This is a genomic window from Pseudomonas sp. RIT-PI-q, assembly GCF_001297125.1.
GTDB lineage: Bacteria > Pseudomonadota > Gammaproteobacteria > Pseudomonadales > Pseudomonadaceae > Aquipseudomonas.
Genome location: NZ_LHPC01000053.1, coordinates 1 through 57,671, shown reverse-complemented (window position 1 = coordinate 57,671; position 57,671 = coordinate 1). Strand labels below are relative to the sequence as shown.

Sequence of the window (57,671 nt, the reverse complement as noted above, 5' to 3'; positions counted from 1 at the left end):
GCGCGCCAACGCCATTGCCCTGGCCAAAGCCGCGACGCTGTTGAAGATGCCGGTGATCACCACCGCGTCTGTTCCGCAAGGGCCGAATGGGCCACTGATCCCGGAGATACACGAGGCCGCACCGCACGCCCGATACGTGGCGCGCAAAGGTGAAATAAATGCCTGGGACAATCCTGAGTTTCACGCAGCGGTCAAAGCCACCGGCAAGAAAACCCTGGTCATTGCCGGCACCCTGACCAGTGTTTGTCTGGCATTCCCATCCATTGCGGCCGTGCATGAAGGCTACAAAGTGTTTGCGGTGGTCGATGCTTCCGGTAACCACTCCAAGCTTGCCACTGATCTGACCATCGCCCGTTTGGCACAAGCCGGGGTGGTGCCGATCGACATCATGGCTACGCTCTCTGAGCTGCAAGGCTCGTGGAACCGCCCGGACGCCGAGCAGTGGGCAGCCGTCTATGCCCAGGCAATGCCGCATTATCAATTGTTGATCGAAAGCTACATCAAGGCTCAACAAGTGGCGAACGAACACGAAGTACTGGATTCCCAGCGCTAACCGGTTACCCCCACGCCGATTTCCCTTCGGCATCGATAACACGCGAGGACTACTGCAATGACTACTTCTTACAAACGTCTCGACAAGGATAACGCCGCCGTTCTGTTGGTTGATCATCAGGCGGGCCTGCTGTCTCTGGTGCGCGACATCGAACCGGACCGTTTCAAGAACAACGTGCTGGCGCTGGCCGACCTGGCCAAATATTTCAAGCTGCCGACCATCCTCACCACCAGTTTCGAAACCGGCCCCAACGGCCCGCTGGTGCCCGAACTCAAGGCGCTGTTCCCGGATGCGCCGTACATCGCCCGCCCTGGGCAGATCAACGCGTGGGACAACGAAGACTTCGTCAAGGCGATCAAGGCCACCGGCAAGAAACAACTGATCATCGCGGGCGTGGTGACTGAGGTGTGCGTGGCGTTTCCGGCGCTGTCGGCCCTGGCCGAAGGCTTTGAGGTGTTCGTGGTGACCGACGCTTCCGGCACGTTCAACGAACTGACCCGCCAATCGGCCTGGGACCGCATGTCGGCCTCCGGCGCGCAACTGATGACCTGGTTCGGCCTGGCGTGTGAGCTGCACCGCGACTGGCGCAATGACGTGGAAGGCCTCGGCACGTTGTTCTCCAACCACATCCCGGATTATCGCAACCTGTTTACCAGCTACAACGCCCTGACCAACACAAAGTAACTTCGGCAACACACTGAACCTGTGGGAGCGGGCTTGCCCGCGATAGCGATCGACCAGTCACTGCAATGTTGACTGTCAGGCCGCCATCGCGGGCAAGCCCGCTCCCACAGTGTTTTGTGTTGTTCTGAAGTCATCAATTGCTCCTACACTGTGCCCAATCTGTGCGATCTTCGCGCCAATGGCCCCTGCTGGAGTTGCTTGATGCTGTCATTGCTCACCGATCACCCACTGGTTTGCGCGCTGGTCCTGATCCTGATCGATCTGGTGTTGTGGCGCTTGATCACAGCCAGTGGCAGCAACTGGAAGCTATTAGTGCGGCTGGTGATTTTCTCGTTGTTCAGCGTCCTGCTGTTCAACGAAGGCTTGAACCCCCTGGAAACCGCGCCCTGGCCTGACAACGTCCCGCTGCACCTCGCTGCCACCGGATTGCAGATTGGCTGGTGGCTGTTCGGCGCACGGACGCTGACGGTATTGATTGGCGCGGTGATGATGCAACGGGTCGGGCACACCGGGCGCCTGCTGCAGGATTTGCTCGGCGCGGTGATCTTCCTGATCGCGGTCATTGCCGCGCTGGCGTACGTGCTCGATCTGCCGGTCAAAGGTGTGCTGGCGACGTCCGGCGCACTGGCGATCATCGTCGGCCTGGCCTTGCAAAGCACCCTCAGCGACGTGTTCTCCGGGATCGTCCTCAACACCACCAAACCCTATCAACTCGATGACTGGATCTCCATCGACGGCACCGAAGGCCGGGTGATCGACATCGACTGGCGCGCCACGCGCCTGCAAACCTCCCAGGGCAGCATGGCGGTGATTCCCAACTCGCTGGCGGCCAAGGCCAAAATCATCAACTTCAGTCGGCCCAGCGATATCTTCGGTGTCTCGATCAGCCTGCAAGTGAGCCCGCACGCGCGCCCGCAAACGGTAATCGACGCGTTGGAACGGGCGATGCAAGGCTGCCGCTATCTGTTGAATAAGCCGGCACCGTGCGTCGCGCTCAAAGGCTCCAGTGCTGCCGGCGTGGAATATGAAATCAGCGGCTTCGTGGTCTCGATGGATCAGAAACGCATGGTGCGCAATCTGTTGTTCGACCTAGCGTTCCGGCACTTGCAGGCCTCCGGCGTGACCCAGTTGTCGAGCGTCGAACCCAACACACCGGCCGGCCTGTCACGGCCACGGGCATTGCTGGACGCCTCGAACATTTTCTCGACCCTGCGTCAGGAAGAGAAAGAAACCTTCAGCCAGAACATGACCCTGCAAACCTTCCGCGCGGGCGAAATGATCTTGCCGGCGGGGGAGATCAGCGATCACTTGTTCATCATCGAATCAGGCGTGGTGTCGGTGGAGCTGAGCCGTGGCGGGGTCAAGTTCGAATCCGGGCGCATGGGGCCGGGCGAGGTGATCGGCGAGGGCGGGATATTGTCCGATACAGCGCTGCCGGCGGACTTCAGCGCCAAGACGTTCTGCAGCTTGTACCGGATCGAGAAGGAATACCTCAAACCGTGCCTGGATGCGCGGCATGACATCAGCGAAGCGATGAAGGCGCTGCTGGATTTCCGCTTGAACAAGGCTCAGTCGTTGACTCAGGAAGTGCCGAAGGTGGTGGAGAAGAAGGGGTTTTTGCAGTGGTTGCGTAATCGGGCTTAACGGTTTTTGGTGGATGGCCGCTGCGCGGTTCGCGGGCAAGCCTCGCTCCTACAGGGGGGCGCAAACCTTGTAGGAGCGAGGCTTGCCCGCGAACCGCGCAGCGGCCATGCCACACAATCAGAAATCCACCGTCGCCGAAACCTTCAACGTCCGCGGCGTCCCCTGCGTCAGATACCCCCCATTCGCCGACGCCCAGTAAGCCTTGTTCGCCACGTTCTCCAGATTGGCGCGCAAGGTGATTTCCTTCTCATCCAGCTTGAAGGCATACCGCGAACCCACATCAAACCGGTTCCACGCCGGAATGCTTTGGGTGTTGGCGGCATTCAGGTACTGCCCGCCAGTGCGCAACATCCGCGCACTGAGTGCCGCGCCTTCAATCCCTGGCACGTCCCAGTCGGCCCCCACGTTGAGCTGAAAGCGCGGCACGCCGACGGCGCGGTTGCCGTCGTTGACGCCGTTGGTGCTGCCTTCGATTTCGGTCTTCATCAGCGTCGCGCCGCTGAGCAGGCGCAAGCCATCGAGCGGTTCGCCGTAGAGGTTCAGCTCCACGCCTTTGTTTTGCTGCTGGCCGTCGACCCGAAAGACGCCGTCCTGGGTGTAGCTCGACGGCTGTTCGATGCGATACACGCCCAGGCTAGCGCCGTAGCTGTCCATGTCCAGACGCACGCCTGCCTCGATCTGCTTGCTGCGCACCGGGGCGAAGGTTTCGTCACGGTTGATTGCACTGGTCGGCGGTGTCGGGCCTTTGGCCAGGCCTTCGATGCGGTTGGCGTAGAACGAAACGTGCTCCCAAGGCTTGATCACCAGCCCGTAGACCGGCGTGGTAATCGACTCTTCATAACTGGAGGTGCGCGCGCCGGTGGTGGTGTTCCAGCCATCGACGTTCAGCGTCTGGCGCCGTACGCCGAGGGTCAGCAGCACGCGATCATCGATAAAGCCCAACGTGTCGGACACTGCAGCGCTGCGCAGAGTGTTTTTGCCGACAATCCGTGGATCATGAATGTCGCTGCCGAATGAAGTAGCCGGTGGTCGCGGTTTGTCGGTGACGTCGTAAATGTTGGTGCTGTAGCGCCCGGCCGTGCCGATGGTTTCGAAGGCCGAGCGCTGCTGGCCCCAGATGCCGGCCAGTCCGAGGTTCAGTTGATGGCTGACCGGGCCGGTGTCAAGGTGACCATTGAGGCCGGCCATCAGGCTTTTATTGTCCTCATCGTGAGGCGGGTAAAGCATGCCGCCACGGGCGTTGCCATTGAGATCGGTGAGGGTCAATGACGAATACACGCCGTTTTCCCGGGTGTGCTTGGCGCCGCCGGCGACGTACGCGGTCCAGTTGTCGCTGAGGTCATACTCGGCGCGAGCCATGCCGAAAGTGTCTTCCAGCTGCGAGTAACTCCAGCTCTGCGCATAACCGGCGTTGGCGTCCGGCACCTTGGGCACTTTCTGCAGGGCGGAGTCGACGTAAACCACCGACCGACCCTGGTTGATCACCTGTTTCTGGTAGCCAAGGTCGGCCGACAGCCGCAGACGATCGCCGCGATAGTCCAGGCCCAGGCTGATCAGCGACGAGCGTTGGTCTTCGTCATCGACGGCGGTATCGCCTTCACGTTGCAGCAGGTTGATGCGGGCACCGAAGCGGTTGTCTTCACCGAAACGCTGGCCCAGATCGAGGTGCCCACCTACGCGGCTGTCGGCGCTGTAATCCAGGGTGACGCTGCGGGTCGGCACATCGCCGGCCCGCTTCGGTTGCAGATTGACGCCGCCACCGATGCCGCTGCCGCTGGGCGTCACGCCGTTGATGAACGCGTTGGGCCCCTTGAACAACTCGACCCGTTCCAGTGCTTCGGTGGCAATGATCTGCCGGGGCAAGACGCCGTACAGGCCGTTATAGGAAATGTCATCGGAGGCCAGTGGCAAGCCGCGAATCATGAACACCTGGGAGAAGTTGCCGAAACCGGCGGACTGGCGCACCGAAGCATCGTTGAGCAACACATCGCCCACGGTCTGAGCCTGCTGGTCGGCGATGGTCTTGGCGGTGTAACTGGTGACACTGAAGGGCAGGTCTTTCAACAGCTGATTGCCGAGCATGCCGACCTGCGCAACCTTGGCGACCTGGCCGCCGCCGTAGGTCTCGGCGTTGTCGTCGCGCAGGGCGCTGACGCTGGTGGCGCCGAGTTCCAGCGCACCGTTGGCCGCGACTTTCGGCGCCAATGTGTAGCCGCCGCCCGTGCTCATCAGTTCGAAACCGCTGCCTTCCAGCAGCTGCGCGAAACCCGATTGCACGCTGTAGTTGCCGTGCAATCCCGGACTCTGGCGATCGCCCAGCTGTGCCGGATCGAACGACAACGGCACCCCGGCACTCACGGCGAATTGCGCCAGTGTGTGACTGAGCAAACCCGGGCCGATGTTGACGGTGCGGCTGGCACTTTCGTTAACGGCGTCGGCGGCCTGGCCGTTCAGCGGCAGCCAAGCGGTGAAAGCCAGGGCAACACTCAGGCTCAAGGCCTTGAGCGGGAAATCGGCGGGGCGGTGCAGCGGCGTTGAAGTCATTCGGCGTTCCTGTCGAGCGCGTGGAATTGAAGAGGTCTATCCACACACCGAACGAAACGCGCAAAGGTATCAGGGGACATTGAAAATAATTCGCAGCGCAGTCAAACCCGCGGTTCGACCGACAACCAATAACGGGTCAGGCTGCTGATTTTCAGTGGCAGCGTGTCGCTGAGCAGGCGCAGGCTGGCGTCGGTGTCGCGCAGGGAAAACGCCCCCGACACCCGCAACCCCGCGACTTCGGCATGGCAACGCAATACGCCAGGCCGGTATCGGCTCAATTCACCGAGCAATTCATCCAGGCGCATGTTGTTCGCCAGCAGCATGCCCTTGTCCCAGGCCAGCGCGCTGCTGTCGAAGCTTTCCGGGGCGTCGAAGCGGTTCAGTTTGAAGCTCTGGCGCTCGCCGGCATTGAGGGTCGTGCCCTGTTGCAGCAGTTCTGGCGTGATTTCCACCCGTCCTTCGAGAACGGAGACCAGGCTTCTGGAGCCGTTGATGCGAACACAAAAACGCGTGCCCAGCGCACGCGCGATGCCTTGGGGCGTTTCGACAATAAAGGGCCGGGCGCCGGGGTCCTTGGCGGTGTTGATCATGACTTCGCCATTCAGCAACACCAGTCTGCGCTCATGCAGGTTGAAGGCGATGTCCACCGCGCTTTCCGTATTGAGCAGCACCTGACTGCCGTCGGGCAGTTGCAGGTTTTTCTGTTCGCCTACCGCTGTGCGTTGGTCGGCGGTCCATTGCTGCCACGGCACATGTTGCGACGCGATGCCCAGCGGTCCGGCCATCAGCAGCAAGCCCAAACGGGTGAGGGTCTGGCGGCGACTGAGACCTTCCTTGCGCGCGGCCCGTTGCAGGGTCTGGATCGCCAGATGGGCCGGTACGCTGCGAAATTCGCCGAGCAGCGCCTCGGCCCGTTGCCAGGCCTGGGCATGCTCGGCACTGCGATTGCGCCACAGGGCAATCGCCTGGTGGTCCGATGGGGTCGCCGTACCTGAATGCAGCTGCACCAGCCAGTCGGCGGCTTCGCCCAATATTTGCGGATTGATCATCGACGCGTTCATCAGGCGACACTCAAGCAGGCAATGAACGCGGCGCGCATGTGCCGTTTGACGGTGATCAGCGACACGCTCAGGCGTGTGGCGATCTGGCCGTAGGTCAGGCCTTCGATCTGCGACAGTAAAAACGTGTCACGGGTTTGCGCCGGTAACTCCCGCAGCAACGCTTCGATGCGCCACAGGGTTTCGAGAATCAGCAAGCGGGTTTCCGGCGAAGGCACTTCGGCGACCGGCAGATGAGCGATGGTTTCCAGGTAGGCGCGTTCAATGTCCTGGCGGCGCCAGCGGTCGATCACCAGGCCTTTGGCAATGTGCGTCAGCAGGGCTCGGGGTTCGCTGCCCCAGGGTTTGACGACTTGTCGGGTCAACAGGCGCAGGAATGTATCGTGCGCCAGGTCAGCCGCATCGCAGCGGTTGCCGAGTTTGCGGTGCAGCCAACCCTGCAGCCACCCGTGGTGTTCGCTGTAAAGGGTATGGATCTGTTGGTTTAAAGGCTGGTTGGCGGACGACATGAGAGACAGATACTCGGTGCGCCATCCTGGCGTGAGTGCAATTAAGAATTGATCGCATTCTAGTGGCGCAGACCGAGCGCTGGCAATTCTCAAATCACACTTTCTTTCAGGGCATCCGCCAATGGCCTCCTCGACTTCTGAAATATTGGCTATTTGTCAGAAGGGCAGGCGGGACTAACGTATCCCCCACACCCACTTGCCCTGGAACCCACCATGAAACCTCGTATCGATTTCTACACCGCTTCCCCGGACGCGCTCAAAGCGATGATCGCGCTGGAAAGCGCTGTGTCGAAGCTGCCGCTGGAAAAGACCCTGATCGAACTGGTCAAACTGCGCACATCGCAAATCAACGGCTGCGCGTTCTGCCTCGACATGCACAGCGCCGATGCCCGCAAGGGCGGTGAAGACGAGCGCCGTCTGTATACGCTGTCGGCCTGGCGTGAAACACCGTTCTTCACCCCGCGTGAACGTGCGGCGCTGGCCTGGACTGAATCCTTGACGCTGCTAAGCCAGACGCATGCGCCGGATGAGGACTACGAACTGGCAGCGTCCGAGTTCAGCCCCAAGGAAATGGTCGACCTGACCGTGGCCATTACCACCATCAACGCCTGGAACCGCCTGGCCGTCGGCTTCCGTAAAATGCCTCAAGCCTGATCAATGGGCGTCTGCTGACGGCGCGGCCGGTGGTTTTACCTTGCGCATCAAGGGCACCATCGCCGTGGCGATGACGAAGCACACGCCGATCATCAGGAACGCGTCGCCATAGGTTTGCGTCTGGGCTTCGCGATAGGTCAGCAGCCAGAGCTGATGCAGGCTCGCGGTGACACCGGCATCGCCGCTCTGGCCAAGGGCGGCGAAGTTGTTGCCGACCTGGGACAGCCACTGATTGAGTGCTTCGTTGGTGCTGTTGAGGTTCTCTGCCAATCGTGTGAAGTGCAGGTTGGTGCGGTCGTTGAGGATGGTCGCGCACGCGGCGATGCCGATGGCTCCTCCCAGGTTTCGCATCAAGTTGAACAACCCTGACGCATGTTTGAGCCGCGCTGGCGCCAGCCCGCCGAGGGTCAGGGTCACCGCTGGCGGCACGGCCAATTGCTGGGCCATCCCGCGCAAGGCTTGCGGCAACATCAACTCTTTAGCTCCCCAGACATGGGTGATCGGGCTGAAATCCCACATCGACAAGGCGAACAGCCCAAGGCCGGTCATCATGATCCAGCGCAGATCGATGCGGTTGGCCAGAAAGGCGTACAGCGGAATCGTCATGACCTGGAACACGCCGGTGGAGAAAACCGCCAGACCAATGTCCAGCGCACCGTAGCCTCGCACCCGGCCGAGGAACAGTGGCGTCAGGTAAATCGTGGCGAACAGGCCGATCCCGGTGACGAACGAAAAGAAACAGCCAAGGGCGAAGTTGCGGTCTTTCAAGGCGCGCAAATCGACGATCGGGTTGGCCACGTGCAAAGTCCGGCCGATGAAGGCCAGGCCGGCCAGGCCGCTGATCCACGCGGTGGTCAGGATCGTGCTGTCGCTGAACCAGTTCCAGCGCGGGCCTTCTTCGAGGGTGTATTCCAGGCAGCCGAGAAACAGTGCCATGAACACCATGCTGATGTAGTCAGCGCCCTTGAGCAGGGACAATTCAGGGTGGTCGATCTTCACCAGCATCGGCACCGCCACGGCGACGAAAATTCCCGGCACCAGGTTGATGTAGAACAACCAGTGCCAGGACGACACGTCGGTGATCCAGCCGCCAATCACCGGCCCCAGGGTTGGCGCCAATGAAGCCACTGCGCCAATGGTCGAGGCTGCAATCACCCGTTGTTTACCGGTGAAGAAAACGAACGCCGTGGTGAACACCAGCGGAATCATCGAACCGCCAAGAAACCCTTGCAGGGCGCGGAAGGCGATCATGCTCTGGATGTTCCAGGCCGCGCCGCACAGCAGGCTGGCCAGGGTGAAACCCACCGCTGAAGCGCAGAACAGCCAGCGGGTCGAGAAGACTCGTGAGAGCCAACCGGACAGCGGAATCACGATGATTTCGGCGATCAGGTAACTGGTTTGCACCCACGCAGTTTCGTCAGTACCGGCCGAGAGCCCGCCGCCGATGTCACGCAACGACGCCGAAACGATCTGGATATCCAGCAGCGCAATGAACATGCCGATGCACATGCTGGCGAAGGCGAACACCTTGGTCGCCGTCGCCAGGTTGGCGGCATTGAACGATTGCGCGGGGACGGCGAGGGCGCGGCTCATGGCGTGCTGGCCACGGCTGGGGTTTCAGGCTCCTTGCGCGTGTCCACTTGTGCTGTGACCGACAGGCCTGGACGCAGGTGACCGAGCACGCCATCGGCCGGGTCGAGCAGGATCCGCACCGGCACGCGCTGGACGATTTTGGTGAAGTTGCCGGTGGCGTTTTCCGGTGGCAGCACGCTGAACTGCGCGCCACTGGCCGGGGCGAGGCTGTCCAGGTGGCCGTGGAATTCCTGTCCAGAAAGCACGTCGGCATGAATGATCACCCGTTGGCCGGGTGTCATGCGCGACAGTTGATCTTCCTTGAAGTTGGCATCAACCCACAAACCGCTGGACGGCACCACCGACAGCAGTTGCGAACCGGCCTGGGCATAAGCGCCGACCCGTGCCCGGCGATTGCCGATCACGCCGTCCACCGGCGCTTTCAATTCGGTGTAAGCCACGTTCAATTGCGCCAGATCGCGCTCGGCCTTGGCCTGGACCAGCGCGGCGCGGGCTTGCTGTTTCTGGGTGGCGATGACGTTCAATTGCCGTTGCGCCGCCAGCAATTCAGCCTGGGCGCGGGCGCCTTGGGCTTGGGCCGTCTTGAACGTGGCGTCGACGCGTTGGGCGCTTTCCACCGAGACAGCGTTGGTGCTGACCAGGCGTTTGTAGCGAGCATTGTCGTCCCGTGAACGAGTAGTTTCGGCATTGGTGGCATCGATGCCGGCGCGGGCCTGGCCGATAACGGCTTGTTGCAGCTGTTCTGTGGCGTCAAGGTTGGCGAGCAACGCTTCTTCAGCGGCCACCGCGCCTTCGGCCTTGGCCAGGTTGGCGCGGTAGTCGCGCGAATCGAGGCGAATCAGCACATCCCCGGCCTTGACCTTCTGGTTGTCGGTGACCAGCACTTCCTCGATGTAACCCGCCACCTTCGGCCCGATCACTGTCACGTCGCCACCGATGTAGGCATCGTCGGTTTCTTCAATGAAACGGCCGGCGGTCCACCAGTGGGTCGCATACAGCCCGGCGAACACCAGGCCAGCGATGACTGCAGTCAGCAAAATCAACCGTTTGAGCAGGGGAGGCTTGGGTGTGCTCACCGGGACAGCAAGGTCGGATTCGAGGCTGGGCATGCTGGTCATTGAGAAATACCTGTAGGAACGGCGTTTAATTACGCACGTAATATGACGCATGTCATATTTAGTAGCAATTGATTTTTTCTGCCGGTCGTCAGGTGCTGGCTGAGGGTGGATCAGATTTTGTGGTAGTTGAAAAACTACTGTGGGAGCTAGCCTGCTCGCGAAAGCGGTCGTTCAGTCGATAAATATGTCGCCTGTTCCACCGTAATCGCGAGCAGGCTCGCTCCCACATTTAATTGTTGTTGGATACGGATTTTGTGTTTTCACTCAGAGTGTCGGTTATTGAATGGCCAACCTGGCGCTGGCGACTTTCACTCCATCTTGCCCATCCCGGCTACTGACGCCGGCAAGCCAAGCCTCCAACACCGCCGGATTAGCCTTCAACCACGCCTTGGCCGCCGCTCTTGGTTTCTGATTCTGGTTCAACACCGCGTCCATCAACTGGTTCTCCATCGCCAGGCTGAACTCCATGTTTTGCAGCAATTTGCCGACGTTGCTGCACTCCTTCAGGTAGTCCTTGCGCACGTTGGTGTAGACCGTGGCCTGGCCGAAATTCGGGCCGAAGTAGTCATCACCGCCACTGAGGTACTTCATCTTGTTGCGGGTGTTCATCGGGTGCGGTTCCCAGCCGAGGAACACCATCCATTCGTGCTTGCGCGTGGCGCGCTTGAGTTGCGAGAGCATGGCGGCTTCGCTGGATTCCACCACTTTGAAGTCCTTCAAGCCGAAGGCGTCCTTGTCGATCATGCTCTGGATCAGGCGATTGCCGTCATTGCCCGGTTCGATGCCGTAGAGTTGACCATTGAGTTTGTCCTTGAATTTGGCAATGTCGGCGAAGTCGTGCAGTCCGGCGTCGTAGACGTAGTCGGGCACCGCCAGGGTGTATTTGGCGCCGTGCAGGTTGGCGCGCACGGTTTCCACGGTGCCGGCGTCGCGGAAGGGTTTGATGTCGTTTTCGGTGGTGGGCATCCAGTTGCCGAGGAACACGTCCAGGTCTTTGCCCGAAGCGAGGGCGCGGTAGGTCACGGGGATCGACAGCAGCGTGGTTTTGGTTGTGTAGCCGAGGGATTCCAGCACCTCGCTGGCGATGGCCGTGGTGACGGTGATGTCGGTCCAGCCGACATCAGAAAAACGCACCGTGGCGCAGGATTCCGGTTCGACGGCCTGGGCCAGCAACGGCAGGCTGAGTGTTGCAAGCAAGAGCAAGGCTTTCATGGATCAACTCCTCAAAGGTAAACGTCGGCAGCGGTTTGGGTGTTCGGTTTTCTTGTTGTTAGAGGTGCAGCAAAACCTGCTTTAACGCGTTGACCCAGGCCGGGTCAGGGCTGATCGACCCCGAACCAGTTCAGCGCCGCCGGATCGGTATTGAGATAGATGTGCTTGAGTTCGGTGAACTCATCCAGCCCGGCCCGTGACAGTTCACGACCGATGCCGCTGGATTTGTAGCCGCCCCACGGCGCCTGCGGAAACGCGGCGTTGTAGTCGTTGATCCACAAGGTGCCGACCCGCAGCCGCTTGGCCATGCGATACGCCTTGCCAATGTTGCGGGTCCAGACGCCCGCCGCCAGACCGTAAGGCGTGTCGTTGGCCAGTTGCAGCGCGTGGGCTTCGCCGCTGAAACGCTCGACGGTGATCACCGGCCCGAACACTTCTTCATGGGCGATGCGCATGTTGGCGGTGACGTTGCCGAGCAAGGTTGGTCGCAACCAGAAGCCGCGTTCGAACTGCTCGGGAATCGTCCCGCCGGCCAGCAAGGTCGCGCCTTGTTCGAGGGCGCCGGCAATCATCGTTAGAATCTGGTCGCGCTGGCTGGCGGAAATCAGCGGGCCCATTTGTGTCAACGGATCGAGGCCGTCACCCAAGCGAATCTTCAGGATGCGTTGCTGTAACGCCGCGATGAATCGATCGTGAATGTCGTCCTCCACCAACAACCGGGAACCGGCGGAACAGATTTGCCCGGCATTGAAAAACACCGCGTTCAGTGCCTGATCCAGTGCCACCTCAAAGTCGGCATCGGCGAACACGATGTTCGGATTCTTGCCTCCGAGTTCCAGCGCCACCCGCTTGAAGTTGCCGGTGGCCGCGCGCATCACCTTGCCGCCGGCACCGGCGCCACCGGTCAGCGACACCAAATCCACCTCATGGCTGGCGGCAAGCAACTCACCGACGTCACCCGGTCCGCAGAGCAGGTTGAACACGCCGTCGGGCAGGCCTGCTTCGTCCAACAACTCGGTCAAACGATGGGCCGTCATCGGCGTCAGGCTGCTGGGTTTGAATACCACGGTGTTGCCAGCGGCCAGGGCCGGGGCGATCTTCCATACCGCTTGCAGCAACGGGTAATTCCACGGTGCGATCAAGGCACACACGCCCACTGGTTCGCGTTGGTTGAAGCTGATCACATGGGCTGGTGCATGACTGTTGACGCTGGCGCTGTCGGCTTCCAGCAATGCGGCGTAATAACGGAACGTCGCCACCACATTGCCGACATCGCCCAGGCTTTCGCCCAGGGTCTTGCCGGCGTTGAGCGTTTCCAGGCGCGCGAGATTCGAGCTGTCCCGTTCGATCAGTTCGGCAATCCGTTGCATGAGTTGGGCGCGCTCGGTCACCGCCATCGTCGGCCACGGCCCGGCATCAAATGCTTCGCGCGCGGCACTGACTGCCCGTTGCGCGTCGACAGCCGCGGCCACGGCGACGTGCGCCAACACTTCTTCGGTCGCGGGGTTGATAACGTCGCGGTAACGCGCCGCCTGTGGCGCCTGCCAAACACCTGCGATGAACAATGGAATCTGCAGCATTTGCGTCTCCAGCCAAGTGGGTCGTGGCGGTCACTATGGCGGCGTTGGCAGCGCTGCTCTTGATCAAACGCGGCATAACCACGCCGTTTTCCCACGGCTGCAACGCCGCGGGATAACGGCAGCCAATGTCGTTTCCCGTCAAGTGCGCGCACGGCGTCTCTCTACACTGCCAACCATCCGATAAGCGATCTGTGGGGGACGCGATGAATCAACCTGTCGAGCAACTGAGAATCCGCCTGGCCTGCGCCTTTCGCTGGGCCGCGCGGCTGAACCTGCACGAGTCGATTGCCAATCACTTCAGCGTCGCGGTTTCGGGGGACGGTCGGGAGTTTTTGATCAACCCCTACGGCAAGCATTTCTCGCGGATCATGGCCAGTGACTTGCTGTTGGTGAACGCTGATGACCCGGCCAGTCTCGACCGGCCGGACGCGCCGGACATCACCGCATGGGCCTTGCACAGCGCCTTGCACCGCAACCAGCCCCACGCCCGTTGCATCCTGCATACCCACTCCAAATACGCGACGGCGCTGGCCTGCCTGGCGGATTCGCGGCTGCCGCCGATCGAGCAGAATGGCATGCGCTTTTTCGAACGTGTGGCCATTGACGACGGGTTCGACGGGATGGGATTGGGGGAGGAGGCCGAGCGGGTCAGCCACCTGTTGGGCGACAAACCGATTCTACTGATGGGCAACCACGGCCTGTTGGTCGCGGCGCCAACCATCGCCCAGGCATTTGATGACCTGTACTACTTCGAGCGGGCTTGCGAGACCTACATCACCGCGCTTTCAACCGGTCGCGAGTTGCGCATCGCCAGCGATGAGATCGCGCGCAAGACCTGCCGGCAGTGGCTCGATTATCCGGGTTTTGCCGACAAGCATTTCAACGCACTGATGGGCATTCTCGACGAAGAAGAGCCGGGCTATCGGCTGTGAGATCAATCGGCCTCGGTCGGCCGGTGCTCCTTGCGCAACGGCTGGCGCATCACCGGGGCGGTCCAGACCTGGCTGCGGTCCTCGCTGGGCGGGCAACCAAAACGCGCGCGATAGGTCCGGGAGAAATGCTCCAGCGAACCAAACCCCGAACAGGCCGCCACTTGCGCGACGCTCAGGCGAGTTTGTTGCAACAGGCTGTGGGCTTTAGCCAACCGCAACGTGATGTAGTACTTGAGCGGTGACAGGCCGGTTTGATGTTTGAATTGCCGCTCCAGTTGCCGGCGCGAGAGGCCGACCTGGCTGGCAATCGCTTCGCAATCGAGTGGCTCCTCCAGGGCCTTTTCCATCAACTGCACCGCGCGGCGAATCTTGCTGCCGTACAGGCCGTTATGGGTCAAGCCGTTATCGAGTTGATTGTCCGCCGGCGCGCGCACGTGGCCCATCAACAGGTGCATGCCAATTTCCCGTGCCAGATCGCTGTCGATGCTTTGGCCGATCCAGCCGAGCAACATGTCCAGCGTGGTGGTTGCACCGGCGCAGGTCATGCGCTGACGCTCAAGCGTATAAAGCTGCGGCTTGGCGTGAACGCGGGGATAGCTTTCCTGAAAGCCTTGCAGGTTGTCCCAATGCACGGCCGCTTCATAGCCGTCGAGCACACCGGCCGCAGCCAACAATTCAGTGCCGGTTTCCACGCCCATCAGCACCGCGCCGAACAACGCCTGTTTGCGCAACCAGCTCTTGAGCGCCAGGTTGCGGCTGTGTTTATGCACATCGAAACTGGCGATCACCAGGCACACATCGAAACCCTGGTCGGCGCGCAGCCCGTCGTTGGCCACGGTGCTCAGGCCATTGCTGGCCTGCACCGGTTCGCCGTCCAGCGACAACAGCGACCACTCGAACAATTGGCGTTGGGTCAGCCAATTGGCGATGGCCAACGGTTCCAGCACGGCGGCCAGACCGAAATTGGAAAACGACGGCAACAGCAGCACCGCCACCCGCAGCGGCGCAACATCGCCACGCTGCCAGGTGAAGCGGGTTTCTGCATTATTGGACGATTGATGACTCATCAGTGATCTCTACCGTTGCCGTGTCTGCCACTGCGGATGAATCCATACCGGCGCCTTGGTAGCCGTTATAGGCGTCAATCCGCGAATCATGTCACTGGCCTTTTCCGCGATCATCACCGTCGGCGCGTTGGTGTTGCCGCTGACGATCACCGGCATGATCGAGGCGTCCACCACCCGCAAGCCGTCGATGCCATGCACCCGCAGCTGCGGATCGACCACCGCTTCCGCGTCGCCCACCGGCCCCATCTTGCAGGTGCCGCTGGCATGGTAGCCGGTTTCCGTGACCTGCCTGGCCCAGGCATCCAGCGCTTCGTCGCTCTGTGCGGCGGGGCCGGGGACCAACTCTTCACCTTTGAACGCGGCCATGGCCGGTTGATCGATGATCTCGCGCACCAGCCGCGCACCCGCGCGCATGTCAGCTCGATCCTGCTCGGTTTCCAGGTAATTGAACAGGATGCGCGGCGGCTGTCGAGGGTCGGCGCTGTTCAGGGTGACGCTGCCCAGGCTGGTGGGGCGCATCAGGTCGATGTGGATCTGGAACGCATGGCCCGGGACCAGGTCGACACTGCCGGGTTGCACGGCCAGTGGCATGAAGGTCAGCTGTAGGTCAGGGTGTTCTACGCCCGCTCGGGAACGGATAAACGCCCCGGCTTCGAAATGATTGCTCGCCGCCAAGCCATCATGGGTGGCGAACCACCGCGCACCGATCCACCATTTACCCGGAGCGGTGGTCCAGGGATACAGCGACACCGGTTGCTTGCACAGGTACTGCACGACGGTGTCCGGGTGATCGTTGAGCCGCCGGCCGACGCCGGGCAGGTCAAGTTTCACGTTGATCCCCAAGTCGCGCAGTTCAGCCGCCGGACCGATGCCCGAGAGCAATAACAGCTGCGGCGAATTGATCGCCCCGGCGGTCAGCAACACTTCGCGCCGGACATGCACTTGATGGATTTCACCGCTCTGTTCGTACTCGATCCCGATGGCGCGATTCCCATCAAACAGGATGCGCAACGCCAGCGCATCAGTGGCCACCCGCACATTGCCGCGAGCCAGTGCTTCGCTCAGATATCCGCGCGAGGTACTCCAGCGACGGCCATTGCGGGTGGTGCGGTCCACCGGCCCGAATGCCTCCTGACGATAGCCATTCAAGTCATCGCTCAAGCCATATCCGGCCTCGGCGCCCGCCGCCAGGAATGCCGCACACAACGGCGTTTGCGTATCGCCGGGCGTGACGTGCAGGTGCCCGGTCGCGCCTCGGTAATCGTCGGCGCCATCGGCATGGGTTTGTGCTCGTTTGAAGTACGGCAGCACCTCCTGATAGCTCCAGCCGTCACAGCCTTGCGCGGCCCAGCCGTCGTAATCCCGGGCATGGCCACGGATGTAAACCATGCCATTGATCGACGATGAACCGCCCAGCGTCCGGCCTCGCGGCGTGCCGATCCGGCGGCCCTCCAGATACGGTTCCGGCTCGGAGTTGTAGCTCCAGTTGTAGCGCGTCCCGCCCACCACGATGCCCACCGCGGACGGCATGTCGATGGTCCAGCTCTTGTCTGCCGGGCCGGCTTCCAGCAGCAGAATCCGCACCGCCGGGTCTTCGCCCAAACGGTTGGCCAGCACGCAGCCTGCTGACCCTGCGCCCACAATCAGGTAATCAAACTCATGGTCGGTCATGGTTCGCTGTGCTCCATCAATGAAAAACGGATCAGTCGGTTACGGCACGCAACCTGTGGGAGCTGGCTTGCCTGCGATAGCGGTGTATCAGGCAGCACAAATGTCGACTGGTACTCCCTCATCGCGGGCAAGCCCGCTCCCACAGGTTCTGTGTATAGACTCAGGCGGCGGAGGGCCCATGAATCCCGTTGAACACCAACCGATGGAAGTGATGCACCAAATGCTCGCTTTCATTGCTGCGCTGGGCATCGATCATGTAGCGGCCCTGGTCGTAGCCGAGGGAATGCAGGCCTTTCTGCACCGAGATGTTCAGCGCGATGTCTTCTGGCCCCAAATCCTCGTTCATCCACTTCATGCAAGACTCGGTGACCGGCGCCGTTTCGCTGTTGGTGGAGTAGTAACCGAAGCGCAGCAGCGAGCGCTCGGCGTCCAGCGGAATCATGATGAACGAACCGAGAAACTCCGAGAACGGGAAGGTATAGAAGGTGTTGTTCGGCCACATGCCGATGTTGAAAAAGCATTCGTCCGCGTTCACCTCGCTTTTCAATGGCACACCGTAGGCTTCGGTCGCCGCGAGATTGGCCGGCGCAACGTAGGTCCACCAGTTGTCGCGTTTGGTCAACTGATAGCCCTTGAAGTCGATCAGCTTGGCCAGGTCGATATGGCACGGCCCGGACAACTTGAAGTGATAACCCTCGATGGAGTTGTCCATGATCACCTTCCAGTTGGCCGGCACGATCACGTCCTGCTCCTCGATCAGGCGCATGTTCTCGAGGTCGGGAAACACCCGGCGCATTTCCTCATCGGCACCGGGGAACAAGTCCCGCAACGACGGCGCTGCCGGGTCGAGGTTGAAGTAGATGAACCCGCCCAGTTCCTCCGTGCGAATCTGCGGAATGTTGAACTGCTGCAATTCGAAGTTCTTCATCTTCTCGCAACGCGGCGCGCTGCGCAGGCTGCCGTCCATTTCGTAGCACCACGAGTGATAGGCGCAACGCACCACGCCGCCCGTGGTGCCGCGACGCGCTTCGAGCAGGCGATTGCCGCGATGCTGGCAAACGTTGTGGAACGCATGGATCTGGCCCTGACGATTTTTTGCCACCACCACGCTCTGGTCGAACAGATCCGTCACCACGTACTGGCCCGGCTCGGCGAACTCGCTGACGTGCCCGGCCACGTGCCAAGCGTGCATGAAGATATTGTCGCGCTCGGCCTTGAACAGGGTCTCGTCGAAAAAGTAGCGCGAGGGCAGGGTGAAGGCTTCTTCCGGATCCTGATGGTCCCAACCCTCGACGGGGCTTTGCTGTTTGCGGGTTTGGAAGTTTTGCATGGGGCGATCTCCACAGTGACTGGCCGCACGGCACGGCGACGTGTTCTGGGAGTTAATCTAGGGCGCGAGGCAGGGGCGGGATTGATGGATTGCGACCAGTTGCGCGAGAAAATCATCAACCCCGTCCCCCTGTAGGAGCTGCCGCAGGCTGCGATCTTTTGATCTTGTTTTTTAAAAGCAAAGTCAAAAGATCGCAGGCTGCGCCAGCTCCTACAGTGGAGGGGAGATTAGAAGGTGTATTTGAAACTGGTCATCAGGTTACGCGGGGCACCGTAGTTACCGGTGTAGCCGGCGAAGTTGTAGTACTCACGGTCGAAGAGGTTGTTCAGGTTGACCGAGGCGCTGAGGTTTTTGCTGATGTCATAGCGGGCCAGCAGATTGGTAATCGCATAGCTGCCTTGGGTGAACGTGTGCAGGTCGCTGCCGACTTTGCTTTGCCAGTTGACGCCGCCACCCACGGTCAACTTGTCGAGCTCGCCGCCCAGTCGATAAGTGGTGAAGGTTTTGAGGCTGTGGCGGGGTAGGGTGGTGTTGATGCGCTGGTCGTCAGCATTGGTGGTGACCGTGTAGGCGTAGCCAGCGCCGAGTTGCCAGCCTTCGGCCAGTTCACCGTCCAGTTGCATCTCCACGCCTTTGGAGGTGGTGTTTTGTTCGGCTTTGTAGACGTTGCTGCCCGGGGCCTCGGCCTGCCACACGGCCAGGTTGTCCTGCTTGAGTTTGAACAGGGCGAGGCTGGAATTGAGCATTCCGTCGTAGTGACTGCCCTTGATGCCGACTTCGTAGCCTTTGCCTTCCATCGGGTCCAGCGGCTTGTTGTTTTCGTCACGCACCCACGAGGCTTGGGGGTTGAAGATGCTGGTGTAGCTGGCGTACAGCGACCAGACGTCGGTCAGGTCGTAGACCACGCCGGTGTAGGGAATGAACACACCGGTTTCCCTGGAGTGGGTCTCGGTTTCATCGCCGGCATAAGGCCGGTCTTCGGTATCGCGTTTCCAGTCGACGACGCGGCCCCCCAGTATCAGGCTCAAGTCGTCGGTCAGGTGAAAGCGCCCGGTAAGGTAGGCGGCATATTGGGTTTCATCGATCGACGATTTGCCGGTGACCGGAAAGTCCGGTTTCGGGTTATTGCCGTCATAGTCGAACAGGTTGTCGATGGCACCCTCGGCAGACCCCGAATAGTCGTACCGCCAGCCGCCGTAACTCGGGACGCTCTCGTTGTACCTGGACAGCGTCAGGCCGCCGATCAACTCATGTTCGCGACCGAACAGGTTCAGTGGCCCGGTCAGGTAGACGTCGAGATTGTCCTGGCGCGGTGTGCCGGTGAACTTGACCGGCAACAGATTGGTGCCGCTGCCATCGGTTTGCAGCGTGCCATTGAGGTAGGTGAACACCTCATCGAATTTGTTTTCGGTGTGTGTGAACTCGATTTTTCCACTCCATCCGTTACCCAGTTGCTGTTCGATGGAGGTGAAGTAACTGGACTGCTCATGATCATTGTGTGACCAGTCCGGGGAGCCGTTGGTCGAGCGACTCAGGTGAGTCCGCTCGCCATTCGGGAAACGCGTCGGCAAGCCCGAACGCAAGGGCGCTTCGACATCGGTGCGCAGGTAGCTGAAGCCCATGGTCAGCAGGGTGTCTTCGCTGAGGTCGAACTCGGTAATGCCGTAGAACAACTGCGAATCCTGCTTGAAACGGTCGATCCAGGCGCCGCCGGTTTTGTAGTCGGCCACCAGACGCCCGCGAACGTTGCCGCTTTCCGTCAACGGCCCGGAAACGTCGAAGCCAGTGCCATAACGATCCCAGTTGCCCGCCTCGCCGGTCACGCTGGCCTGAGCCTGCGCGGTCGGGCGTTTGCGGATCAGGTTGATGGTGGCGGCAGGGTTGCCCAGGCCGCTGATCAGGCCCGTGGCCCCGCGAACGACTTCCACACGGTCGTACTGGGCCATGCTCTGGGCGTAGTTATCCATGCGCGTGACGGTCGGCACGCCGTCGATTTCGAAGTTCTGGATCTCGAAACCACGGGACCAGAAACTGTCGCTTTCCGCGCCCAGGCCGTCGCGCAGCACAATGATCCCGGGTGTCGCGTCCAGGGTGTCGCTTAAGGTGGTCAGGCGTTGGTCATCGAGCCGCTGGCGGGTCATCACCGTCAGCGATTGCGGGGTTTCGCGGGGTGTCAGGTTCAGACGCGTCGAGCTGCTGGACGACAGCGTGGTGTAGGAGCCGCTGTTTTCGGTGGTCGAGCCGGGCGCTTTGCCGGAAATGCTCAGCGCGTCCAGTTGCAAGGCGTCGGTGCCCAGGCGCCGGGCAATCTGATACGAGCCATTGGTGCCGCGCAACGCTTCAAGGTCGGTGCCGGCCAACAGCGTCGCGAGCCCGCTGCCGACGTCGAAACGACCCTGCAAACCACGGGTGCTCAGGCCTTCGGTCAATTGCGCCGGATAGCTGATGAGCACATGAGCGGTTTCACCCAATTGCGCCAGGGCAGTGCTTAACGGTCCGGCCGGGATGGTGAAGTCAACCTGCGATGGCCCCGCCTGGAGGTAACTCGAAGCCAGCATGCATGGACCGGCAACGCTCATGCATGCCATGCCCCGCAGGACGGCGGCGGCGAGTTGCTGCTTGATCAGGTGTGGGCGCCGTTGGCGTATGTGATGCGAGTGCGGCATGTGTCATTCCCCAATGAAAGTGATCTTTGGGGATACAAGTCTCGCGAGAAACGAAAACGGCTCACCCGAACGGAAAAAAGATTCAGCTGTGGACGCGTTTCGACTTTAGCGTTACCCAGTAGCGCGTCATGTGGTGCACGTCGAGGCTGAAGGTATCGCTCACGGCCGCGAGCACTCGGTCAGTGTCATCCAGTGGAAAGGTGCCGGAAACCTTCAAATCGGCAAGGCCCGGATCGCAGCCCAGATGCCCGCGACGGTAACGCGCCAGTTCGGCCAGAAAATCCTCCAGGCGCTGGCCCTGGGCGATGATCATGCCGTGGCTCCAGGCCTGCTCGGTGCCGATACGTGGGCGCTGCGACAGCAACTGGCGGTGATCGAAACTGACCACTTGGCCTTGCGCCACAGTGGCAAAGCCGTCGCGTTGATCCAGCGGATAAATGCCGATTATTCCGGCAAGGCTGCTGGCCTGGGTAAAGCCCTGGCGCTGGCGCACGGCAACACGTTGGCCCAGCAGTTGAATCCGGCCTTGCGCAGTGTGTACCCACAGTGGCCGGCCGGGTGGTGCGTCCACGAGAATCTCGCCTCGCAGCAGGTGAATCAAGCGGGCTTGCTGATCGAAACGCACGTCGATGGCGCTGTCGGTATTGAGTTGCACCTGCACCTGTTCGGCCAACTGCACGCTGCGGCGCTCGCCGACGGCGCTGCTGAAGTCGCTGGTCCAGTCTTGCACCAGCGAGGTGTCTTTGGCGGTCCAGGCAGAACCGGCGGCGGCCAACAGTAGGGCGAGGTTTTTCAGCGCGCTGCGGCGCGAGAGCATCGGCGACAGCACGGCACTGGCGAGCGCTTGCTGGCCAGGTGAACGCAGGGTGTTCATGCGCGAAGAAAAGGCTTGCGCCCGTTGCCAGGCCATTTCGTGCAGCGCGTCGGCCTGTCGCCACTTCAACCAGTCAGCACGGGTTTGCGCGTCGACTTCCGGCTCTTGCAGCTCCAGCAGCCAATGCATGGCCTGTTCGGCCACGGGCAGAGGAATCGATCCCTGGCTCACCGAAGCTGTCTGCGACTTCATCAAGCCAGGCTGCCATCAAGCACGATGCACTGAGCACCGGCCTTTACGATGTAGCGTTTTACCGTGGCCATCGAAACCTGCAACCGTTGTGCGATCTCGCCGTGACTCAGGCCGTCCAGTTGCGACCACAAAAAAGCCCTGCGCACGGGCAGGTCAAGACGCTCCAGCACGGCGTTCAGCTCCAACAGGGTTTCCAGCATGATGGCCTGGGTCTCGAGGTCCGGCACAACCGCTTCCGGCAGTGTCGCCAAGACTTGCAGATAAGCCTTTTCAAGCTTCTGCCGTCGGTAATGGTTGGACAAGACACTTTGCGCAACCGTTACCAGGAAGCTGCGGGGTGCGTGGAGCTCAATCAACTCAGCCTTGGCCAGCAAGCGGACAAAGACGTCCTGCGCCAGATCCGCCGCGCTGTGGGAGCAACCGAGACGGCACCGCAGCCAGCGTTGCAGCCAGGAATGCTGCTCGCGGTAAAGGGTCGCGAGGCCGTGGTGGCTTGCTGAAGGGGTCGAAGGCATTGGGTTTCGCACAGATGAAAAAACTATAAATGATAATGATTATCATATTTGGCGTTTTGTTCACTGGCAAGCGCTGTGAAAAATCCTTCGGGAATCACAGACCCTGTAGCCGCTGGCGGAGCCTGCGTCCGGCTGCGCAGCAGTCGTAAAACCTGGCTGCGAGGTCTATCTGAAACACTGCTTCGTCTGATTTACGACTGCTGCGCAGCCGAACGCAGCCTCGCAAGCTCGACAGCTGCTACAGGGCCGGACGCAGCCTCGCAGGCTCGATAGCTGCTACAGGGCCGGACGCAGGGTTTGCGTTCAACCTGAAATTCTGTAGGAGCAAGCTTGCTCGCGATAGCATCGCCGCGGTCATCCCGTTGCACCGCGTTGTCTGCATCGCCAGCAAGCCGGCTCCTATGGAGGGGGCGTTAATCCTCGCGTTTAACCACCAGGGTCAGAATGTCGTAGCTGGCAACCAGTTCGCCCAGTTGGTTTGTGACCTCCACATCCCACGCCACCACGCCTTGCGGAATGCCTTGCGGGCTCTTTTTGCCCTGGTCGATTTTGCGTTTGCAGGTCAGGCGCGCCTGGATGGTGTCGCCGATGCCGACCGGGTTGATGAAGCGCAGGGTGTCGAGGCCGTAGTTGGCCAGGACCGGGCCGGGCGCCGGGGACACGAACAGGCCGGCGGCGGCCGACAGCACGAAGTAACCGTGGGCGATGCGTTTGCCGAATTGCGATTCCTTGGCGGCGATGTCGTCGAAGTGCATGTAGAAGTGGTCGCCGGACAGGCAACCGAAGTTCACCAGGTCGGCCTCGGTCACGGTGCGGCGGTGGGTGAGTAGCGATTCACCGATCTGCAAATCCTGGAAGAAGCGGCGGAACGGGTGCACTTCGGTTTCGATGACCTTGGCGCCGCGCACGTATTCGCCAGTAACGGCGGCGAGCATGGTCGGTGAGCCTTGCACGGCGGCGCGTTGCAGGTAGTGTTTCACCGCGCGCAAGCCGCCAAGTTCTTCACCGCCGCCGGCACGGCCCGGGCCGCCATGTTTGAGGTGTGGCAGGGGCGGACCGCGGCCGGGGGATTCGGCGGCGGATTCGCGGTCCAGCACCAGCAAGCGGCCGGGCCAGGCAGCGGCGACCGGAATGGCCTTGGCGGCGATTTGTGGGTCCTTGGTGATCAGACTGGCCACCAGGCTGCCCTTGCCGCGAGCGGCCAGGACCAGTGCTTCATCCAGATCGCCGTAGGCCATCAAGGTGCTGACCGGGCCAAACGCTTCGATGTCATGGGCGCCACCTTCGGCGTGTGGGTCGCGAGCCTGCAACAGCGTCGGCGCGAAGAACGCACCCTGGCTGACGTTTTCACCGCGCGGTTCAAAACCGTCGCGGGCACCGAACAACAGATCGCTGCTCTGCAACAGGCTTTCCAGGCGCTCGGCGACGTCTGTTTGCTGATCGTGGGAGGCCAATGGGCCCATGCGCACGCCTTCCACCGACGGGTCACCGACCACGACTTTTTTCAGTCGATCGCGCAAGCGAGTGGCGACCGCGTCGATGTGTTTCGCCGGAACGATGGCGCGGCGGATGGCGGTGCATTTCTGCCCGGCCTTGGTGGTCATCTCGCGGGCGACTTCCTTGATGAACAGCTCGAACTCTTCGTCGTCCGGGGTCACGTCCGGGGCGAGGATCGCGCAGTTCAGCGAGTCGGCCTCGGCGTTGAATGGCACCGAGTTGCGGATCAGATTCGGATTGACCCGCAGCTTGGCGGCAGTGTCGGCGGAGCCGGTGAAGGTCACCACGTCCTGGCCTTGCAGGCGATCGAGCAAGTCACCGGTGCTGCCGATGATCAATTGCAGGCTGCCCGCCGGGAGCAAACCGGATTCGTCCATCAGCCGCACCACGGCTTCGGTCAGGTAGCTGGTGGCGCTGGCCGGTTTGACGATGCACGGCATGCCGGCGAGAAAGCTCGGGGCGAATTTTTCCAGCATGCCCCAGATCGGGAAGTTGAAGGCGTTGATGTGCACGGCCAGGCCGCCACGGGGCACCAGAATATGCGTGCCGGCGAAGGTGCCGAGTTTGCTCAGTTGCATCGCCGGGCCTTCGTGGACGATGTTGCCCGATGGCAATTCCCGCGAGCCGAGGCTGGCGTAGGTGAACAGCGTGCTGTTGCCGCCTTCGATGTCGATCCAGCTGTCGGCGCGGGTGGCGCCGCTGTGGTGGGAGATCGCGTAGAGCTGTTCTTTGCGTTCGCTCAGGTACAAGGCCAGCGCCTTGAGGCGCTGGGCGCGTTGCTGGAAGTCCAGCGCCATCAGTCCGCTGACGCCCTGGCGGCGACCGTGCTCGATGGCTTCGGCGAAGTCCGGGCGCTCTTCGTGAGTACGCGCAATCTCATGGCCGTCGATGGCGCTGCGCAGCACTTGGGCACCGTGTTGGCCGATCCAGCGACCGGCGATGAAACTTTGCAGGGTAGGGGCGTGAGACATCACGATTGCTCCTGGTTGTGAAAGGTTTTGGCGCGACCGTGACCGCGCCATTCAGGGATTACCAAAGTGCCAAGGTGTAACCGACTATCAGCCGGTTCTCGTCGAGGTCGGTGGTCAAGCCGTTGCCGGAACGGAAGGTCACGTTGCGCCAGCGCAGGCTGACGTCCTTGAACACGCCGCTCTGGATCACGTAACTGATGTCGGTGTCGCGTTCCCGCTCGCGGCCGTTGTCGACACTGCCGGCCTTGACGTGGTTGCCGTCGGTGTAACGGGTCATGAAGGTCAGGCCGGGGATGCCTTGCGCCGCGAAGTCATAGTCGTAACGCAGTTGCCAGGAGTCTTCGTCGGCGCGGGTGTAGGTGTTGAAGGTCACCAGGTTGACCACGTACGGATCGCCGCCGTTGAGGAACGGAAAGGCGCTGTCGCCGGACAATTGCTGGTACGTCGCGCTGACCTTGTGCGCACCGTGGGACACGCTGAACATGCTGTTGAAGTTGCGGTTGTCGATGCGCCCGGCCCGCTCGGCGCCATCGCCGCGACTGTCGAAATAGCGAATGTCGCTGCGCAGGTTGAACCCGTTGCCCAGCGGCTGGGTATGCACCAGCCCGACGAACTGCTGGCGATAGATCTGATCGAGCTTGCCGTAGTAGTAGCTCAGGTTCAGTTGCGGGCTGAAGGCGTAGCTGCCGCCGGCGAAGTCGAAGTGATCGCTGCTGGCGGCGCCGAAGCCGATGTCATCGTTGCTGGAAGAGTCCCGCAGGTTGGCCTTGGTCAGGCGCCCGGCATTGACCGTCAGGCCGCTGATTTCCTGGCTGGTCAGCAAGCCGCCCTCAAAGGTCGAACCCAGCAGGCGGGTGTCGTTGTAGGTCGCCACCGGCAGCAACGGTTGCAAGGTGCCGAGTTTCAACACGCTTTTGGATACCCGCAGCTTGCCGGTCAGCCCCAGCTGGCTGAACTCGTCAGCCGGTTCATGGCTGGTCGGGCCGAAGGGCAACAGCCCGGTGCCACGGCGATCCGCGCTGGAATCGAGTTTCAATCCCAGCTCGCCCAGCGCGTCCAAACCGAAGCCGAAGGTGCCATCGGTGAACCCTGACTCGACGCGGGCGGTGAAGCCCTGCGCCCATTCCTCGGCCTTGGATTGCGGCGCGTTGTCCTGACGGAAATCGCGGTTGATGTAGTGGTTGCGCATTTCAATACGGGCCTTGCTGTCGTCGATGAAGTCGGCCATGGCAACGGGGGCGACCATGGGCAGACTCAATGCGGCGGCCAGCGAAAACAGTGATTCGTAAGGTGCGGTACGTGCGGGCTTCATTATTTTTATTCCCTGCCATCAGATCGATCGTTGTTTAGTGCTTGCTGGCGCCGGAGGCACCGATTCCGGTCATCGAACGGATGAACTGCGCCAGATAACGTCCGCGCTCAAGGGCTGCGCGAGGCGAGGTGTCGGTGACGGAAAACACCCAGGCGCTTAAGAACGCCAGGCTCATGGAGAACAGCGCCGGGTTGGAGTAGGGGAACAGGGCTTTGTCGTGATGCAGCACGTTGACCCACACCGCCGGGCTCAGCACCAGCAAGACAATCGCCGAGGTCAGCCCGGCCAGGCTGCCGGTGACCGCGCCACGAGTAGTCAGGCCTTTCCAGTACATCGAGAGGAACAACACCGGGAAATTCACCGACGCGGCGATGGCCAGGACCAGCCCGGAGAGGAACGCGATGTTCTGCGATTCGAACAACAGGCCGAGGATGATCGCCAGTACGCCGATGCACAGCGTGGCGATCCGCGAGACGCGAATTTCCTGCTGCTCGGAGGCCTGGCCCTTGCGCATCACGCAGGCATACAAATCGTGGGACACCGCCGACGCGCCGGACAACGCCAACCCGGCAACCACCGCCAGAATGGTCGCGAAGGCCACCGCCGAGATGAAGCCGAGGAACAGGTTGCCGCCGACGGCTTGCGCCAGGTGCACGGCGATCATGTTGCCGCCGCCGATGATTGCGCCGCTGGCATCGCGGAACGCTGGATCGGTGCCGACCATGACGATCGCGCCGAAGCCGACGATGATCAGCAGCAAGTAGAAATAGCCGATGAAACCGGTGGCGTAGAACACGCTTTTACGCGCTTCCTTGGCATCGCTGACGGTGAAGAAACGCATCAGGATATGCGGCAGGCCGGCGGTGCCGAACATCATGCCCAGGCCCAGCGAGATTGCATCGATAGGGTTCGACAGCAATCCGCCGGGCGCCATGATCGCATTGCCCTTGGCATGCACGGCGGTGGCGCCGGCGAACATTGCTTCAGTGCTGAAACCGAAATGCTTGAGCACCATGAACGCCATGAAGGTGGTGCCGAACAGCAGCATCACCGCTTTGATGATCTGCACCCACGTGGTGGCGAGCATACCGCCGAAGGTCACGTAGAACACCATCAACACGCCGACCAGCATCACCGCGTAGAGGTAATCGATACCGAACAGCAACTCGATCAGCTTGCCGGCACCAACCATCTGCGCCACCAGGTACATCAGGGCTACGGTCAGGGTGCCGAAGGCCGAGGTCAGGCGCACCGGGGTTTGTTCGAGGCGATAGGAGACCACGTCGGCGAAGGTGTATTTGCCGAGGTTGCGCAGGCGTTCCGCGATCAGGAACAGAATGATCGGCCAGCCTGCCAACACGCCCAGTGCGTAGAGCAAACCGTCATAGCCATTGAGGAACATCATCGCCGAGATGCCGAGGAAGGACGCTGCGGAAATCATGTCGCCGGCAATCGCCAAGCCGTTCTGGAAACCGGTCATGCCTCCGCCGGCGGTGTAGAAATCACTGGCGGAACGGGTGCGCAACGCGGCCCAGCGCGTGACGCCGAGGGTGAACAGGACGAACACCAGGAACATGCCGATGGCGTTCCAGTTCAGTGGACGGGATGCGCCGTCGGCTGCGGCCGCAAAGTCCGCGACAAAGACCAGAGGCAACAGGAACAACGCCAGAAAACGGCTCATTGGGCGCACTCCTGTTTCAGCTTTTCATTGAGCGGATCGATCACGTTGTTGGCGCGATAGACGTAGAAACCGGTCAGCGCGAACGCCAACACCACGATCACCACACCGACCAGCATGCCCACGCTGGTCACGCCGCCACTCAGGGATTGGCCGAGGGTGCTGGGGGAGAACGCCACTAGCAGGACAAAGCCGAAATAGATCACCAGCATGATCAGCGACAGTGACCAGTACAGGTTCTGTTTGCGGCGAACCAACTGGATGAAGTCGGGGTGCTGGCGGATGAGTTCTACGTCTTTGGGGGTCATGGCGCGCTCTCGTTTGTTGTTTTTGTTGTGGGTAAATCTGAATTGCGATCCCCCTGTAGGAGCTGGCTTGCCAGCGAAGGCGGCCTCAAGATCGATGGTGATCTCACTGGCCGCTTCGCTGGCAAGCCAGCTCCTACAGGGGGTGTGGTGCTTTAGAGTTGGTCGAAGTCAAGGACGACCTTGTCGCTGATCGGGAATGCCTGGCACGACAGCACATAGCCGGCGGCCACTTCGTAGTCTTCCAGGGCGTGGTTGCTGTCCATGTCCACTTCGCCTTCGATGACCTTGCATTTGCAGGTCGAGCACACGCCGGCCTTGCACGAGTAGGGCAGTTCGGCGCCTTGGGCGTTGCCGGCGTCGAGAATGCTTTGCGTGTTGCGCGGCAGGTCGAAGGCCAGGGCGCGACCGTCGCTGATCACGGTGATCTGGCTGACTGCCGCATCAACCTGGCGTGCCGCCTCGCGGGCTTGGCGTTTTTGCGGGCTGCCGGCAGCGGCGAACAATTCGAAGTGGATGCGCTCTGCCGGCATGCCTTTGGCTTTGAGGCTGTCGCAAACGGTTTCGGTCATCTCCTGCGGGCCGCAGATGAACGCCGCGTCGAGGGCTTTGACGTCGAGCCAGCGGCTGAACAATTGCTCGCACTTCTCGGCGTTGATCCGGCCGTTGTACAGGTCGACATCCTGCTGCTCACGGCTGAACACGAAGATCAGGTTCAGGCGCTGCAAGTAGCGGTTTTTCAGGTCTTCGAGTTGCTCGCGAAACAACGCGCCGGAGCTGGAACGGTTGCCATACAGCAGCGTGACGCGGCTGTGCGGTTCGGTTTGCAGGGTGGTCTTGATGATCGACAGGATCGGCGTGATGCCACTGCCCGCCGCGACCGCCAGGTAGTTGCCATGACGAGTCGGGTCGAGTTCGACATGGAAGTGCCCGGCCGGCGGCATCACTTCCAGGCTGTGCCCGGCCTTCAGCTGTTCGTTGGCAAACGCGGAAAAACGCCCGCCGGCCACACGCTTGATGGCGATGCGCAGTTCACCGTCATTGACCCCGGTGCAGATCGAATAGGAGCGGCGCACTTCTTCGCCGTCCATCTGCGTGCGCATCACCAGGTGCTGGCCCTGGGTGAAGTGAAAACTGTCTTGCAGGTGCTGCGGAATCTCGAAGGCGATGGACACCGCGTCACGGGTCTCGGGGCGCACGTCCTTGATGGTCAGGCTGTGAAATTTACTCATTTTTATTCTCCAGCTGGGACGGCCGATCGCCGCTCAGATGCACTTGAAATAGTCGAACGGTTCGCGGCAATCGACGCAGCGGTACAACGCTTTGCAGGCGGTGGAGCCGAATTCGCTGAGCACTTCGGTGTGCGTGCTGCCGCATTGCGGGCAGGCGATCACCGGGCTTTCGCCGAGCAGGCTGCGTTTGCTGGTGCTGCCGTCGGGCGGGGCGATGCCGTAGGCACGCAGGCGTTCGCGGCCCATGTCGGTGATCCAGTCAGTGGTCCAGGCCGGGGTCAATTTGCGCTCCAGTTGCGGGGCCCTGAACCCGGCGAGTTCCAGTGCGTCGCGGATATCGCTTTCGATCACTTCGGTGGCGGGGCAGCCGGAGTAGGTCGGCGTGACCACCACGTGCAAATGACCGGCCTGCCAGTCGAGATCGCGAACGATGCCGAGGTCGACCACGCTGACTACCGGCACTTCCGGGTCCATGACCTGCGCCAATGTCGCCCACGCGGCGGCCAGGTCGGTCGGTTGTGCCGGCCGTGCACCCTGGTCGCTGGCGATCAGCTCACCAGGTCGCATCGGGGTACGCTCGCGGCAGGAATTGCATCTCGGCCAGCAAAATACCCAGGTGTTCGGTGTGCAGGCCCTTGCGTGCGTTCAGGTAGAAATAGCTCGGTGCGGCGGGCACGGGCAGGGTGGCGCTGGCGAAAATCTCGCTGACCTTGGCTTGCCACGCCGCGGCGACTTGCGCGGTATCCGGGGTGATGCCGGCCTCGCCCAGACGTTGTTCGCTGTCGTCGGCACTGGTCAGTTCAATGGTGAAACGCCAGACCTCAGGGATGGCCGCGAGCATGCGTCTGTGGCTTTCTTCGGTGCCGTCACCCAGACGCTCGACCCACTCGCCGGAGCGGCGCAGGTGATAGGTGACTTCCTTCACTGCTTTGGCGGCGATCCCGGCAATGCGCTCGTCGCTGGACTGGCTCAGCCCACTGAGCACTTGCAGGTGCCAGGCGTCGTAGAGGAATTGTTTGAGAATGGTCACCGCGTAATCGCCGTTGGGTTGTTCTACCAGCAGCAAGTTGCGATAGGCGCGCTCATCGCGGCGGAACGCCAGGTGATCGGCATCGCGACCGTCGTCCAGCAGTTCGGCGGCGTAGTCCAGCCAGTTGCGGGCCTGGCCGACGAGGTCGAGGCCGACGTTCATCAGCGCCAGCTCTTCTTCCAGCGCCGGGGCCTTGCCGCACCATTGGCACAGGCGCTGGCCCTGGATCAGGGCGCTGTCGCCGAGGCGCAGCAGGTATTCGATCAGATCAGTCTTAGTGTTCATGGTCGACCTCACATGTGCCCGACTTCGGCCGGCAGCTCGTAGAAGCTGGCGTGGCGATAGACCTTGTCGTCCGCCGGGTCGAACAGCGGGTCTTTTTCATCCGGGGAGGAGGCGGTGATCAACGCCGAAGGCACGACCCACAGGCTCACGCCTTCGCTGCGGCGGGTGTACAACTCGCGCGCGGTCTCGATGGCCATGGTGGGGTCGGCGGCATGCACGCTGCCGACATGCTTGTGGTTGAGGCCGTGCTTGCTGCGCACGAAGACTTCAAAAAGGGTCCATTCGGACATGACGTTCACTCCACATTGTTTGCTTTTGTAGGAGCTGCCGCAGGCTGCGATCTTTTGGCGGCGTTGAAATCGCTGAAGATCAGGATCAAAAGATCGCAGCCTTCGGCAGCTCCTACGATTTTGTTGGGCCGATCAGGCGGCGTTCTTGTTCTGTTTTTTACGCGCGTGGGCGACCGCGGCTTCGCGGACCCAGGCACCGTCTTCAATGGCTTTGCGGCGGGTGGCCACACGTTCCTGGTTGCACGGACCGTTGCCCTTGAGCACTTCGTAGAATTCGCTCCACTGGATTTCGCCGAAGTCGTAGTGGCCGCGCTCGGCATTCCACTTCAATTCCGGATCGGGGCAGGTGCAGCCCAGCAATTCCAGTTGCGGGATGGTCTGGTCGATGAAGCGCTGGCGCAGTTCGTCGTTGCTCTGGCGCTTGATTTTCCAGGCCATGGATTGGGCGCTGTTCGGCGAGTGTTCATCGCTCGGGCCGAACATCATCAGCGACGGCCACCACAGGCGGTTGATCGCGTCCTGGACCATGTCTTTTTGCGCCTGATTACCGTGGCGCATCATGGTCAGGAGAATTTCGTAGCCCTGGCGCTGGTGGAAACTTTCTTCCTTGCAGATCCGCACCATGGCCCGGGAATAGGGGCCATAAGACGTGCGCTGCAACACCACCTGGTTGACGATCGCCGCACCATCCACCAGCCAGCCCACCGCGCCCATGTCGGCCCAGTTCAGCGTCGGGTAATTGAAGATGCTCGAGTACTTGGCCTTGCCGCTGTGCAGCTTGGCGATTTCTTCATCGCGGTCGGCACCGAGGGTTTCCATGGCGCTGTACAGGTACAGGCCGTGGCCGGCTTCGTCCTGAATCTTGGCCATCAATTGCAGTTTGCGTTTGAGCGACGGCGCGCGGGTGACCCAGTTGCCTTCGGGCAGCATGCCGACGATTTCCGAGTGGGCATGCTGGGAGATCTGCCGGATCAGGGTTTGGCGATAGGCATCAGGCATCCAGTTTTTGGCTTCGATCTTGATTTCTGAATCGATTTTTTCCTGGAAGGCGCGTTCCTGGTCGGACATCTCCGAGAGGTCTTTGATGCGCTTTACGCCTGTTTCTACGAGCTGTGCGTACATGGGGGGTCTCCCGCCTTGAATCTTGTCGAGGGCATGGAGAACTTTATAAGCGATACAGAAACTAATATCAAACATAAAATATCGTGTCGTATGTGTTTTTGTATCGCTTTTGGATGAGCGGGAGCTTTGGGTGCGGCAGATCTGAAACCCAAGCAAAGCAACCGCAAAATCAAAACATTTGAAACACCACCCCTGTAGGAGCTGGCTTGCCAGCGAAAGGGTCGTGTCAGGCAATGCATTTCTCTGGGTTGAGGACGCCTTCGCTGGCAAGCCAGCTCCTACAGAGGGCACGCCAAGCCGGCCGATATCCAAACTCTGGTGTGGCGTTGTCTTCGGCTATCCAGCGACCGCGACATCTGAATCCACCCACCCCCTGTAGGAGCTGGCTTGCCAGCGAAGCACTCAAATGCGCCGCATTTATCCCGATGAAACGCGTCATCGTTGATGACCTTCGCGAGCAGGCTCGCTCCCACAATTGAATGGGTCATACCTGTGAGGGCTTGGTTGGCTGTCAGGGCGTCTTCGCTGGCAAGCCAGCTCCTACAGGGGTGGGTTCAAAATCCAGTAAAAATCCAAAAAAAAAGCCCCGCCGAAGCGGGGCCGTAAGGGGTGCAGCAGTCATGCTTTCGGGCGCTTGTCCATCACGTGGCAAGCCTTGCCCTCAGAGCGCTTGATCGAATGCACTGGTTGCAAAACAATCCGCGAACTGATCCCGATATACGTCTTGATATGCCGACTCAACTCGGCACAAACCGCCTTCTGCTGATCATCCCCCAGGTGCTGATGCTCAGCCTTGAGCTCCACATGCACATCCACACTGTCCAGGTTGCCATTGCGATACAGATGAATCTCATAACACTCTGAAAGTTGTTTGATTTTCAGCACCTGCTCCTCAATCTGCGTCGGAAACACATTGACCCCGCGAATGATCAGCATGTCATCGCTACGCCCGGTGATCTTGTCGATCCGCCGCATCGGCCGCGCAGTCCCCGGCAGTAAACGCGTCAGGTCGCGAGTCCGATAGCGAATCATCGGCAACGCTTCTTTACTCAGTGAGGTAAACACCAACTCACCCATCTGCCCATCCGGCAACACTTCACCGGTAACCGGATCAATGATTTCCGGATAGAAGTGGTCCTCCCAGATCGTCGGCCCGTCCTTGCTTTCCGCGCATTCCATGGCGACACCCGGCCCCATGATTTCCGAGAGGCCATAGATGTCCAGCGCAGTAATGCCCAAACGGTTCTCGATGGCGCTGCGCAGTTCGGCGGTCCACGGCTCGGCGCCAAAGATGCCCAAACGCAGGGCCAGTTTGTGTGGATCGATGCCCTGACGCTCGATTTCATCGGCGATGTTGAGCATGTACGACGGCGTGACCATGATGATGTCCGGCTGGAAATCCCGGATCAGTTGCACCTGTTTTTCAGTCTGCCCGCCAGACATCGGAATCACCGTGCAACCTAGGCGTTCGGCACCGTAATGCGCGCCGAGACCACCGGTGAACAGGCCGTAGCCATAGGAAATATGCACTTTGTCGCCACGCCGGCCACCCGCCGCGCGGATCGAACGCGCGACCACGTTGGCCCAGGTGTCGATGTCATTTTGGGTATAGCCGACGACGGTCGGTTTGCCGGTGGTGCCGCTGGACGCGTGCAGGCGCACCACGTCGTGCATCGGCACGGCAAACATGCCGTAGGGGTAGTTGTCGCGCAGGTCGGACTTGGTGGTGAAGGGAAACTTCGCCAGATCTTCCAGGCACTTGATGTCATCCGGGTGCACGCCCAGCGCATCGAAGCGTTGACGGTACAGCGGCACGTTGTTGTAGGCGTGATTCAGGCTCCAGCGCAGGCGTTCCAGCTGGTGCTGACGGAGTTCGTCGATGCTGGCGGTTTCCATCGGGTCCAGCACGGGGTCAAGCACGGCGTTGGCAATTGGCATGTTCATAACTTCACTCGAATTATTTTTGTGTTCCAGCCCTTTTGCACAAGGGCTTTGAGTGCATGCCCCAAGGATACCTCTCGGCTCCTCGGGAATCGCGGTTCTTTAGTCGCAAAGGCGCTCAATGATCAGCGCGATGCCCTGGCCGACGCCGATGCACATGGTGCACAAGGCGTAGCGGCCCTGACGTTCTTCCAGTTCATGCAGGGCGGTGGTCACCAGGCGTGCGCCGCTCATGCCCAGCGGATGGCCGAGGGCAATCGCGCCGCCGTTGGGGTTGACCCGCGCATCGGTGTCGCTCAGGCCCAGCTCGCGCAACACCGCCAGGCCTTGTGCGGCAAAGGCTTCGTTGAGTTCGATCACGTCCATGTCGGCCAGGCTCAGGTTGGCCAGTTCCAGCACCTTGCGCGTCGCCGGCACCGGGCCGATGCCCATGATCCGTGGTTCGACGCCTGCGGTCGCCATGGCGACGACCCGGCCACGGGCCTTCAGGCCATAGCGTTTGGCGACTTCCGGGCTGGCCAGCAACAGCGCGCAAGCGCCGTCATTGACCCCGGACGCATTGCCGGCGGTAATGCTGCCGCCTTCGCGGAACGGCGTGCCGAGCTTCTGCCGGTGTTCCCGCGTGGTGTCGCCGCGCGGGGGCCCGGCGTGCTCGACGACTTTGGCCGGGCCTTTGCGCTGGGGAATTTCCACCGCGACGATTTCCCTGGCAAACCGTCCACTGGCCTGGGCTGCACCGGCGCGCTGCTGGCTGCGCAGGGCGAAGGCGTCCTGGTCGGCGCGGGAGATGTTGAACTGCTCGGCGACGTTCTCGGCGGTCTCCGGCATCGAGTCGATGCCGTAGGCTTTTTTCATCAGCGGATTGACGAAACGCCAGCCGATGGTGGTGTCGTAGAGCTGCGCGTCGCGGGAAAACGCTTGCTCGGCCTTGCCCATCACCAGTGGCGCGCGGGACATCGATTCGACGCCGCCGACCAGCATCAGCCCGGCCTCGCCGCAGCGAATCGCCCGCGCCGCCGTGCCGATCGCATCCAGCCCGGAACCGCACAAACGGTTGAGCGTGGGGCCGGGCACGCTGACCGGCAACCCGGCCAACAGCGCCGACATGCGTGCGACGTTGCGGTTGTCTTCGCCGGCCTGGTCGGCGCCGCCGTAGCTCACGTCGTCCACGGCATTCCAGTCGACTTGCGGGTGACGGCGCAGCAGTTCGCGCAGCGGCACCGCGCCGAGGTCGTCGGCGCGCACGCTGCTCAAGGCTCCGGCGTAGCGGCCGATCGGGGTCCGCACCGCATCGATGATCAAGGCGTCATTCATTCGGGTTCTCCTGCGTCAGCACAGCGCCGCGCACTTTGTAGGATTTGCCATGGAACAGGGCGATCAGCTGGCCCTGTTGGTTTTCAATGCGTACGTCGTAGTTACCGGTGCGACCTGAACGGCTTTGCTCGGTGCAATCGGCGGTCAAGGTGTCGCCCAGGCGCGCCGGGGCGATGTAGTCGATGCTGCAACCGATGGCCACCGTGGCCTCGTTGTAGCTGTTGCAGGCAAAGGCAAACGCCGAATCGGCCAGCGCAAACAGGTAGCCGCCGTGGCACGTGCCGTGGCCCTGAATCATCTCGGCGCGCACGTTCATGCCCACGCGGGCACAGCCGGGTGCGGCCGAGAGCAGGCGCATGCCCATGGCCTGGCTGGCGGCATCGCGCTTGAACATTGCTTGCGCGCAGGTGCTGGCCAGATTCATTGCTTCATGGTTTGTCATGGAATGTCCTTCCTTCAGCGACCCGACGGCGCAACAGCAGCGACGGCCGATAGCGTTCTTCGCCGTAGCCGGCTTGCAGGTTTTCCAGCACGGTGAGGATCTGCGACAGCCCGATGGCATCGGCCCAGGCCAGCGGGCCTTGGGGGTAATTGACCCCGGCGCGCATCGCCAGATCGATGTCGGCGGCCGAGGCAACGCCTTGCAGCAGGGCGTCGGCGGCTTCATTGGCGAGCATGGCGACGGTGCGCAACACGGCGAGGGCCGGGCTGTCACTGAGCAGGCTTACCTTGAATCCGGCACGTTGCAGCAGGGCGACGCCTTGTTCGAGAGCGGCTGGATCGATGCCCGCCGAGCAGCTGATGGCGATGCGGCTGGCCTTGGCGTAGTCGAATGCCAGGTCGAGCAGGATCAGATTGCGCAGGCCGTCCTCATTGGCCCGTTGACTGGCCATGCGCCCGTCGCTCAACGCCAGCACCGCGTCGCCGACCCGCAGCAAGCCTTGGCCATCGCGCTGGATGATTTCGACGCCATGCTCGCGCAAGCGTGGAATCAGGTTTTGGGCGATGCCCAGATCGCCTTCCACGACGCAGGTTTCAACGGACCGTTCGCTGCTGATAGATGTTGGTTGCGCACGCTCGATGCCGTTGGCATAGCTATAGAAGCCCTGACCGCTTTTGCGTCCCAGCCGCCCGGCGTCGACCAACTCTTTCTGAATCAACGACGGCAGGAAACGGGTGTCGCCGTAATAGGCGTCGAACACTGAACAGGTCACCGCATAGTTGACGTCATGGCCGATCAGATCGGTCAGCTCGAAAGCGCCCATGGCAAATCCGCCGGCATCGCGCATCAGCGCATCCAGCGTCGGGCAATCGGCGGCGCCTTCTTGCAGCAGGCGCAGGCTCTCGGCGTAGAACGGCCGGGCCACGCGGTTGACGATGAAGCCCGGCGTGGAGCGGGTGTGCACCGGTTTTTTACCCCAGGCCTTGGCGGTGTCATACAGGCACTCGGCCAACGCTGGATCGCTGGCCAGGCCCGAGACGATTTCCACCAGCGCCATGACCGGCGCCGGGTTGAAGAAGTGCAGGCCAAGCAAGCGTTGCGGATGATCCAGTTGCGCGGCGATGCTGGTAATCGACAGCGACGAGGTGTTGCTGGCGAGAATGCAGCGTTCACCGCAGATGCTTTCCAACTGACGGAAGAGGGCGCGTTTGACCTCGAGGTTTTCGACGATGGCTTCAATGATCAGCTCGCAATCGGCCAGGGCTTCGATGGCTTCCACAGCCTGGAGGCGGGCGATGGTTGCAGTGCGTGCTTCGGCGGAAAGCTTGCCGTTTTCAACGCGTTTACCCAGTTGCCGGTCAATGCCATCGATGGCCTGCGCCGCAGCGCCGGGGCGATTGTCCAGCAACAGCACCGGATGGCCGGCCTGTGCGGCGACCTGCGCAATGCCGGCGCCCATGGCACCGGCGCCGATCACCGCGATGCGTGCGTGGGTGTTCAGTGCAGTCATGGCTCAGCGCCCCTTGAAACTTGGGCTGCGTTTTTCCATGAAAGCGCTGACGCCTTCGCGGTAATCCTCGCTGCGCCCGGCCAGACGTTGCAGGTCTTTTTCCAGCTCCAGCTGCTCGTCGAACGTGTTGCTCAGGCTGGCGTTGAGGCTGCGCTTGATCAGTGCCAGGCCGTAAGTCGGTTGCGTGGCCAAATGGCGAGCCAGCGTCAAGGCTTCATTGCGCAGTTCAGCGTCGTCCACGCAACGGTAGATCAACCCCCATTGCTCGGCTTGCTCGGCACTCAAGCGATTACCGAGCAAGGCCAGCGCCTTGGCGCGGGCCATGCCAACCAGGCGCGGCAAGGTCCAGGTGCCTCCGGAGTCGGGGATCAGGCCGATTTTGCAGAAGGCCTGAATGAAACTTGCCGAGCGCGCCGCCAGCACCAAATCGCAGGCCAGCGGAATGTTGGCGCCGGCCCCGGCGGCCACGCCGTTGACTGCGCAGATCACCGGCAGTGGCAGGTCGCGCAATTGGCGGATCAGCGGGTTGTAGAACTTCTCGATCGATTCGCCCAGATCCGGCACGGCGCTACCGGGTGCGACATTGCGGTCGCTGAGGTCTTGCCCGGCGCAGAAGCCGCGGCCTTCACCGGTCAGCAGCAGGACGCGCACGTCCGGGTTTTGCCGAACCTGTTTCAACGCTTCCTTCACTTCGCCATGCATCTGCGCGTTGAAGCTGTTGAGTTGGTCCGGACGATTGAGGCTGAGCAGGGCGACGCCGGCCTCGATGGAAAACAGGATGTGTTCGAAGTTCATGGTCATGGCGCTCTCTGAGAGGTCGTTCGAATTCGTTGGCGTTTCGGCAGTTATTCGCCGGTAAACGTAGGCGTGCGCTTTTCCTGAAAGGCCCGAATGCCTTCGTCACGGTCGCGGGTGCCGGCCAGTACCGTGAAGGCATGGCGTTCGAAGCGCAGGCCACTGGCGAGGTCGGTGTCCATCGCCTTGAGCAGTGCTTCCTTGGCCAGACGCACGGCCAGCGGCGCCTTGCCGGCAATGGCGCGAGCAATCTGCAAAGCACGTTCGACGGTGAATTCCGGCTGAGTCACTTCACTGACCAGCCCGGCGCGTTGGGCTTGGCGAGCGTCAATCGGCTCGCCGGTCAGGACCATTTGCATGGCCATGGATTTGCCGACGGCACGCAGCAGGCGTTGGGTGCCACCGGCGCCGGGCATGATCCCGAGGTTGATTTCCGGCTGACCGAAGCGCGCGTCTTCACCGGCAATGATGATGTCGGCGTGCATCGCCAACTCGCAGCCACCACCGAGGGCAAAGCCATTGACGGCGGCAATCAGCGGTTTGTTGAAACGGGTGAGGGTCTGCCATGACGCCTGGCGCGGGTCATCGAGGATGCCGACCAGGTTGCGTTCGGCCATTTCCTTGATATCGGCACCGGCCGCGAAGGCTTTGCGGCTGCCGGTCAGGACCACGACGCGGGTATCGGGATCGGCTTGCGCAGCGGTCAGTTCGTCCGCCAGTTCGCCGAGCAATTCGGTGGTCAGGGCATTCAGTGCTTGCGGGCGCTGCAGGGTAATCAGGCGAACGCCCGGCTCGAGAAACTCGACAGCAAGGGTTAGAGGCATGGCGGTTGCCCTCACGGTGCACGCTCGGCTGGGGTGCCGGCTGATTATTGGATCGGCCAGGTGGGCCGGTTTTGTCTGAGTATACCTACAACGCGATACGTAAATACAATAGCAAAACAGAATTAATGTGTCTTATTGGTCATCGGTTTGTTTTGGGTGGTTGGTTTTATGAAGGCGGTTTTTGCCGGATTTATCCTGATTTTATTGGTTTAGATGGCGAATGAAGCACCGTCGAGAAGCGATCTCGAAAGCGTAGAATTAAGCGATACGGTTTTTTGTCTTTGTGATTATAAAAGCGATGTGATACAAAATGTGCCTGCATCGGCATCGCTTTGCGAATACACCCGGCACTGCGCCTAAAGGAACGTCCCATGACCTGCTACAGCCTTGATGGCTTGACCCCGGTGGTTGATCCCACTGCTTACGTGCATCCGTCCGCCGTGCTGATTGGCGATGTGATCATCGGTCCCCATTGCTACGTCGGGCCGCTGGCGAGTTTGCGCGGGGACTTTGGCCGGATCGTGCTGGAGGAGGGCGCCAATCTGCAGGACACCTGCGTGATGCACGGTTTCCCGGACAGCGACACCGTGGTCGAGCGCAACGGCCATATCGGCCATGGCGCGGTGCTGCACGGCTGCCGGATCGGCGCCGATGCGCTGGTGGGCATGAATGCCGTGGTGATGGATAACGCGTGCATTGGCCCGCGTTCATTCGTCTCGGCGGCGGCCTTCGTCAAAGCCGGCTTCGAATGCCCGCAGCAGTCGCTGGTCATGGGCGCCCCGGCCAGCGTCAAGCGCACGCTCAGCGATGAAGAAGTGGCGTGGAAGCAGGCCGGCACCCGCGAATACCAGCAACTGGCCAAGCGTTGCCTTGAACAGATGCAGGTTTGCCAACCCCTGAGCGAACCGGAAGCGGACCGCCCGCGCATCAGCGACAGCGGCTTGCGCCCCAAAGGCAGTTCTCTATAAACACAACACCCTGTGGGAGCGGGCTTGCCCGCGATAGCGTAGTGTCAGTGGACACACATGTAATTTGACACACCGCTATCGCGGGCAAGCCCGCTCCCACAGGGGAATGTGTATTCGGTATATTCCTTTCTTTTTTTCAGCTCGGTACGCCCATGTCGTCCCTGACACCGTTAAACCATCTGATCACCCGCTTCCAGGAACAGACGCCGATCCGCGCCAGCTCCCTGATCATCACCTTGTACGGCGATGCCATCGAGCCCCATGGCGGGACGGTGTGGCTGGGCAGCCTGATTCAATTGCTCGAGCCCATCGGCATCAACGAACGGCTGATCCGCACCTCGATCTTTCGCCTGACCAAGGAAGGCTGGCTGACCGCCGAGAAGGTCGGGCGTCGCAGCTATTACAGCCTGACCGGCACCGGTCGCCGGCGTTTCGACAAGGCGTTCAAACGGGTCTACAGCTCCACCGTGCCAGCGTGGGACGGTTCCTGGTGCCTGGTGATGCTGACGCAACTGACCCAGGACAAGCGCAAACAAGTGCGCGAAGAACTGGAATGGCAAGGTTTTGGTGCGATCTCGCCGGCCGTGCTGGCCTGTCCGCGCAGCGACCGTTCCGACCTCAACGCCACCTTGCTCGACCTTGGCGCCCAGGAAGAAACCATCGTCTTCGAAACCACTGCACAGGATGTACTGGCCTCCAAGGCCTTGCGTTTGCAAGTGCGCGAGAGTTGGAACATCGAGGAACTGGCGACCCATTACAGCGAATTCATTCAACTGTTCCGACCGCTCTGGCAAGCGCTTCGCGAGCAGGAGAACCTGGAGCCGGCCGACTGCTTCCTGGCACGCGTCCTGCTTATTCATGAGTACCGCAAATTGCTGCTGCGCGACCCGCAACTGCCGGACGAGTTGCTGCCCGGGGACTGGGAAGGTCGTGCCGCACGCCAGCTGTGCCGCAACATTTATCGGTTGATCTACGCCAAAGCCGAGGAGTGGTTGAACAGTGCTCTGGAAACCGCCGATGGCCCGTTGCCGGACGTGGGGGAAAGTTTCTATCGGCGGTTTGGCGGGCTGAAATAGCCCGTCGTTGTCCGGGAGCATTACGGTTACGGAGAACCTGTGGATTGGCGTAGACAATAAAAATAAGCCTGCGTGAGGCCCGACATGATTTCTTCAACTGCACAGCGCCATGATGGGTTTGATCAGTGGATCCATCAGATCAATCAGATCTGTGGCGCCTTCAATGCACAACCCCTCGGTGCCGAGTTTGCCGGGCGGATCCGCGAGCACCAGGACGGCGCGCTGAAGCTCAGTTTTGTCGATGCCCGCCAGGCGCGGCTGTACCGCACGCCTCAGGAAGTCGCCGCCGGCGAGGGCGGTAAATACTTTGCGGTGTTCCAGCTCGACGGCACGGCCGGCATGGCCCAGGGCGACAACAAAGTTTTACTGTCAGCCGGTGACATCACGCTGATCGATGCTTCGCGCCCCAGCGACTTCACCTACAGCGAAAACTCGCGGCAGCTGTCGCTGATTCTGCCGTATCAACTGGTCGAGCAAACCCTGCGCTTCAATCAGGTCAAATGCGGTCACCGGATTGCCGCGACATCGCCGATCGCGATGCTTTCCCACCGTTTGATCCTCGACGCCACTTCGCAGCAAAACCTCAGCCGCCAGGAAAGTGAAGCGACCCTGGAGGCGATAGTCAGCCTGCTGCGCCCGGCGATCAGTCAGACCGACGACTGCGGCGATGTGCATGAGCGCATCTTCCGCAAGACCCTGAGCTTTATCGACGAGCACATCCGCTCGGAAGAGCTCTGCCCGGAATGGCTGGCGCGGGAGGTGGGCATGTCGACCCGTGGGCTGTACCGGATGTTTGCCAAGAAGGGTTTGGTGGTCGCGCGCTACATCAAGAACCGGCGTCTGGATTTGTGCGCGGAATCTTTGCGTCGCTCAGGCACGGAGCAGAAGTTGTCGGTGCTCGGCTATTCGTGGGGGTTTTCCGATTCGAGCTACTTTTCCACCGCGTTCAAATCGCGCTTCGGCATTGCGCCGGGGGAGTACCGCAAGAAGCACGCTTGAGCTGAGGATCAACAGATCGCAGCCTCGTTGCACTCGACAGCTCCTACAGGGGATCGCGTAATCCTGTAGGAGCTGTCGAGTGCAACGAGGCTGCGATCTGTTGATCTTTACCTTACTGCGGACTGTTAAGGTTCAACGTCGGCGTTTCATCGAAGAAATTCCACGGCTTCAACAGCACATGCACCCACTCGGTCGGCATGATCGGCCACTCTTCGGCCCGTGCGATGTGCGTGGTGCCGGTGGTCAACCAGACCACATCGTCGGTGTTTTCGATGGACTGGTTGTCGTGGGTGAACTGCCCGAGCCCCGAGTCTTTGTCCGAGCGGTTCGGGTACTTGCCTTCCGGGTACTTCTCATCCGGGTTGTAGCGCGTCACCCACAGTTGCTTGTCCATGAAACTCAAGCGGTGATAGAGCCATTCGTCCTTGCCGAAGTTGGCACCCTTGGCCACCGGATGCGTACCACCGGCATACGGAATCAACTGATAGGACACCGGGTTGCCGACTTTGTTTTCCTTGCTGAAGTTGGTCAGCAGGCGGACGGTCGAAGGGTCGAATTTCTGTGCGGCTTGCTGTTCGGTGCTGACCACTTTGTTTTCAGTCTGCATGGTGCTGGTGCGCGGCCCGCCACGGTCGTTGGGCAGCACCACCGGGTTCACTTCGACCAGTGAATTGGTCTCACCATCCACATCCATGTCCAGACGGAAGTTGTAGATGTGCTGGTGGGTGGTGCCGACGATGTTGTGGTCCAGCAGGGTGCCGTAGCGCGTGTCTTCCTTGGCTGTGGCTTCGTGCATGGTTTTCGATTGCACGCCTTTGACTGCTTCGATCCCGGTGGCGCCAGCGTCGATGCCGATCGTGCCGTTTTGCTGGAAGACCCAATCGAAGATGTAGTCGTAGTTGCCGACGGTGCTGATCCAGCGCACCACCAATTCACGGCGCTCGGTGCTGAGGTTGGGTTGGCCCATCTCCTGGTGTTTGTATTCCGGGCCGGCGTAACGCTCGAACACCGCCATGGCGCGTGGGATCGACGTCGGGGCGCCGGTGTAGTCTGCAATCGTGGCGTCCAGCAGCACGGCGTTTTCCGGGGCGTCTTTGCCGCGGGCGATTGGCGAGGTCAGTGTGCCCATGCCGTAATCGCCGGAATCAAGGTAAGCCTTGAAATACCAGCCACCGTCGGGATCGCCGTACGGCACGATCATCCCGCCCAGCGAGCCTTCGTACATGATCTTGCGTTTCTTGCCCTTGTCGTCATAAGTGACCGTCGACAGGATCGGCCCGACCCGCGAATCGAGGCGGACGTGGAAGTCCCAGTTCTGCCAATGAATGCTGTTGCCGGTGATGGTGTAGTTTTTCCCCTCCGGCTCAATGATCTCCAGCGGCTTGACCTGTGTGCCCTTGCGTCCGCGCCCGTCATACGGCGTCGGCTTCATCGGCACCGGAATGACCGCGCCGTCTTCGATCTTGATCAGCTTCTTTTGCTCCAGGTCGACAATCGCGACCAGACCCTCGATCGGATGGCTCCAGTAGTTGCCGTCACCGGTGTTGAGGTAACTGACGATTTTCAGCAGGCGTTTATCCTGCGCCAGGCCGTCCTTGCCGTCGAAATAGCCGACCGTCAACGGCGTGGCCACGACCTTTTTCACATCGGTGATGCCACGCTTGGCCAGCGCCTGCGCATATTCGGGACTCGCCTCGATGGCCGACTGCACTGTGGCGAAGTCGTCGAGCAGGACCATGCCGTGAGCGCCTTCAACCGGTTTCCACGACTTGAGGGTCTTGCTGTCGAGATCGACCAGCGCCTCGATCACGTGCTTGCCATCGAGCACCACGATGTTCGCCTGACGTGGCTGAGTGACGTTCTGGCCGGTGTAGACGAAGTTCCAGACCTGATCCTTCGGCGGCTCATTGACGGAGACTTCGGTGAAGCGAAAACCGGGCTTGTAGTGCTCGGATGCCTTGACGATGTTCACCGCTGCGGTGATTTCGTCCGCGCTCAATGGGTTGAGCGGATTAGGGCGGGTCTCGATCACGAAGGTTTTGTCCAGGCCGGACTGGAACACCTGGTTGATGAAGTCCTTGGACATGTAGGCGGTCTTACCCTTGAACACCACCGGCACGCTCAGCTCCATGCGTTTGCCGTTGAGCATCGCGACTTTGCTGCCGGGTTTGACCTTGAGGTAAACGCCGTCCTTGGCAATCACGAACAGGTCGGCGTAGTCGTCCCATTTGACCGTGGCGCCAAACGCTTCAAGGCCTGCTTGCAGCGGCACCATTTCGGCGTGACCACCGTGGGCCTCGGCATTGCCCGCCCAGTAAGGCAGGCCAAATGTGCTCAGGGTGATCGCCAGCGCGAGCCGGGCAAGCGGGTTTCTGTTTCGCAACGCAATGGAGGTGAACATCCTGGGTTCCTTCGGAAAAGCGGGTGGCTGGCATGCGAACACTTTGCTACAGCCAGTGAATGGCTGCATTGGGAATCCTGCCAAAATCCTTTGGATCTGTGCCTGAATCACTGCGTTCGCTCAGTGGTCCGGCAAAGAGAGGCTTCGGGCGCCGCACTAATCGTTTTAGTGCCAGGATTCATAGTGTGGAAGGTGAGTTCACCAGGACGAAAGTTTCAGCCGGAAATGAAACAGCTTCTGATTGAGCTGCTATTGATCTGTCATAATGCTTTTTTTACGGAGTCGAAACAGGTGGACATTGAACTTGCAAGAACGTTTCTGGAAATAGTCAGGGCGGGCAGTCTGATTGCCGCGGCCAATAGATTGCATGTAACGCAAACGGCCATTACCGCTCGGGTGCAAAAGCTGGAAAGCAGTCTGAACAGTAAACTATTCGTGCGAAATAGAACCGGTGCGAAGTTGACTTCGGATGGAGAAGCCTTTGTTGTCTACGCTAATCAATTGGTGCAAACCTGGGATGCGGCGGTCAGGGATCTACCATTGCCAGAAGGCTTTCATAAAATACTTCACCTTGGGGGAGAGGTCAGCTTATGTAATCCGATTATTTTGAACTGGGTGTACGAGGTACAAAAAAATATACCCTCGCACGCAGTCAAGACCGAAATAAAAGAGGGGGCTTCATTGTTGCGCCAGTTGGAACTGGGCTTTCTGGATGCAGTGCTCGTCTATCAACCCGTTTATTGGCCAGGCTTGCAAGTCGAACAGATTCTTGAAGAAAAATTGATCCTTGTTCGTCTGGTCAGCAAGCCTGAACCGTATGTGTACATCGATTGGGGCGACGGTTTTAGAAAGGCGCATGATGCGGCATTACCGGAAAACGCCCGAGCCGCTATTTCCTTTAATCTTGGCCCTGTGGCGCTGCAATATATTCTGGATAATGGAGGCTCAGGGTATTTTCGAACTCGAGTGGTCCAGTCCTATATTGAAAGTGGAATCCTGGAACGTGTCGTTTCAGCGCCAGAGTTTAGCTACCCCACTTACCTGGTCTATTCTCGTGACAGGTCCACGCCTGAACTGCAAATGGCAATCGGGTTGTTGAAGGACGTCGTGGCTGCGGACAGTGACTGGTCGCAAAGATGGGATCCGATCATTTGATCGGTGTGCGGTTGCAAAAAAAAACGGCTCATCAATGATTAATGAGCCGCGTACCTGAGCAAAGGCACATAAAAGACCGTCCTTGGATATGGAAACTGGGTGACGCTATTAAACTGTCTATGGAACCGCCAACATAATGTGGTTCGCTCGAGCCCTAAACGGCGGGAACGGCGATAGGCGAGTTTTCAATTTTTACACCGGACCGAATGGTCTTCCATGTGTTGAACGCCATTATCAACATGCCGCTGGCGAAAGTAGAGCCGCCGATAAGTCGGACGACGTAACCGGGGTGGCTGGCTTGTAAAGCCTCCACAAACGAATAAGTCAACGTCCCGTCTTGATTGATCGCACGCCACATCAGCCCTTGAGTAATTCCGTTAACCCACATGGATGCGATGTACAACACGGTGCCGATCGTTGCCAGCCAAAAATGCGTATTGATTAGTCCGGTACTATACATCCGCTCGCGACCATACAGCTTGGGAATCATGTGATAGAGCGTACCAATACTAATCATGGCTACCCAACCCAGTGCGCCGGCATGTACATGCCCGATAGTCCAATCGGTGTAATGCGATAGCGAATTGACTGTTTTAATGGCCATCATCGGACCTTCGAACGTCGACATGCCGTAGAAGGCGAGGGACACCACCAGAAAGCGCAAAATGGGATCAGTTCTTAATTTATGCCAGGCGCCGGATAACGTCATCATGCCGTTGATCATGCCGCCCCAGCTGGGCGCCAGCAAAATCATGGACATCGCCATGCCCAGTGACTGTGCCCAGTCCGGCAATGCGGTGTAGTGCAGGTGATGAGGACCGGCCCAGATATACAACGTGATAATTGCCCAGAAATGAATGATTGAAAGACGGTACGAATAAATGGGTCTTTTCGCCTGTTTAGGCACGAAGTAATACATCATGCCTAAAAAACCTACGGATAGAATAAAGCCGACAACGCTATGGCCGTACCACCATTGAATCATTGCATCGGTGGCACCCGAGTAGGCTGAGTAAGACTTGAGGAAACTGACAGGAGTCGATAAGTGGTTGATGATATGGACCATGCCGGTGACGACAATGAAGGCGCCGTAGAACCAGTTCCCGACATAGATATGTTTGACTTTTCTCGCCGCGATTGTTCCGAAGTATAAGTAGGCATAGGCGGCCCAGACTATCCCGACAAAAATTGCGATAGGCCATTCCATCTCTGCGTATTCTTTCGATGTCGTATAGCCAAGCGGATAACTGATGATCATCGCCAGAATGCACAACTGCCAACCCCAGAAAACAAAGTTGGCCAAACCATCAGAAATCAGCCTGACTCTCGACGTTCGTTGAACAACATACAAGGAGGTTGCGAATAATGCGCCGCCACCGAAAGCAAAAATCACAAGATTGGTGTGAATCGGCCGGAGTCGGCCAAATGTGGTCCAGGGTAGACTAAAGTTTAATTCGGGCCAGACGAGTTGTGCCGCGAGAAAGACCCCCATTGTCATTCCCAGGATGCCCCACATCAGCGTTGCCAAGGTGAATTTCCGGACGATGGAATAGTTGTAGACCGCGTTCACATCAGCAGGCGTCGTTTCGTGGGACATTATTGTACTGTTCATCACAAATCCGTTGAACGCGAGGGGGCAGAGTTGCAGGTGCGCATTGTGGCGTCGGGTTCCGGGCGTGACAAAGTCATATTTTTGCTACTTAAAAGCATTTTTATTGATATCAAATTCTCAGCTTCAGCGATCGGACAACGCTGTATCTATCATTTTTATTGCTACGTAAGCTCACCATTATTCATTAATTTTTCCAAAACGCTGGCGATATGCTCTATCGCAGATCCTGTCTGGAAAGGTCATGAAGATGAATGAGTCAGTAAAGTACGACACGATCAGTCTGCTTCAAGAGTTGCTCGAAGCCGAAAGGGCAGGTGCACGATTGGCTTTGGATACGATGAAAGAAGCCACTGACGACAAGCAGAAAATATTATTGAATCAGATTCAGATTGGAGAGGCTGAAAGTTGCAGGCGCATTCGCGACTGTATCAAATACCTTGGAGGTGAGCCGAGCCTGACAGTCGGTGAGTTCTATGTGAAGGCCATGAGCATTGAAGATGTGCTCGAACGGTTGTTTTTTATTGATCGGGGGCAACGCTGGGTGATCAAGAAACTCAATGCAAACCTTGACTCTATTTCATCGGCTTTCGTAAGGAAGGAGCTGGAAAACGTTTTACAGATACATGTCCTTAATAGCGATGCGTTCAATCTAAAATACACTTGATGGGTAAGGGTTTATTATGCGGACTGAATTAACTGGCTGCTCGGATATTGAGATAAGTAAAACCAAGGCTTATCAGTTTATAAAGGATTTATTGAAAACCGCAGGATTGTCTATCAATGGCGGTTTTCCATTTGATATGAAGCTCCTGGGTAACGGCGTTCCCGAGCTGGCGTTATCAAAAGGTAACCTGGGCTTGGGTGAAGCCTATATGGCCGGGTTGTGGGAGTGCGAGGAACTCGATGAGTTTTTCGCTCGGCTGCTACGTTCCGGGGTCACGGAAACGGTTAATCCATTGTCGATCATTTTTCATGCCTTATCGGCAAGATTCACAAACCGCCAGACTCAAGACAAAGCCTGGGAAGTCGGCGAGAGGCATTATGATTTGGGCAATGATTTTTACTCGGGAATGTTGGATGGTCGCTTGACCTATACCTGTGGTTACTGGAAGGAGGCGACTACGCTTGCAGAAGCGCAAACCGCGAAACTGGATTTGATCTGCAGAAAGCTTGATTTGCAGCCAGGCATGAGAGTGTTGGACATTGGCTGCGGCTGGGGCAGCTTCATGTCTTATGCCGCCGAGCACTATGGTGTCGAGTGTGTCGGTGTGACCATTTCGAAAGAGCAGTGTGACTGGGCAAAAAACCAGTATCGGCATCTGCCCGTCGAATTCAGGTTGCAGGATTATCGGGATCTGGATGAGCAGTTTGATCACATTGTTAGTGTCGGGATGTTTGAGCACGTAGGACGCAAAAATCATCGGGTCTACATGGAGACTGTGAATCGTTGCCTCAAGGATGACGGTTTGTTCTTGTTGCATACCATTGGTAAAAACATCACCAAAACCGCACCCGATCCGTGGATCGATAAGTACATTTTCCCCAACGGCGACTTGCCGTCCATTGCTCAGATTGCTGCGTCCATAGAGGGTTTGTTCGTCGCGGAGGATCTCCATAATTTTGGTGCCGACTACGATAAAACGCTGATGGCATGGTTCCACAGTTTCGAAAAGAACTGGGGCGTGTTCGCAGCCGAACTCGGCGAGCGGTTCTATAGGATGTGGAAGTATTATCTGCTGTCCTGTGCCGGCGCTTTTAGAGCCAGGGATATTCAGCTATGGCAGTGGGTGCTCTCGAAAAAAGGTGTGTTGGGCGGCTACGAGCGAGTCAGCTAGGCCGGTGCCCGCTCTTTGCGGCGAAGCCTGGTGTTGAGTCGCGACAGACGGGCACCGGTCTGGAATCCATTGCTTCCGGTTAATAGGAAGCATTACTATTCACGCCCCGTCTCCACAGCACACCGCAATGACCCCCAAGTTGCCCCGCAGACACGGCTTTTTCGAGCATTACGAAGAGTTGGTTGGCACCTGGACCCGTCGCCTGAGAAACCGTCAGCAGGCCGAGGATCTGGCCCACGACACCTTCGTGCGGGTGCTTGAGTCCGATTCGGCGGCGGTGGAGCAACCTCGGGCCTATTTGCACCAGACCGCCCGCAATATCGCGGTGGATGGTTATCGGCGTGAGGATCGACGGGGCGCCATGGAGTCGGAGGCGATCGATCACAGTGCGTCGTCTTCCGGCGACCCGGAGCATTTCATGCATGCGATCCAGTTGGCTGATTCCATCGAACGGGCACTTACCGAACTGCCGGTCAACTGCCGCAAGGTCTTTGTCTGGCAGAAAATCGAAGGCCTGACCCAGGCTGAAATCGCCGAACGCCTGGGACTGTCCAAGAACATGGTGGAAAAGTATATGATCCGCACGCTGCGGCATTTGCGTGATCGTCTGGACGGACTGCACCCATGATTGGCCGCGCCTTCTCATCCCCAGCCAAACAGGAACTTCCATGATGGATACTCGTGATTGTGCGTGCGGGCAAACAACGGTTCGCGACGATGCGGCGCGCTGGTTTGTGCGTTTGCAGGAACCGGCGGTGGATGTCGAAGAATATCGGCGTTTCGAAGCCTGGCTGGCCGAACACCCTCAGCATCGAGATGAATTTCAATTGCTTCAGGGCTTGTGGACGGCGACCGATCTGCTGCCTGCCGCGGGGCGGAAGGCCTTGTGGGAAACCCCGCCGGCCCGCAGCCAGCGTCGGCCGATGGTGCGTTATGCGGTGGCCGCCAGTGTGTTGGCGGTGGCGGTTGGTTGGGGGCTGTTCAGCGGCTTGAATCCCTCGGCGACGTACACCGCCGAATTCGCAACCGCGTTGGGCGAGCGTCGCCATGTGGCGTTGCCGGATGGCTCGGTGATCGACCTCAACAGCCGCAGCCGGGTGCAAGTGCACTTTGAAAAGAATCAGCGGGGCATCGAGCTGACTGAAGGCGAGGCGATGTTCAGCGTCGAGCACGATACCAGTCGGCCTTTCGTGGTCGAGGCGGGCAACGGCAAGGTCACGGTCACCGGCACCCGCTTCGATGTGCGCCGCGACGCCGCCCAAACCCGGGTCGCCGTGGAGCAGGGCACCGTCAAGGTCCAGAGCCTTGATGCGGCCGACAGTGATTTCGTCAGCCTGACTGCCGGCCTCGGTACGCATATCGATGCCCAAGGCAACGGGGCGGCAGCCTACGCAATCAATCCGGCAGAACTGACCGCCTGGCGCAGCGGCAAACTGGTGTTCAACAACGCCAGCCTTGCCGAAGTCGCCGCTGAAGTCTCGCGCTACCGGGAAAAGCCACTCACGGTCGGCAACGACAAAGTGGGCAATCTGCGCCTGACCAGCGTGTTCAAATCCGACAACACCGACGCGTTGCTCAAGGCCTTGCCAAGCATCCTGCCGGTGGCCGTGCGCACCCTCGATGACGGCAGTCAGGAAATAATTTCAAAATAAATTCAGGTTTTTTTCGAGTTGATCGTCTTCCTGTCCAACTGCAACTGGTTTGCATTAACAAGCGCACACTCTTGCGATCCACAGGACTACGTTCGACGTGAATAAATCCACCGCTAAAAACAACAAATCCCCTTGGTTGCGGCTCGCCTTGGCCCTGGCCGTCAGCTCGGCACTGCCCCAGGCATTCGCCGCCGACGCCATCCATATCCAGGCGCAGCCGTTGGGTCAGGCCTTGAGCCAGCTGGGTCAGCAAACCTCGTTGCAGGTTTTTTTCAGCCCTGAGTTGGTGGCCGGCAAACAGGCCCCAGCGGTGGACGGTAACCTCTCGCCGGAAGAAGCCCTGCGCCAGTTGTTGCAAGGCAGCGGCTTGCAGTATCAGATCGATCAAGGTTCGGTGACCCTGACGCCTGCTCCGACCTCCGCCTCGAATGGTCCGTTGGAACTGGGCGTGACCGACATCAAAGTGGTCGGCGACTGGCTCGGTGACGCCGATGCCGCCGTGGTGCAGAACCACCCTGGCGCGCGGACCGTGATCCGCCGCGAAGCGATGGTCGAGCAGGGCGCGATGAACGTCGGCGACGTGCTCAAGCGCGTGCCCGGTGTGCAAGTGCAGGACGCCAACGGTACGGGCGGCAGCGATATTTCCCTCAACGTCGGCGTACGCGGCCTGACGTCGCGTCTGTCGCCACGCTCCACCGTGTTGATCGATGGCGTGCCAGCAGCGTTCGCCCCGTATGGTCAACCGCAACTGTCCATGGCGCCGATTTCCTCCGGCAACCTCGACAGCATCGACGTGGTTCGTGGCGCTGGCTCCGTGCGTTATGGGCCACAGAACGTCGGCGGCGTGATCAACTTCGTGACCCGCGCGATTCCGGAAAAAGCCTCGGCTGAAATCGGTTCGACCCTGGAAACTTCCCAGCACGGCGGCTGGAAGCACATCGACACGGCATTTGTCGGCGGCACCGCCGACAACGGCATCGGCGTAGCGCTGTTGTACTCCGGCGTGAACGGCAACGGCTACCGTGAGCGCAACAACGGCAACGACATCGACGACGTGATCCTCAAGACCCACTGGGCACCCACCGATGTCGACGATTTCAGCCTCAATTTTCACTACTACGACGCCAGCGCCGACATGCCCGGCGGCCTGACGCAGGCGCAGTACGACGAAGACCCGTTCCAGTCCGACCGCAACAACGACAACTTCAGTGGCCGCCGCAAGGACGTGTCGTTCAAGTGGGCCCGGCAAATCGACGACCGCACCCAGGCCGAAGTGCTGACCTATTATTCCGACAGCTTCCGTGGCAGCAACATCGCCGCCCGCGATCAGAAGACCCTCGGCTCGTTCCCGCGCACCTACTACACCTTCGGCATCGAGCCGCGCGTGTCCCATGTGTTCGATGTCGGTCCGACGACCCAGGAAGTCAGTGTCGGTTATCGCTACCTCAAGGAAGGCATGCACGAATCGGCCAGCCGCCTGGCGCTGAACAGCAGCAACGAACCGGTGGTGCGTCCGGGTTCTGACGGGCACATCTATCAGGACCGCACCGGCGGCACTGAAGCCAACTCGGTCTACGTCGACAACAAGATCGACGTCGGCAACTGGACCGTCACGCCCGGCATCCGTTTCGAACATATCAGCACCGACTGGCACGACCGCCCGGTGCTCGACACCGCCGGCAAGCCTGTGCCGGAAAAGAACCGCAGCATCGAAAGCAACGAGCCTCTGCCGGCCCTGAGCGTGATGTATCACATCTCCGATGCCTGGAAACTGTTTGCCAACTACGAAACCTCGTTTGGCAGCCTGCAATATTTCCAGCTCGGTCAGGGTGGTTCGGGTAACGACACCGCGAATGGCCTGGAGCCGGAAAAGGCCAAGACCTATGAGGTCGGCACACGCTACAACGATGATGTGTGGGGCGGCGAAGTGACGCTGTTCTACATCGACTTCGATAAAGAGCTGCAATACATCAGCAACGATGCGGGCTGGACCAACCTCGGCGCGACTACGCACCGGGGCATCGAGGCCTCGGTGCACTATGACATGGCGGCACTGGACCCACGCCTCGACGGCCTGACCGCCAACGCCGGTTTCACCTACACCCGCGCCGTTTATGAAGGTGAGATTCCAGACTTCAAGGGCCGTGACCTGCCGTTCTACTCGCGTCAGGTGGCAACTGCGGGTCTGCGTTATGACATCAACCGCTGGACCTACAACATCGACGCCTTCGCCCAGTCCAAACAGCGCTCGCCGGGCGTCGCTGTGAATGCCGACGGCAGTTTCACCAACAACTACATCACCGAAGGCACCGCAGACGGGCAATACGGCGACATTCCGGGTTACGTCACCTGGAACGTACGTAGCGGGTATGACTTCGGTCCGCAGGTGTCGAACCTGAAAGTCGGCGCGGGGATCAAGAACATCTTCGACAAGCAGTATTTCACCCGCTCCAGCGACAACAACTCGGGCATGTACGTCGGTGCGCCGCGCACGTTCTTCGTGCAGGCCAGCGTCGGGTTCTGATAGACAGTCACGCTCCCACACCGGATTTGCGGCACTCACAAATCCCTGTAGGAGCGAGGCTTGCCCGCGAAGAGGCCGGCCAATTCGACAGGGTTATTGCCTGACACACCGCCTTCGCGGGCAGGCTCGCTCCCACACCGGATTTGCGACGCTCACAAATCCCTGTAGGAGCGAGGCTTGCCCGCGAAGAGGCCGGCCCATTCGACAGGGTTATTGCCTGACACACCGCCTTCGCGGGCAAGCCTCGCTCCTACAACACCTTCCCGCCAATGGCCACCGCCACCAGCAACACCGCCATCAACCCGAATGCAAAACTCAAGCTGCTGGCGTGGGCGATAAAGCCGATCACCGCAGGCCCCGCAAGAATCCCCGCATAACCCAGGGTGGTAATGGCCGGCACGGCAATGCTTTCCGGCATGACGGTCTGCTTGCCGACCGCCGTGTACAGCACTGGCACGATGTTCGAACAGCCGGCACCGAGCAATGCATAACCCACCAGCGCCGCTTCCCAGTTCGGTGCGAATGTCGCCAGAAATAGGCCGGTCGCCGCCGTCAGCCCGCCGAACACAATCACCCGCGTAGCGCCGAGACGCCGCACGATTGAATCACCGGTCAGCCGTCCAACCGTCATGGTCAGCGCAAACGCCGCATATCCCAGTCCCGCATAGGCCGTATCGATCCCGCGTTCCTGCGCCAGGAACACTGCGCTCCAGTCGAGCGCCGCGCCTTCGGCGAGGAACACGATGAAACACATCCCTCCGATGAACAGCACAATGCCGTGGGGAACGGCAAACGCCGGGCCGGAACTTTCGCTGCCATATGGCAACAGGTGCGGCGCCGCTTTAAACAGTGCGATCAGCAACAACACATTCACCACCAGCATCGCCCCCAGCGGCGAAACCCCCAGGCCGAGCAAGGCGCTGACCCCCGCTGCACCGACGACCCCGCCGAGACTGAACATCCCGTGGAACCCCGACATCATGGTTTTGCCGCTGGCCCGTTCGACGATCACCGCTTGCAGGTTCACCGTCGAATCCACCGTGCCAAGGCCGGCGCCAAACAGGAACAGCGCGACGATCAGCGCCGGAATCGAAGACACCGTCGCCAGCAACGGCAGGGCCAGGCAGATCAGCAACGTGCCGCCGGTCGCTACCCGGCGACAGCCAAAGCGCGTGGCCAGAATACCGGCCATCGGCATTGCCAGAATCGACCCCACCCCCAGGCACAACAGCAGCAAACCGAGCGTCCCTTCATCCAGCCCGGCCCGAGCCTTGGCGTACGGCACCAGCGGCGCCCACGCGGCAATCCCGAATCCTGCGATGAAAAAAGCGATACGCGTGGACATCTGTTCCAGGCGCCCGGGAACGAATGAGGTTTGGGTGTTGAGGTTAGTCATATCAATCCTTGGCAAAAAACGTCGCGTCCCCAAGGGACAGTGATTGACCGGTGTGGGTTCGATCAGCGTCCGGGCGAGTTGCGGTGAGGCAGGGTGACATCCTTGCACAGCCTGACGGTGTTTCGCGATATGTTGAGCCAGACCAATGATCTCATCAGGGAGAGCGCCATGGCGCGAAGGTACGATGCACGAGGCAATATCTACATCGTTGTGGCGCCTGAGGACTTGCGCCGTGACGGTATCGACATACCCGATCAGGCCAGCCACGCCGCGAAAACCCGTGAGGCCTGGGCGTTGGCGGCCATCGAAGCTTGCTGTGGCTGGGCCCCCGGTACTCAACAGCCCGGCAGCAAGGACCATTGCAGTGATGGTTTGCTGGTCGGCCCGTTCCAGTCGTCGCACCCGTTTGATCTGTTGATCGTCAACACTGACGGCACCCTGGCCGAGCGTAGCGGCAACGGGCTGACGATTTTTTCCCAGGCGCTGAGTGACCTGGGGCTTTTGCCGAGGGACGAGGCTTGCCTGCTCAGGGTTCATCACGACAAGGCCGATGTGCCTTCACCGGGAGAAACTTCGGTGAAACCGGCGCAGGTCGAAGGCGTGCAGGGGTTCTGGCTGGACTTGGGCAAGCCTGGCTTCGGGCCGGGTGCGGTCAGTGCTGAAGGGGTTGACGGCGTGGCCTTCAACGGCCGCGAACTCAGCCATGTGCAGCCGTTGGCGTTGCTGGATGCCGCGTGGTCGCGCAGTCAGTTCGTGCGGGTGGGCAATCCGCATTGCGTGACCCTTGTGGATAACGCGGGTGCCTTGCCGAGCAATGAGCAGATGCGCCAAGCGGAATTGGCCGAAGGGCTGACGCGCATCGCTTATGCCATGCCGACCGGGGCAGGGCGGCCGTGCCCGGCGGGGATCAATCTGCAATGGGCGCTGCTTGAGTCCGCAGGGCGAGTGGTGGCGCGGGTGTTTGAGCGTGGCGAAGGGCCGACAGCGTCGTCGGGCACCAGCGCCAGCGCGGTGGCGTGTGCGGCTTGGCGGGTGGGATGGGTGGCGGCGGGTGAAGTGAAAGTTGTCATGCCAGGCGGAACGGCGCCGATTTTGCTGGAAGAATCGGACGGTGAGTTGAGTCGGGTCAGCCTGTTTGGTACGGCTCGGTTGATGGGGTGATTGTCAGATCGCCATCGCGGGCAAGCCCGCTCCCACAGTAATCTTCAGTGGGCACAATATTTGTGTATGGCCTCGATCATGTGGGAGCGGGCTTGCCCGCGATGGGGCCAGCCCAGTCAACGCAAATTTCAGCCCTGATCGCCGAAAAACTCCACCACCCCACAGGATTTTGCGAACGACACAAACCCATGTGGGAGCGGGCTTGCCCGCGATGGGGCCAGCCCAGTCAACGCAAACTTCAACCCTGATCGCCGAAAAACTCCACCACCGGCATCTGCCGCTTCATCAACACCTTGCCCTCGCGAACCGAATACAACGGCAAGCCCTGGCTGCGGATCACTTCGTAATCGCTGTCCGCCGACAGAATCAGCAAATTCGCCGGCCGCCCGCGTTCCAGCCCATATCGGTCACCCAGGGCCATGGCCTTGGCGCTGTTGTCGGTGACCAGGTCCAGCGCACTTTGCAAGTTGCGGTAACCGAGCATGTGGCAGATGTGCAGGCCGGCTTCGAGCACCCGCAAGATGTTGCCGTTACCCAGCGGATACCACGGGTCGACAATCGAGTCCTGACCGAAACACACGTTCATTCCCGCTTCGAGCAACTCGTTGACGCGGGTCACGCCACGGCGTTTCGGGAAGTTATCGAAGCGCCCTTGCAGGTGAATGCTTTCGGTGGGGCACGAGACAAAACTGATCCCCGAGTGCCCGAGCAGGCGAAACAGTTTGGCGCAGTAAGCGTTGTCGTAAGAGCCCATGGCCGTGGTGTGGCTGGCCGTGACTCGCGAACCCATGTCGCGGCTGCGGGCCTCTTCGGCCAGCACCTCAAGGAAACGTGAGTGCGGGCCGTCGGTTTCATCGCAATGTCCGTCCCCCAGGCATCCCGTGCTCTCGGCCAGGACCATCAGGATCTTCACCGAACTCACGCCCTGATCGCGGGTGTACTCGAAATGCGGAATCCCGCCGATCACATCGGCGCCCATGCTGATCGCTTCTTCCATCAACTCCCGGCCGTTGCGGTACGACTCGATGCCCTCTTGGGGAAACGCGACGATTTGCATATCGACCAGGTGACGGCTTTCCTCGCGCAGTTCGAGCATCGCCTTGAGGGCGGTCAAGGTCGGGTCAGTCACATCGACATGGGTGCGCACATGCTGGATGCCGTGGGCGGCGAGGGCCTGGATGGTTTTCCTGGCCCGGGTCTTGGTGTCTTCCAGGGTGATGGTCGCCTTGCGCTCGCCCCAGCATTCGATGCCTTCGAACAGCGTGCCGCTCATGTTCCAGCGCGGTTCGCCGGCGGTGAGCGTGGCGTCGAGGTGGATGTGCGGCTCGACGAAGGGGGGCACCACCAGGTTGCCGCCAGCGTCCAGATCGTCGGGCCCCAGGGTTGGGGCCTCGGTCTGGCGGGCGATGCTGCTGATCAGGCCGTTTTCCAGGTGCAACTCATGCAGGCCTTCTTGGTTGCGCAGGCGGGCGTTGATGATGTGCATCAGGTGAATCCTTTTATAGATCTTGTAAAGGTGCGTTGGCGGTGCGGGCACCCGATACGCCAGTCAGTAACACATACGTTAGCGCGGCTGCGGCAATCCCTGCCAGCGGACGTGGATATTGACCACGATAGCGGAAGAAAAAATCCGCCATGATCACGCCACCGATCGGCGGAATCGCTGTGCCCGGCAGAATCCAGGCCGGACTGTTCTGTGTCATGTGGCGCTCCTTGCCGATGAGAGGTGCACGGTGAACTGTAGGAGTTGGCTTGCCACGGAAGGCGGGGGGTCCGGGACAGACGTACGAAGGACCGACCGCCTTCGCCGCGCGGGCAGCTCCTACAAGGGGATTTAGCGGGGGGCAAGGGGGAGAAACCGCAGCAGCGCGGCGGCATTTGGCGCCGCGGGCTCTGTCGCACACAGACGCCCGGCCGCGGGGGGCGGGCGTGACTGTGCGCTTCGACA

The 57,671-nt window shown here is 60.4% G+C and carries 48 protein-coding genes and 1 pseudogene (1 of these 49 running past the window's edge); 16 read left to right on the top strand and 33 right to left on the bottom strand.

Translation table 11 applies throughout. The features are described 5' to 3' along the window. The 3 genes from AEQ67_RS27935 to AEQ67_RS27925 form a co-directional block, all read left to right on the top strand. On the top strand, positions 1–553 hold the 3' portion of the coding sequence (locus AEQ67_RS27935; protein WP_059406987.1) for an isochorismatase family protein. The gene continues 131 nt to the left of window position 1, outside the view; the window shows 553 of its 684 coding nt (coding positions 132–684); its start codon lies beyond the left edge, outside the window; its stop codon occupies positions 551–553. Between the two features lie 57 nt (positions 554–610). Further along, positions 611–1,237, top strand: coding sequence for an isochorismate family cysteine hydrolase YcaC (gene ycaC / locus AEQ67_RS27930; RefSeq protein WP_059406986.1), 627 nt, complete (start codon positions 611–613; stop codon positions 1,235–1,237). Positions 1,238–1,438: 201 nt separating this feature from the next. After that, positions 1,439–2,881, top strand: coding sequence for a mechanosensitive ion channel family protein (locus AEQ67_RS27925; RefSeq protein WP_059406985.1), 1,443 nt, complete (start codon positions 1,439–1,441; stop codon positions 2,879–2,881). A gap of 117 nt (positions 2,882–2,998) precedes the next feature. Here the strand turns inward: AEQ67_RS27925 and AEQ67_RS27920 are convergent, their stop codons facing one another. The 3 genes from AEQ67_RS27920 to AEQ67_RS27910 form a co-directional block, all read right to left on the bottom strand. Next, positions 2,999–5,425 carry a TonB-dependent receptor gene (locus AEQ67_RS27920; protein ID WP_059406984.1) on the bottom strand — a complete coding sequence of 809 codons (2,427 nt, stop codon included), beginning with the start codon at positions 5,423–5,425 and terminating at the stop codon, positions 2,999–3,001. Positions 5,426–5,526: 101 nt separating this feature from the next. Continuing rightward, on the bottom strand, positions 5,527–6,486 hold the full coding sequence (locus AEQ67_RS27915; RefSeq protein ID WP_059406983.1) for a FecR domain-containing protein: 960 nt from the start codon (positions 6,484–6,486) through the stop codon (positions 5,527–5,529). Next, positions 6,486–6,992 carry a sigma-70 family RNA polymerase sigma factor gene (locus AEQ67_RS27910; protein ID WP_059406982.1) on the bottom strand — a complete coding sequence of 169 codons (507 nt, stop codon included), beginning with the start codon at positions 6,990–6,992 and terminating at the stop codon, positions 6,486–6,488. Before AEQ67_RS27910 ends, AEQ67_RS27915 begins: the two co-directional genes overlap by 1 nt. Before the next feature lie 213 nt (positions 6,993–7,205). On the opposite strand from AEQ67_RS27910, the gene AEQ67_RS27905 reads away from it, so the two are divergent. After that, positions 7,206–7,646 carry a carboxymuconolactone decarboxylase family protein gene (locus AEQ67_RS27905; protein ID WP_059406981.1) on the top strand — a complete coding sequence of 147 codons (441 nt, stop codon included), beginning with the start codon at positions 7,206–7,208 and terminating at the stop codon, positions 7,644–7,646. On the opposite strand, the gene AEQ67_RS27900 is transcribed toward AEQ67_RS27905, so the two are convergent. From AEQ67_RS27900 to AEQ67_RS27885, 4 genes are all read right to left on the bottom strand, one after another. Beyond that, positions 7,647–9,239: a DHA2 family efflux MFS transporter permease subunit gene (locus AEQ67_RS27900; protein ID WP_059406980.1), complete on the bottom strand. Its 1,593-nt coding sequence runs from the start codon at positions 9,237–9,239 to the stop codon at positions 7,647–7,649. Further along, positions 9,236–10,357: an HlyD family secretion protein gene (locus tag AEQ67_RS27895; RefSeq protein ID WP_059406979.1), complete on the bottom strand. Its 1,122-nt coding sequence runs from the start codon at positions 10,355–10,357 to the stop codon at positions 9,236–9,238. The genes AEQ67_RS27900 and AEQ67_RS27895 overlap by 4 nt, the downstream gene beginning before the upstream one ends. 276 nt (positions 10,358–10,633) lie before the next feature. Next, positions 10,634–11,569 (bottom strand): choline ABC transporter substrate-binding protein, encoded by a 936-nt coding sequence (locus AEQ67_RS27890; protein WP_059406978.1) that lies wholly within the window; start codon positions 11,567–11,569, stop codon positions 10,634–10,636. A 104-nt stretch (positions 11,570–11,673) separates the two neighbouring features. After that, positions 11,674–13,149, bottom strand: coding sequence for an aldehyde dehydrogenase family protein (locus tag AEQ67_RS27885; protein WP_059406977.1), 1,476 nt, complete (start codon positions 13,147–13,149; stop codon positions 11,674–11,676). Between the two features lie 203 nt (positions 13,150–13,352). Here AEQ67_RS27885 and AEQ67_RS27880 point away from each other — a divergent pair, with 203 nt between their 5' ends. Beyond that, positions 13,353–14,081 (top strand): class II aldolase and adducin N-terminal domain-containing protein, encoded by a 729-nt coding sequence (locus AEQ67_RS27880; protein WP_059406976.1) that lies wholly within the window; start codon positions 13,353–13,355, stop codon positions 14,079–14,081. Positions 14,082–14,083: 2 nt separating this feature from the next. Here AEQ67_RS27880 and AEQ67_RS27875 read toward each other — a convergent pair whose 3' ends face one another. The 21 genes from AEQ67_RS27875 to paaF all read right to left on the bottom strand — a co-directional run bounded on the left by AEQ67_RS27875 (position 14,084) and on the right by paaF (position 38,944). Beyond that, the gene (locus AEQ67_RS27875) at positions 14,084–15,148 is read right to left on the bottom strand and encodes a GlxA family transcriptional regulator (protein ID WP_059406975.1); all 1,065 of its coding nucleotides are present in this window, start codon (positions 15,146–15,148) and stop codon (positions 14,084–14,086) included. 9 nt (positions 15,149–15,157) lie between these two features. Then, entirely contained in the window at positions 15,158–16,819 is a 1,662-nt protein-coding gene (locus tag AEQ67_RS27870) for a choline dehydrogenase (protein ID WP_059406974.1), read from the bottom strand. A gap of 160 nt (positions 16,820–16,979) precedes the next feature. Continuing rightward, entirely contained in the window at positions 16,980–18,149 is a 1,170-nt protein-coding gene (locus AEQ67_RS27865) for an aromatic ring-hydroxylating oxygenase subunit alpha (RefSeq protein ID WP_059406973.1), read from the bottom strand. 227 nt (positions 18,150–18,376) lie between these two features. Continuing rightward, positions 18,377–20,815 (bottom strand): TonB-dependent siderophore receptor, encoded by a 2,439-nt coding sequence (locus tag AEQ67_RS27860; protein ID WP_082377973.1) that lies wholly within the window; start codon positions 20,813–20,815, stop codon positions 18,377–18,379. 82 nt (positions 20,816–20,897) lie between these two features. Then, positions 20,898–21,881, bottom strand: a complete 984-nt coding sequence (locus AEQ67_RS27855; RefSeq protein WP_059406972.1) for a FecR domain-containing protein — start codon at positions 21,879–21,881, stop codon at positions 20,898–20,900. Further along, positions 21,881–22,396, bottom strand: coding sequence for a sigma-70 family RNA polymerase sigma factor (locus AEQ67_RS27850; RefSeq protein WP_059406971.1), 516 nt, complete (start codon positions 22,394–22,396; stop codon positions 21,881–21,883). The genes AEQ67_RS27855 and AEQ67_RS27850 overlap by 1 nt, the downstream gene beginning before the upstream one ends. 413 nt (positions 22,397–22,809) lie before the next feature. Continuing rightward, complete coding sequence (gene paaZ, locus AEQ67_RS27845) at positions 22,810–24,864, bottom strand: phenylacetic acid degradation bifunctional protein PaaZ (protein ID WP_059406970.1); 2,055 nt, start codon at positions 24,862–24,864, stop codon at positions 22,810–22,812. A 58-nt stretch (positions 24,865–24,922) separates the two neighbouring features. Then, positions 24,923–26,176, bottom strand: coding sequence for an OprD family porin (locus AEQ67_RS27840; protein WP_059406969.1), 1,254 nt, complete (start codon positions 26,174–26,176; stop codon positions 24,923–24,925). A 34-nt stretch (positions 26,177–26,210) separates the two neighbouring features. Continuing rightward, complete coding sequence (locus AEQ67_RS27835) at positions 26,211–27,857, bottom strand: cation acetate symporter (protein WP_082377972.1); 1,647 nt, start codon at positions 27,855–27,857, stop codon at positions 26,211–26,213. Then, positions 27,854–28,162, bottom strand: coding sequence for a DUF485 domain-containing protein (locus AEQ67_RS27830; protein WP_059406968.1), 309 nt, complete (start codon positions 28,160–28,162; stop codon positions 27,854–27,856). Before AEQ67_RS27830 ends, AEQ67_RS27835 begins: the two co-directional genes overlap by 4 nt. Before the next feature lie 152 nt (positions 28,163–28,314). Then, positions 28,315–29,391, bottom strand: coding sequence for a 1,2-phenylacetyl-CoA epoxidase subunit PaaE (gene paaE / locus AEQ67_RS27825; RefSeq protein ID WP_059406967.1), 1,077 nt, complete (start codon positions 29,389–29,391; stop codon positions 28,315–28,317). A 33-nt stretch (positions 29,392–29,424) separates the two neighbouring features. Then, positions 29,425–29,958 carry a 1,2-phenylacetyl-CoA epoxidase subunit PaaD gene (gene paaD, locus AEQ67_RS27820; RefSeq protein ID WP_059406966.1) on the bottom strand — a complete coding sequence of 178 codons (534 nt, stop codon included), beginning with the start codon at positions 29,956–29,958 and terminating at the stop codon, positions 29,425–29,427. After that, positions 29,945–30,706, bottom strand: a complete 762-nt coding sequence (gene paaC / locus AEQ67_RS27815) for a 1,2-phenylacetyl-CoA epoxidase subunit PaaC (RefSeq protein ID WP_059406965.1) — start codon at positions 30,704–30,706, stop codon at positions 29,945–29,947. Before paaC ends, paaD begins: the two co-directional genes overlap by 14 nt. An 8-nt stretch (positions 30,707–30,714) precedes the next feature. Then, positions 30,715–30,996 (bottom strand): 1,2-phenylacetyl-CoA epoxidase subunit PaaB, encoded by a 282-nt coding sequence (gene paaB / locus AEQ67_RS27810; protein ID WP_059406964.1) that lies wholly within the window; start codon positions 30,994–30,996, stop codon positions 30,715–30,717. 132 nt (positions 30,997–31,128) lie between these two features. Further along, entirely contained in the window at positions 31,129–32,118 is a 990-nt protein-coding gene (gene paaA / locus AEQ67_RS27805; protein WP_059406963.1) for a 1,2-phenylacetyl-CoA epoxidase subunit PaaA, read from the bottom strand. Positions 32,119–32,736: 618 nt separating this feature from the next. Beyond that, complete coding sequence (gene paaK / locus AEQ67_RS27800) at positions 32,737–34,062, bottom strand: phenylacetate--CoA ligase PaaK (protein WP_059406962.1); 1,326 nt, start codon at positions 34,060–34,062, stop codon at positions 32,737–32,739. Positions 34,063–34,161: 99 nt separating this feature from the next. Next, the gene (gene pcaF, locus AEQ67_RS27795) at positions 34,162–35,373 is read right to left on the bottom strand and encodes a 3-oxoadipyl-CoA thiolase (RefSeq protein WP_059406961.1); all 1,212 of its coding nucleotides are present in this window, start codon (positions 35,371–35,373) and stop codon (positions 34,162–34,164) included. Beyond that, positions 35,366–35,815 (bottom strand): hydroxyphenylacetyl-CoA thioesterase PaaI, encoded by a 450-nt coding sequence (gene paaI / locus AEQ67_RS27790; protein WP_059406960.1) that lies wholly within the window; start codon positions 35,813–35,815, stop codon positions 35,366–35,368. The genes pcaF and paaI overlap by 8 nt, the downstream gene beginning before the upstream one ends. Beyond that, positions 35,802–37,325 (bottom strand): 3-hydroxyacyl-CoA dehydrogenase PaaH, encoded by a 1,524-nt coding sequence (paaH, locus tag AEQ67_RS27785; protein ID WP_059406959.1) that lies wholly within the window; start codon positions 37,323–37,325, stop codon positions 35,802–35,804. The genes paaI and paaH overlap by 14 nt, the downstream gene beginning before the upstream one ends. Positions 37,326–37,328: 3 nt before the next feature. Continuing rightward, positions 37,329–38,120, bottom strand: coding sequence for a 2-(1,2-epoxy-1,2-dihydrophenyl)acetyl-CoA isomerase PaaG (gene paaG / locus AEQ67_RS27780; protein ID WP_059407042.1), 792 nt, complete (start codon positions 38,118–38,120; stop codon positions 37,329–37,331). A 50-nt stretch (positions 38,121–38,170) separates the two neighbouring features. After that, complete coding sequence (paaF, locus tag AEQ67_RS27775; RefSeq protein WP_059406958.1) at positions 38,171–38,944, bottom strand: 2,3-dehydroadipyl-CoA hydratase PaaF; 774 nt, start codon at positions 38,942–38,944, stop codon at positions 38,171–38,173. A gap of 71 nt (positions 38,945–39,015) precedes the next feature. Here paaF and AEQ67_RS35915 point away from each other — a divergent pair, with 71 nt between their 5' ends. From AEQ67_RS35915 to feaR, 4 genes are all read left to right on the top strand, one after another. After that, positions 39,016–39,168, top strand: coding sequence for a hypothetical protein (locus tag AEQ67_RS35915; protein ID WP_161807487.1), 153 nt, complete (start codon positions 39,016–39,018; stop codon positions 39,166–39,168). 147 nt (positions 39,169–39,315) lie between these two features. Further along, positions 39,316–39,912: a phenylacetic acid degradation protein PaaY gene (gene paaY, locus AEQ67_RS27770; protein ID WP_059406957.1), complete on the top strand. Its 597-nt coding sequence runs from the start codon at positions 39,316–39,318 to the stop codon at positions 39,910–39,912. A gap of 152 nt (positions 39,913–40,064) precedes the next feature. Further along, on the top strand, positions 40,065–40,988 hold the full coding sequence (paaX, locus tag AEQ67_RS27765; RefSeq protein WP_059406956.1) for a phenylacetic acid degradation operon negative regulatory protein PaaX: 924 nt from the start codon (positions 40,065–40,067) through the stop codon (positions 40,986–40,988). Between the two features lie 84 nt (positions 40,989–41,072). Then, a complete protein-coding gene (gene feaR / locus AEQ67_RS27760) occupies positions 41,073–41,987 on the top strand; it encodes a transcriptional regulator FeaR (protein ID WP_059406955.1) in 915 nt (304 codons plus the stop codon). A gap of 112 nt (positions 41,988–42,099) precedes the next feature. Here feaR and tynA read toward each other — a convergent pair whose 3' ends face one another. Beyond that, positions 42,100–44,388: a primary-amine oxidase gene (gene tynA, locus AEQ67_RS27755; protein ID WP_059406954.1), complete on the bottom strand. Its 2,289-nt coding sequence runs from the start codon at positions 44,386–44,388 to the stop codon at positions 42,100–42,102. Between the two features lie 291 nt (positions 44,389–44,679). On the opposite strand from tynA, the gene AEQ67_RS27750 reads away from it, so the two are divergent. After that, positions 44,680–45,543 carry a LysR family transcriptional regulator gene (locus tag AEQ67_RS27750; RefSeq protein ID WP_059407041.1) on the top strand — a complete coding sequence of 288 codons (864 nt, stop codon included), beginning with the start codon at positions 44,680–44,682 and terminating at the stop codon, positions 45,541–45,543. A 154-nt stretch (positions 45,544–45,697) separates the two neighbouring features. On the opposite strand, the gene ccoN is transcribed toward AEQ67_RS27750, so the two are convergent. Next, positions 45,698–47,140 carry a cytochrome-c oxidase, cbb3-type subunit I gene (ccoN, locus tag AEQ67_RS27745; protein WP_059407040.1) on the bottom strand — a complete coding sequence of 481 codons (1,443 nt, stop codon included), beginning with the start codon at positions 47,138–47,140 and terminating at the stop codon, positions 45,698–45,700. A 256-nt stretch (positions 47,141–47,396) separates the two neighbouring features. On the opposite strand from ccoN, the gene AEQ67_RS27740 reads away from it, so the two are divergent. The 5 genes from AEQ67_RS27740 (at position 47,397) to AEQ67_RS27720 (ending at position 53,166) form a co-directional block, all read left to right on the top strand. Continuing rightward, complete coding sequence (locus AEQ67_RS27740) at positions 47,397–47,819, top strand: DUF6306 domain-containing protein (protein WP_059406953.1); 423 nt, start codon at positions 47,397–47,399, stop codon at positions 47,817–47,819. A 16-nt stretch (positions 47,820–47,835) separates the two neighbouring features. Next, positions 47,836–48,990 carry a cyclopropane fatty acyl phospholipid synthase gene (gene cfa / locus AEQ67_RS27735; protein WP_059406952.1) on the top strand — a complete coding sequence of 385 codons (1,155 nt, stop codon included), beginning with the start codon at positions 47,836–47,838 and terminating at the stop codon, positions 48,988–48,990. A gap of 127 nt (positions 48,991–49,117) precedes the next feature. Beyond that, entirely contained in the window at positions 49,118–49,618 is a 501-nt protein-coding gene (locus AEQ67_RS27730; protein WP_059406951.1) for a sigma-70 family RNA polymerase sigma factor, read from the top strand. A 40-nt stretch (positions 49,619–49,658) separates the two neighbouring features. After that, positions 49,659–50,642 (top strand): FecR family protein, encoded by a 984-nt coding sequence (locus AEQ67_RS27725; RefSeq protein ID WP_059406950.1) that lies wholly within the window; start codon positions 49,659–49,661, stop codon positions 50,640–50,642. A 97-nt stretch (positions 50,643–50,739) separates the two neighbouring features. After that, positions 50,740–53,166 carry a TonB-dependent siderophore receptor gene (locus AEQ67_RS27720; protein WP_059406949.1) on the top strand — a complete coding sequence of 809 codons (2,427 nt, stop codon included), beginning with the start codon at positions 50,740–50,742 and terminating at the stop codon, positions 53,164–53,166. 250 nt (positions 53,167–53,416) lie between these two features. On the opposite strand, the gene AEQ67_RS27715 is transcribed toward AEQ67_RS27720, so the two are convergent. After that, positions 53,417–54,562, bottom strand: coding sequence for an MFS transporter (locus tag AEQ67_RS27715; RefSeq protein WP_059406948.1), 1,146 nt, complete (start codon positions 54,560–54,562; stop codon positions 53,417–53,419). Between the two features lie 168 nt (positions 54,563–54,730). Between AEQ67_RS27715 and AEQ67_RS27710 the strand changes: the two genes are divergently transcribed. Beyond that, positions 54,731–55,723 carry a diaminopimelate epimerase gene (locus tag AEQ67_RS27710; RefSeq protein WP_059406947.1) on the top strand — a complete coding sequence of 331 codons (993 nt, stop codon included), beginning with the start codon at positions 54,731–54,733 and terminating at the stop codon, positions 55,721–55,723. A gap of 238 nt (positions 55,724–55,961) precedes the next feature. Here the strand turns inward: AEQ67_RS27710 and codA are convergent, their stop codons facing one another. Both codA and AEQ67_RS27700 read right to left on the bottom strand, forming a co-directional pair. Then, the gene (codA, locus tag AEQ67_RS27705; RefSeq protein WP_059406946.1) at positions 55,962–57,209 is read right to left on the bottom strand and encodes a cytosine deaminase; all 1,248 of its coding nucleotides are present in this window, start codon (positions 57,207–57,209) and stop codon (positions 55,962–55,964) included. 13 nt (positions 57,210–57,222) lie between these two features. Next, positions 57,223–57,411: pseudogene (locus AEQ67_RS27700) on the bottom strand (cytosine permease); the annotation flags it as partial. Between the last annotated feature and the right edge of the window lie 260 nt (positions 57,412–57,671).

What these genes read in the sequence shown, in the direction of transcription:
- AEQ67_RS27725 (WP_059406950.1), top strand. Translation starts at nt 49,659, where the DNA reads ATGATGGATACTCGTGATTGTGCGTGCGGGCAAACAACGGTTCGCGAC.
- AEQ67_RS27915 (WP_059406983.1), bottom strand. Translation starts at nt 6,486, where the DNA reads ATGAACGCGTCGATGATCAATCCGCAAATATTGGGCGAAGCCGCCGAC.
- AEQ67_RS27730 (WP_059406951.1), top strand. Translation starts at nt 49,118, where the DNA reads ATGACCCCCAAGTTGCCCCGCAGACACGGCTTTTTCGAGCATTACGAA.
- feaR (WP_059406955.1), top strand. Translation starts at nt 41,073, where the DNA reads ATGATTTCTTCAACTGCACAGCGCCATGATGGGTTTGATCAGTGGATC.
- AEQ67_RS27850 (WP_059406971.1), bottom strand. Translation starts at nt 22,396, where the DNA reads ATGCCTTCGACCCCTTCAGCAAGCCACCACGGCCTCGCGACCCTTTAC.
- paaX (WP_059406956.1), top strand. Translation starts at nt 40,065, where the DNA reads ATGTCGTCCCTGACACCGTTAAACCATCTGATCACCCGCTTCCAGGAA.
- paaB (WP_059406964.1), bottom strand. Translation starts at nt 30,996, where the DNA reads ATGTCCGAATGGACCCTTTTTGAAGTCTTCGTGCGCAGCAAGCACGGC.
- AEQ67_RS27895 (WP_059406979.1), bottom strand. Translation starts at nt 10,357, where the DNA reads ATGACCAGCATGCCCAGCCTCGAATCCGACCTTGCTGTCCCGGTGAGC.
- cfa (WP_059406952.1), top strand. Translation starts at nt 47,836, where the DNA reads ATGCGGACTGAATTAACTGGCTGCTCGGATATTGAGATAAGTAAAACC.
- AEQ67_RS27840 (WP_059406969.1), bottom strand. Translation starts at nt 26,176, where the DNA reads ATGAAGCCCGCACGTACCGCACCTTACGAATCACTGTTTTCGCTGGCC.
- paaF (WP_059406958.1), bottom strand. Translation starts at nt 38,944, where the DNA reads ATGCCTCTAACCCTTGCTGTCGAGTTTCTCGAGCCGGGCGTTCGCCTG.
- AEQ67_RS27890 (WP_059406978.1), bottom strand. Translation starts at nt 11,569, where the DNA reads ATGAAAGCCTTGCTCTTGCTTGCAACACTCAGCCTGCCGTTGCTGGCC.
- ycaC (WP_059406986.1), top strand. Translation starts at nt 611, where the DNA reads ATGACTACTTCTTACAAACGTCTCGACAAGGATAACGCCGCCGTTCTG.
- paaK (WP_059406962.1), bottom strand. Translation starts at nt 34,062, where the DNA reads ATGAACATGCCAATTGCCAACGCCGTGCTTGACCCCGTGCTGGACCCG.
- paaD (WP_059406966.1), bottom strand. Translation starts at nt 29,958, where the DNA reads ATGCGACCTGGTGAGCTGATCGCCAGCGACCAGGGTGCACGGCCGGCA.
- paaH (WP_059406959.1), bottom strand. Translation starts at nt 37,325, where the DNA reads ATGACTGCACTGAACACCCACGCACGCATCGCGGTGATCGGCGCCGGT.
- paaI (WP_059406960.1), bottom strand. Translation starts at nt 35,815, where the DNA reads ATGACAAACCATGAAGCAATGAATCTGGCCAGCACCTGCGCGCAAGCA.
- AEQ67_RS27715 (WP_059406948.1), bottom strand. Translation starts at nt 54,562, where the DNA reads ATGACTAACCTCAACACCCAAACCTCATTCGTTCCCGGGCGCCTGGAA.
- AEQ67_RS27925 (WP_059406985.1), top strand. Translation starts at nt 1,439, where the DNA reads ATGCTGTCATTGCTCACCGATCACCCACTGGTTTGCGCGCTGGTCCTG.
- paaE (WP_059406967.1), bottom strand. Translation starts at nt 29,391, where the DNA reads ATGAGTAAATTTCACAGCCTGACCATCAAGGACGTGCGCCCCGAGACC.
- paaA (WP_059406963.1), bottom strand. Translation starts at nt 32,118, where the DNA reads ATGTACGCACAGCTCGTAGAAACAGGCGTAAAGCGCATCAAAGACCTC.
- AEQ67_RS27910 (WP_059406982.1), bottom strand. Translation starts at nt 6,992, where the DNA reads ATGTCGTCCGCCAACCAGCCTTTAAACCAACAGATCCATACCCTTTAC.
- AEQ67_RS27880 (WP_059406976.1), top strand. Translation starts at nt 13,353, where the DNA reads ATGAATCAACCTGTCGAGCAACTGAGAATCCGCCTGGCCTGCGCCTTT.
- AEQ67_RS27875 (WP_059406975.1), bottom strand. Translation starts at nt 15,148, where the DNA reads ATGAGTCATCAATCGTCCAATAATGCAGAAACCCGCTTCACCTGGCAG.
- AEQ67_RS27870 (WP_059406974.1), bottom strand. Translation starts at nt 16,819, where the DNA reads ATGACCGACCATGAGTTTGATTACCTGATTGTGGGCGCAGGGTCAGCA.
- paaC (WP_059406965.1), bottom strand. Translation starts at nt 30,706, where the DNA reads ATGAACACTAAGACTGATCTGATCGAATACCTGCTGCGCCTCGGCGAC.
- AEQ67_RS27740 (WP_059406953.1), top strand. Translation starts at nt 47,397, where the DNA reads ATGAAGATGAATGAGTCAGTAAAGTACGACACGATCAGTCTGCTTCAA.
- AEQ67_RS27920 (WP_059406984.1), bottom strand. Translation starts at nt 5,425, where the DNA reads ATGACTTCAACGCCGCTGCACCGCCCCGCCGATTTCCCGCTCAAGGCC.
- AEQ67_RS27710 (WP_059406947.1), top strand. Translation starts at nt 54,731, where the DNA reads ATGGCGCGAAGGTACGATGCACGAGGCAATATCTACATCGTTGTGGCG.
- AEQ67_RS27900 (WP_059406980.1), bottom strand. Translation starts at nt 9,239, where the DNA reads ATGAGCCGCGCCCTCGCCGTCCCCGCGCAATCGTTCAATGCCGCCAAC.
- AEQ67_RS27855 (WP_059406972.1), bottom strand. Translation starts at nt 21,881, where the DNA reads ATGAAGTCGCAGACAGCTTCGGTGAGCCAGGGATCGATTCCTCTGCCC.
- tynA (WP_059406954.1), bottom strand. Translation starts at nt 44,388, where the DNA reads ATGTTCACCTCCATTGCGTTGCGAAACAGAAACCCGCTTGCCCGGCTC.
- AEQ67_RS27865 (WP_059406973.1), bottom strand. Translation starts at nt 18,149, where the DNA reads ATGCAAAACTTCCAAACCCGCAAACAGCAAAGCCCCGTCGAGGGTTGG.
- paaY (WP_059406957.1), top strand. Translation starts at nt 39,316, where the DNA reads ATGACCTGCTACAGCCTTGATGGCTTGACCCCGGTGGTTGATCCCACT.
- AEQ67_RS27835 (WP_082377972.1), bottom strand. Translation starts at nt 27,857, where the DNA reads ATGAGCCGTTTTCTGGCGTTGTTCCTGTTGCCTCTGGTCTTTGTCGCG.
- pcaF (WP_059406961.1), bottom strand. Translation starts at nt 35,373, where the DNA reads ATGAATGACGCCTTGATCATCGATGCGGTGCGGACCCCGATCGGCCGC.
- AEQ67_RS27905 (WP_059406981.1), top strand. Translation starts at nt 7,206, where the DNA reads ATGAAACCTCGTATCGATTTCTACACCGCTTCCCCGGACGCGCTCAAA.
- paaG (WP_059407042.1), bottom strand. Translation starts at nt 38,120, where the DNA reads ATGAACTTCGAACACATCCTGTTTTCCATCGAGGCCGGCGTCGCCCTG.
- AEQ67_RS27830 (WP_059406968.1), bottom strand. Translation starts at nt 28,162, where the DNA reads ATGACCCCCAAAGACGTAGAACTCATCCGCCAGCACCCCGACTTCATC.
- paaZ (WP_059406970.1), bottom strand. Translation starts at nt 24,864, where the DNA reads ATGTCTCACGCCCCTACCCTGCAAAGTTTCATCGCCGGTCGCTGGATC.
- AEQ67_RS27860 (WP_082377973.1), bottom strand. Translation starts at nt 20,815, where the DNA reads ATGCCGCACTCGCATCACATACGCCAACGGCGCCCACACCTGATCAAG.
- AEQ67_RS27885 (WP_059406977.1), bottom strand. Translation starts at nt 13,149, where the DNA reads ATGCTGCAGATTCCATTGTTCATCGCAGGTGTTTGGCAGGCGCCACAG.
- codA (WP_059406946.1), bottom strand. Translation starts at nt 57,209, where the DNA reads ATGCACATCATCAACGCCCGCCTGCGCAACCAAGAAGGCCTGCATGAG.
- ccoN (WP_059407040.1), bottom strand. Translation starts at nt 47,140, where the DNA reads ATGTCCCACGAAACGACGCCTGCTGATGTGAACGCGGTCTACAACTAT.